The sequence below is a fragment of the Pirellulales bacterium genome (assembly GCA_019636335.1).
Lineage (GTDB): Bacteria > Planctomycetota > Planctomycetia > Pirellulales > JAEUIK01 > JAHBXR01.
Window position 1 is genome coordinate 345,688 of the sequence record JAHBXR010000001.1, and the last position, 57,671, is coordinate 403,358.

Below are 57,671 nucleotides of genomic sequence, written 5' to 3' on the forward strand. Positions count from 1 at the left end.
TCGAAGCCATTGCGGATGGCCATGCGTAAAGCGGAGCCCCGTTCCAACTCCTCGCGCATGCGCTCGTAGATGAGCACGTTGGCGTCGATGGCCATACCGATCGTCAGCACCAGACCGGCCAGGCCCGGCAAGGTCAGGGCGACGTTGAACACCATCATTGTCGCCACGATCAAGAGCATGGCGAGGAACAAGGCCAGATTGGCGACGAAGCCGGCAAAGCGATAATAGATCAGCACCACGATCGGCACGACGATCAGCGAGAGCAGCATCGCCTTGGCGCCGCGGTCGATCGTGTCTTGTCCCAGGGTCGGACCAATGACCTGGCTGCTGATGGGCTCCTCGGTCAGCGTGGCCGGCAAGCTGCCTGCCTGCAGTACCGCGACGAGATCTTCTTGTTCCTCGGGGGTGAAGCTGCCCGAGATCTGACCGCGTTCGGCAATCGGGCTGTCGATGGTCGGAGCAGAATAGATCGTGCCGTCGAGGATGATCGCCAGGCGGCGTTTGAAGCCGGAGACGGCGTCGGGCGAATTTTCGCTCGTCAGGCGATAGAACAGGTCGGCCCCGCGCGCGTCGAAGAGGAAGCCGACGGAGGGGCGTCCCGTCTGGGCATCGTTGTCCGCGATCGCGCTGCGCAGGTAGCCGCCGTTCACGTTCTGCTTGTCGATGACGACGAGCACTTCTGATTTGCCGTCGGGGCTACGCCGCGTGGCGAGATTCGTATCGCCCAGGATCGATTGCTGATCCTGGCCCTCGTCCAGCGGCACCCATAGCGCCACCACCGAATCGCCGCGACGTACTTGTCGGGCCGTCGATTCCTCGGCCAGACGGATCAGGTCGTCGTGATCGGTCGAGTTGGCCAGGATGCGGAATTCGAGCGTGCCGGCGCGGCTGATTTTCCGCTCGATACGGTCCAACTCTTCCGAGTCGGCTTCGGGAATGATGATCTCGACGGCCTTCTCGCCAAAGCGGCGCACCGACACTTCCTTGACGCCGCCCGGATTCACACGGCGGGCGACGGCCCCGATCAGCTTGTCCATGTCGACGGGCCCGGCCTGTGGGTCCTGCGAGGGGAGCACCTCGTAGACCATGATTACGCCGCCGCTGAGATCGACGCCTAGCTTCGGTCGCCCCCCCTTGCTCCAGATGACGACCAGGCTGGCCACCACGCACAGCAGCAGCACGCCGATCTTCCAGCCGTAATCGGGCATCTTGAGATAGCGGGCGAGGTAGGTGCCAACCACGAAGGGGAGGATGGCGGTCGCGAGGGTGATCAGGATGATGAGATATCCGGACATGTTCCGTGTTCCCTGCGTTTAGTTCGCTTTCGAGGATTTGTCAGCGTCGGGTTCATCGCCCAGAATGCGCGCGATCGAACTGAGGGTGACCCGCAGCTTCGTGTTCGTGTTTTCGTCGATCTTGAGGGTGACTTCGTCGGAATCGGCCTGCACGCTGGCAACCACGCCATAGATGCCACCGACGGTGACGACGCGATCGTTCTTCTTCAAAGCGGCGAGCATCTGCGAGCGGGTCTGCTGCTCGCGCTTCTGCGGTCGCACCATGAGGAAGTAGAAGACGAGCCCGATCATCAGAAAGGGAAGCGCCAGGCTAAGCAAGCTGCCCTGGGGATTCTGCGGCGCGGCGCCACCACCAGCGGCTTGTGCAACGAGGAGGGCATCGGTCCAAAACAACAGATTCACGGCACACTCTCGATCTATTCGGGCAGCGTCGGAGCCCCCGCAGGCCATCACGACGTATCAACAGCGCCGCCCAGTTGGCGTCACGGATGGAAGAAGGCCGAGGCCGCGCCTGGCCAACATTTCAACCCGCCGTAAAACGTGCGGCGGCCGACTGTCAGAGAACGGGAAGGATCCGCCCTGGGATGGCATCCGTGTCCAACCGGCGCGTATCTTAAGATCTTGCGCCCCAACGGGCAAGGGGACATGACACACGCCGCGCAGGCCGACGCGATTCTGCAGGGAGTGCGCCCGATCGGTCACGCCATGTTGGGCGTGCGCGGCCGAGCGCGAAGGCCCATCCGTTAGCGCTCTGAAGCACCTTCCGGCGAGGCCGCCTCGTCGCCGGCGGCCCAGGACTGGTGCTTCGCCTGGCGATACTCGACAAAGCGATCCGCAGCGATGGCTTCGCGCGCGTCGGCCATAACGCGTTGGTAATACGTGAGATTGTGCGCCGTGAGCAAAATCGGCCCCAGCATCTCGCCGGCCATGAACAGGTGTCGCAGATAGCCGCGGCTGTGGCGGCAGGCGGGGCAGGGGCAGCCTTCTTCCAAGGGGCGATCGTCGCGCTGGTACTTCAAGTTGCGCAACCGACGCACCCCCTGATCGGTGAAAGCCAGCGCGTTGCGGCCGTTGCGCGTGGGCATGACACAGTCGAACATGTCGATGCCGTGCCCGACCGCCTCGAGCAGATCCTCGGGCCGCCCCACTCCCATGAGGTAGCGTGGCTTATCCGCGGGCAGCGCCGCCACGGTGTGGGAGAGGATGTGGTACATCTCGTCGGGCGTCTCGCCGACGCTCAATCCGCCGACGGCGTAGCCATCGAACCCGATGGCCAACAGCTTCTCGGTGCATTGCAAACGAAGCTCGATGTCGAGCCCCCCCTGGACGATGGCAAACTGCGCCTGTTCGGGACGGGAGGCCGCCTTGCGACAGCGTTCGGCCCAGCGGACGCTGCGTTGCATGGCCTCGGAGATTTTGTCGCGCGTGTTCGGGAGCGCGACCACATGGTCGAGCACCATCGCGATGTCGCTGCCCAGAGTTTCTTGGATCTTCACCGCACGTTCGGGGGAGAGCTCGACGACGCTGCCGTCGATGTGCGAGCGAAAGACGGCGCTCTGTTCGCTGATGCGCGCCCGCTGCGCGAGGCTGAAGATCTGAAAACCGCCACTGTCGGTCAGGATCGGCCCCGGCCAGCCCATGAAGGCGTGCAGTCCGCCGAGCTCGGCGACGATCTCCTCGCCCGGGCGGAGCGTGAGATGGTAGGTATTGCCCAGGATCATGTGCGCGCCGGTGGCGCTCAATTGATCGACGGTGATGCCTTTGACCGTGCCTTGCGTGCCCACGGGCATGAAGGCGGGCATCTCGACCGGGCCGTGGGACGTCTGTAGCGTCGAGCGGCGCGCGGCGCTGCCTGCATCGCGGTGGTGAACCGAAAAAGTAAAGTGGGCAGCGTTCATCGGGGTGGATCGACTCATTCGATCCTAGCGGCGGGCCCGTTTGTGATGCAGCGGCACCCAGGCCCCCTTTTCATGGCTGCTCGTCACGCATTGCTGGATGAAGTACATCCCTTCGACGCCGTCGCTGACGTTCGGGTAGATCGTGTTCACGCGCTCGAAGGACTTGCCCGTGGCGCGCAGCGCCATGTCGTCGTAGGCAAAGCGATAGATATTCGCGAAGGCCTCGAAGAAGGCCTCGGGGTGGCCGCTCGGCAAGCGGCAGGCGGCACGGCCCGATTCGTTCATGTGTGGGGCGTTCGGGTCGCGCGTGTAGAGGGCGTGGGGCTGGCCGTTGCGGCGGAAGACCATCACGTTCGGCTCCTCCTGACGCCAGGTTAGCGAGCCCTTGGTGCCGTCGATCTCGATGGAGAGGTCGTTTTCGCGGCCGTGGGTAATCTGCGAGGCGGTGACCGTGCCCAGGGCGCCGTTCTCGAAGCGGATCACGGCGTGGCCGTAATCGTCGAGTTGCCGGCCCGATTCGAACGTCTTGAGGTGGCAGCTCACCGATTCGGGCAGTAGGCCGGTCATGTAGCGTGCCAGGTTGTAGGCGTGCGTGCCGATATCGCCAAAGCAGCCGGCGGCGCCACTCTTCGAGGGGTCGGTGCGCCAGCGGGCCTGCTTCTGGTCGTCGGTCTCGAGCCGCGTACGGAGCCAGCCCTGGATATAGTTCGAGCGGAAGGCGTTGATCTCGCCCAACTCGCCCGAGAGGATCATTTCGCGGGCTTGGCGGACCAGGGGATAGCCGGTGTAGTTGTGCGTGACGGCAAAGACGACGCCCGAGCGGTCGACCGCGTCGGCCAGCTTTTCGGCCTGAGCGAGATCGAACGTCATTGGTTTATCGCACATGACGTTGAAGCCCGCCTCGACGGCGGCCAGGGCGATGTCGTAGTGGGTGTGATTGGGCGTGGCGACCGAGAGGAAGTCGATCCGCCGGTCGTCACCGAGTTTCTTTTCGGACTCGATCAACTCCTGCACCGAGCCGTAGGCCCGCTCGGTGGGAATGTCGTAATCGGGGGCCGACGCCTTGGCCTTGGCGGGGTCGCTCGAGAGGGCGCCGGCGACCAAGGCGGCGCGGTTGTCGAGCACTGCGGCCGTGGCGTGGACGCGGCCAATGAACGCGCCCTGGCCGCCGCCGACCAGCGCCATGCGCAGTTTCCGATTGAGGGCTCCGTTGGTGGCCATCGCCTGATACTCCTGTACTACGGGTGTTCGTTAGAAGGCGTCGCCGTAGTAGTCGATCTATCGATGAATGTCAGCTTGAGGATAGAGTCTTCTGGGTCGCATTTTTCGGAGAGCCACCTACTTCGTGCCTGACATTGAGCGATAGATCGACTAGTAGGTCAGGTACCCCGTACCTGACACCGTTCGGCACCGCCAGCTCAAAAGAGTATCAGGCACGAGGGCCTTGCGCAAGTGCGGCGTCAGTCTTTGGGGATTGTCAGGTACGGGATACCTGACGGGAGCTGTCCTGTTGTCACAAAGACTCGTCGATTCGTTTTCCGATTCCAAACTCGCGACGCAGATCGTGATTTGTTTGTTCGGCCGGCTGAAATCGACCCTCATCAACGTCCTACAAACCCCGTCGAACGGTATCATCAATGAACTGACAATCACGTGAGTCATGCCACAGCATGAGAAGCTCATCGAGTGATGCAGGATTATCACCTCCGCAAATCAATTCCAGGGCGAATTGGTGAAAGTCGGCAAGTTCGTTGCGAACATTGGACATGGAAGACACCCCTTCTGCGTAGTATGTTCAACCAATTCGGTTTGCCTTTGCAGGTGGTGTTTTACAATACCCTATATGCATATGCGAACGAACCCCTACGAGCCGCCGAAAGTGGTGGAGCCGGAGCAAGGGGATCATGGCAGTGACTTCTCTGGTTGCCTGGTTGACTTCTTGGTTGTTGCAGTAGCTCTGGCAGCAATCACCCTGTTGTTCATTCTCGTGGGGGATCTGGGTGCAATGTGAGGATTCTGTGAAGCAGGCTGGTGCATAAGTTTGCACCAGGACATGGCCGCCGCACGCCGGGGCTGTCCCGCTCCTATCGTTCGCGTAAGATGACAGTGGCCCATCGGGTCTGGTCCGCGAGTGTGTGCGGGCTGCGAACGTTGCACAAGGTGCCGCCGTGATCGTGCAGAAATTTCTTCCCGAGCACTTTATCAACCGCGAGTTGAGCTGGTTGGAGTTCAATGCGCGCGTGCTCGAAGAGGCGATGGACCCTACTAACCCGTTGCTCGAACGGGTGAAATTTCTGGCGATTTTCAGCTCGAATCTCGACGAGTTTTTCATGGTGCGCGTCTCGGGGCTGCGCGAGCAGGCCTTTGGCGACGGCGCCCCGCAAGACTACACGGCCGACGGCATGAGCGCGCTCGCGCAGCTCGAGCGCATCGCCGCGCGAACGCAGGAGCTGGTCGCCGCGCAATACCGCTGCTGGAACGAGTCGGTATTGCCTGAACTCGAAGGGGCCGGCATGCGCCTGTTGCGTCACGAAGAACTCGAGGCGCCGCAGCACGAAGAGCTGGACCGGTTCTTCCGGGAACGGGCCTTCCCGATTCTCACGCCGATGGCGATCGATCCCAGCCACCCGAACCCGCGGTATCACAATCGCGGCTTGTATCTCGGCGCGATGCTCGAGCGACGCAGCGGGCTGGGGCCGCGGCAGCTCTTTGCCGTCGTGCAATTGCCGCAAGTGCTACCACGGCTCGTTCCTTTGTCGAGTAGTGGCGACTTGCACTTCATTCTGCTCGAGGATGCCGTCTCGGCGCGGCTGCCCGAGTTGTTCGGCGGGTTCGACATTCTTGCCTCGACCACGTTCCGCGTGACGCGCGACAGCGATATCGAACTGCTCGAGCAAGAGTCGGACGACATGCTCCGCCTGATCGAAGAGCGTATCAAGGCGCGCGAGCGTGCCCAGTCGGTGCGGGCGGAAGTCGCGGCTGGCGGCAACGCCGAGCTGATCCGCCTGATCACCGAGGCCGAGGAGCTGCACGATACCGATCTTTCGCCGTCGAGCCCCTACTGCGAGGTGTATCGCATTCCGGGGCCGCTCGATCTGACCGCCATGATTCAACTGGCGCTCGTGCCGGGGCGCGATCACCTGCGCAACGCGCCGTTCGTGCCGCAGATGCCGCGCGGACTCGGTTATCACGGCGGCGAGAACCTTTACGCCAAGATCGGCGAGCACGACGTGCTGCTGCACCACCCGTTCGAGTCGTTCGAGCCGGTGGTCGATTTCGTCAGCCGCGCGGCGAACGATCCGAAGGTGCTCGCCATCAAGCAGACGCTCTACCGCACGAGCGGCGGCTCGCCGATCGTGCAGGCACTGGTTCAGGCCGCCGAGAACGGCAAGCACGTGACGGCGCTCGTGGAACTGAAGGCCCGCTTCGACGAAGCGAACAACGTGAGTTGGGCGCGGCAGCTCGAACGCTCGGGCGTCCACGTGGTGTTCGGCTTCATGGATCTGAAGACCCACTGCAAGCTCTCGCTCGTCGTGCGCCAGGAGGGTGATTCGCTTCGGCGGTACGTTCACCTTGGCACGGGCAATTACAACCCGACGACGGCGACCATCTACACGGATCTCGGCCTGTTCACGGCCGACGACGACGTGGCGGCCGACGCTTCGGCGCTGTTCAACCTGTTGACCGGCTATTCGCAGGGGCACGAGTGGCGCCGGTTGGTCGTGGCCCCCACCGACCTGCACCGGCGCACGATTCAATTGATCGACGGGCAGGCCCAGCGTGCCCGCGAGGGACGCCCTTCGCGCATCTTCGTCAAGTTGAACGCGGTGGTCGACCACCGCGTCATCGAGGCGCTCTACCGCGCCAGCCAGGCGGGCGTGCTGATCGAGATCGTGGCCCGCGGCATTTGCTGCTTGCGACCGGGGCTGCCCGGCATTTCCGAGACGATCCGCGTCCGCAGCATCGTCGACCGGTTTCTCGAGCACAGCCGCATCCTGGTGTTCGGGCCCGACGACGATTGCGAGATCTATCTCTCGAGTGCCGACTGGATGCCGCGCAATTTTTACCGCCGGGTCGAGGCGATGTTTCCGGTCGACGCCCCCGAGCTGCGCGAGCGCATTCTGCACGAGATCATCCCGGCGTACTTGCGCGACAACGTCAAGGCGCGCCTGCTGCGTGCCGATGGCACGTACGAGCGGCCGACGCTCGATTTCGGCCAGCCGCAGCATCGCTGCCAGATCGAGTTGTTGAACTCGGGACGCCTGCACGAAGTGGGCCTCGCGGCACCTAGCGGCAATGGCAATACGGCGGATAGTGAGCCGGCGCCGGCCAACTTCTAGTGCTCTCGCGGTGTGAACAGGCGCTCAATCGGCGTTCGCTTGCCGCAGCAGCTCTTGCCAGAATTCGCGTGCCTGCTCGTGGTATTCGAGCACTTCCGCACGTTTGGCTTCGTCGGTCAGCTTGATGCGCTGCATGCGCTCGTCGATCCAGTCGAGGAAGAACTGCACGCTTTCGCGGCTGATGCGCCGCTGCTGATCGCCGATCTCGACGTAGTAGGGGCCAGTCGAAGCATAGCGGTAGGTCTCCGAGATGCTCGTGACGGCGCGGATCAAGAACCAGCCACTTTCTTTGACGATCAACGGGGGAAGACGTCCTTCGCGCTGGGCGAATTCATCGAGCCGGATCGATTGCACGACATTGCCGTTCTGTACGATCTCGAGATAGTCGATCGGGTCGCGCGTGGCCAGGTTCAGGGTGACGTCGAGCTCGAGCGTTTCCCCCTCTTCGGCCGTAAAGACGTGCCCCGGCAGCCTGCCGGCCACCACAGGACGCAGCAGCGGTCCATTCGTCACGACGACGCGCCCCTTGCGGAAGGCCTCCCACCAGCCCTCGTAGGTGAGATCGCTGCCGGCGAAGACATAGACGCGGTTGTAGCCCACCGGATTGGGCAATACACCCGAGGCGCTGCCGGCCGACGGCGGAATGCGCAGCCCGCAGTTCAGGATGTGGTAGTAGATGTCGACCGACCACTTGCCGTTGCCCAGTGGATCGGGATAGCGGCGTTTGTCTCGCGGCCGCCCCCAGGCTTCGTCCTTTTTCATCTCCGAGCGGCAGAGATGATTGTTCAACAGGCCGATCGAATCGACCTTGTCGCTGGCGAGCCAGACGGGCACATCCCACCAGAAGGGTTTCTCGATATCGATCCAGGCGTTTTCCTGACGGCGGGCTTCGAGCAGGAACTTCATCGGCGAGGGGTATTCCTGCTCGGCGGCAGAGATCTCGAGGGGCTGCGGCAGATTGAAGTACAGCAGCGCGCCGCCGGCTCGCTCGTCTTCGCCCCCCAAGACCTGATAGAAGCGATTGCCGTCGAAACGAACCACCGGATCTTTGGGGGGGCGTTTCGTTTGCCACTCGTTCTTGTCGTTCCACCAGGTGATGACGGGCGCCACGTGCAGGTCCTCGGCCTGCATGAGCAGTTCGATCTCTTTCAGCGACCGGTGAATGTGGAGATCGCCCGACCACCAACCTTCGTCGGCCATGTCGGCGATACGCTTGAGTTCGACCGTCTTGGCATCGTCGGCGTTGTCTTCGATAGCGAAATGACCGCTGACGCGGACATACTCCGGTCCGCGTTCGATCTCGAACTGGTATTGCCCGCGAGGCAGGTCGAGCGTGACGTGCCCTGGGATCACGACGTGGTCATGCCAGAAGGGGAGTCGCGCGATGCGCCGCACCTTGCCCGAGGCATTCTTCAGGTGCAAGCGGCAGGCAACCGGTCGGCCCGTCGCGGCGTCGACGACGGTCAACTCGAGCGTGCCCCCCTTGGCCCAGGCGGTCGATGCGGTGGCCAACAGGCAGAACAATGTCAGGGCGGCTACCCAACGGTCTCGGCTCAGCAGGCGCGGGCACGTCACAAGATCACCTTGCGCATGGAAGAATCGGCTCATTCCTCCAGCATACGCTACAGATGCGTGAGGGTGCTCGGCGGCTGCAAAACCGTACTCCAGCTACCGTTCGTCCCCTTTGTCCGGCAAGCCGGCGCCCCCCGGGTCCAAGATGTTGCGAATCATGGCGGTCAGGACCTGGGGCGAGAACGGCTTCTGCAGCAATTGCCTGTTTTGTTCGCTCACGCCATTGCGCAAGATCGCGTCGTTCGTGTAGCCCGTCATGTAGAGAACGCGTTTCGGATCGACCAGATAGGGGATCATCTGCTCGGCTACCTTTCGGCCGTTCATGTCAGGCATGACGATGTCGGTGAGCAGCAGGTCGAGCCTCTGCCCGAGCTCACTCGCGATGCGCAACGCCTCGGCCCCGCTGCCGGCCGCGATCACGTGATAGCCGTGGGCCATGAGGAGTCGTTGCACAAGATCGCGCACGCCATCTTCGTCTTCGACCAGGAGGATGGTTTCGTGTCCTCGTTCGGAGATACGCTGCGGTTCTTCGCACGTCTCGATCGAGTTGCCTGCATGAAGGGGAAAGGCGAGCGTGAAGCTGGTGCCGTGCCCCATCTCGCTGGCGACGTGGATGCGGCCGCCACTCTGGGCCACGATGCCATATACGGTGGCGAGCCCCAAGCCGGTGCCATGCCCCAGCTCCTTCGTCGTGAAGAATGGCTCGAACATGCGCGAGCGTGTGGCCTCGTCCATGCCGCAGCCGGTGTCGGTTACCGATAGCGTGGCATAGTGCCCCTGCGGAAGCTCGGGAAAGCGGACGTCGGCACTACCTTCGCAGATCTCGAGCCGGCGCGTGACGATTTCCAGCAAGCCCCCCTGCGGCATGGCATCGCGGGCATTGATCGCCAGATTCATCAGGACTTGTTCGAGCTGACCCGGGTCGGCCAAGATGGAAAGCGCTGCATTGTCGAGCGAGAGCGCCAACGAGACATCCTCGCCGATCACCCGCTGCAGCATGCCGTGAATGCCCTGCGCGACCCCATTGAGATCGACCACTTGCGGACGAAGCACTTGCTGCCGGCTGAATGCGAGGAGTTGCTTGGTGAGCGATGCGGCGCGCCGGGCGGCACTGTCGATCTCGAGTACCGAATTGCGTCCCGGTTGCCCGAGCGACAACTCTTCGCCGAGCACGTCGCAGTAGCCGAGGATGATGGTCAGCATGTTGTTGAAATCGTGCGCGACGCCGCCGGCGAGCCGTCCCAGGGCTTCCATTTTTTGCGATTGACGATATTGGTCTTCGAGCAAATGAAGCTGGGTTTCGTCGAGGACGTAGCCCAGCAGTCGCTCAAGCTGTCCGGCGGTATCGCAAGTTGTCACGAGATTGGCACGCACGGTCAAAGGGGCGCCATCGGCGCGCCGGCAACGCAGTTGGCGGAGTGAAATACTTTCGCCGCGCCGTAGCGCCTCGGCGAGTGTCCAGCGATCCCCCTCGTCCTCCAGCAGGTCGCACAGGGACGCACCGTACAGGGACTCGTCGTTCGAGAAGCCAAACATACGGCGAAAGGCCGGATTCGTGGCAATTAACTTACCTTCGTCGTCGGCGATGAACACGCCGGTCATATCGTTCTCGAAGAGTTGGCGATATCGCTCTTCGCTTGCTCGTAGCGAGGTCTCTGCCTGTTTGAGGGGCGAGATGTCGGCGGCGATCGTGTTGGCGGCGGTGGTCCTGGCGGTCATGAAAGACTCGAGTTCCTCGTCGGACATCGTATGCTTACGAACGTGTGGGAGATGCGCAAGTCAGAGTCTGCGCCAGGCCGTTCCGTCCGCCAGGTTGTTTTCCCTCACGGCGGTCGAGTTGCGCGGGCAGCGGCGGTTAGTAAAACGACGTGGCGACCGCCGCGGCGAGTCGTCGTACCGACGGATCGCCTGACCGATCATAGAGCAGCTTGCCGCAGTGTCGCAGCGCGGCATAACTTGCCGGCATGAAAAGTGCTTCGGCCCCGGCGAGGAGGGATTGGTTCGTGTGTTCGTCGGCGATCAGCACGCGCGGCACGCTGCCGGCCAATCGCGCGAGTGCTTCTTCGGACCGCTCGCTGATGCCTCGGCAGCAGTTGACGAGCACCGGGCGTTGCTCTTCGGCCAACTGGACACGTTCGATCGGCACGTAGTGCCAGCCGAGCGAATCGAGGTAGTGCGGTACGACGTCATTGGTGGCCAGGCCGAGATTGCAGTAAGCGAAGGCGCGCCCCGGAACACCTACCGCGTCTTCGTTCGTCCGCGGCTTGAAATGTGGCAGCTTGCAGAGCGATTCGAGTTCCTGCAGATCGCGGCGAACCTCGTCGATCACCTGCGCGAGCGCATCGTGGCCGAGATACCGAAAGGCATCGATGGTGGGCAGATCGATCAGATCCCAACCTTCCCAGCGTCCCACGGCCAACTCACCCAAGACGGCGGCGAATTTCAGCATTTCGACTTTGCTGCGCAGCGGCTCGGCGATCGAATTCAGCTCATCGAAACGCAAGTCGGCGTATCGCAAAGGAAGAAAAACGTCCTCTGGGATCGACCAGGTGGCGAGCAGATCGGCCATCGCCTGGCAGTCGGACTCGGGAAAGACGGCGCGTTCCTGCAGCGCGAGGGCCTGCCGCGTTGTCTGGCAGTGCAGAATCATCGTCTCGTATTCGCGTGGGTAAATCGTTCCCAGCACGATGCGCCCGAGTGGCCGCACGAGGGCCGAGAGAAACAAGCCTTCATCTTCGCCGCCGAGGGTGGTCTGCGAACTGATGCGCTCGATGACGAGACCGGCCGCCATGCTTCGCCGCCAGAAGAGGCTGACATCGACCCAAGGGAGCACGCTCGACGTGAGGGTCGAGAGCGTGGAACTGGCCAGCGCCAACTCCCCCACGCGTTTGAAGCCGATGCGCACGACGGCGTCGCGCAGATCTTCGATCGGGGGGGAGTGCGGTCGACGGTAGAAGGCGCTATTCGCCATCTTCAATATCTCGACCGCCAAAGACGCATCGCGCACGAGGCAGGCCGTGAGCTTGTCGGCATCGATCTCGTCCTTGTTGGTCAGGTTGACGACCTCGATGGCCACTTTCGAGACGGGCAGGATTGTGGCGACATGGGCGAGTCGGCTCTGGAAATCCTCGCGATCGATCATGGTCGAGGAGGCGTCGTGGCCAGTACCTTGCTCGCGAGCATTGGTCGAGTTCGCCGGTCTGGTGCGATCCGACAATTTCGGTAGCGGTCCGTCGCTGGAGCGGCGATCCATCAGGGCGCGCAGCTTCGTAGCGAGTAGCGAATAGTTGATCGGTTTGAATTGGATATCGTCCACGCCGCGCTGCAGCAGATCTTTGGCCAATCGCGGTTCCAGGATGCCGGTCACCACCACCACGAGTGGACGCTGGGGACGCGACAGCAGGTCGGTGGCCAGGGCGTGTCCGTGGCGATTCGGCATGCGCAGGTCCGTGACCACGGCATCGAAGTGCGCCATCTGCAGCAGTTGATCGGCTTCGTCGCCATCGCATGCCGGTGTGCAGGCGATATGCAGGTTCTCGAGTGCCCGCATGATCAGCGATCGAATGGGCGGCTCGTCATCGACGACGAGGACGCGATAAAGGGAACCATTCATGGCAACTACCCCTGGTACCGAGGACATGGTTCGAGGAAAACGGACGGCAACGCGGTCGCAAGATGTCGCAAGGGAGCGAGCAAGGTGCAGGAAGTCTCCTTACCGAAAAACGAGCCTCGAGAAATCCGCAGGGCTCGTTGCTAAGAAGTGCGTCGCCCGCGAACTAGGGAAACGTAGCACTTCTCGACCGCCCGGCTGAGGAATTTGCGCCGTCATGCACCACGATTCTTCAACCGACGCGTCAAAACAGGGGTGATTCCCCTATTGCGCCTGACGGACGATCAATTGCCATGAATCGCATGCGCTAACCTGTGATTTGCGCGAGACCAACGTGAGCGTCTCGCATCCCCCTACTAGGGAAGCATCCAAGAGGGGATGCGACGGCGAGGAGCGAACAGGGGGATATCCGCTGGCACGTGCCTTATCTCACCGGTGCAGGGGGAATCATGACCCGCGACATGGCAGAATTCCGCCCGCTGCGTTACATTAGCCGGAGCAGGCCCGCCGCCGAGGAGCGAACCCTTTCTTGGTGCGCGTGTCGCCAGAAGAACGGAGAAAATCTGGACCCGCCATGATCCTTGTGATCGATAATTACGACTCGTTCACCTACAACCTCGTCCAGCGGTTGGGGGAGATCGACTCGACGCTCGACGTTCAGGTCCATCGCAACGACCAGATCACGACCGATGAGATTGCCGCGAAGAACCCTTCGCACTTGATCGTCTCGCCGGGGCCTTGCACGCCGCGCGAGGCGGGCATCAGTTGCGAGGTCATCGAACGCTTCGCGCCGACGGTTCCCTTGCTCGGTGTCTGTCTGGGGCACCAATCGATCGGGCATGCCTTCGGGGGCGATATCGTGCGGGCCGAGCGGCTTATGCATGGCAAGACCGATCAGATCTTCCACAACAATTCGGGACTCTTCGAGGGGCTCGAGAATCCCATGATCGCTACCCGCTATCACAGCCTGGTAATTCGGCCGGGCACCTTGAGCGACGACTTCGACGTCTGCGCCTGGAGCGACGACGGCCAGGGAACGCGGGAGATCATGGCCATTCGTCACCGGAACTATCCCCTCTATGGATTGCAGTTTCATCCGGAAAGCTTTCTGACCGATCGCGGCACCGATCTGCTGCGACGTTTTCTGGCCGTCCGCGGCGGGCGCTAGCGATGATTTCGGTCGAAGATGCCCAGCGGCTCGTGCTCGAACAAGCGACCGCGCTCCCCGCTGAACGCGTGGAGCTCGTCGATTCGCTGGGGCTCGTGCTGGCCGAAGCGGTCGCCAGCGACATCGATTCGCCGCCGTGGGAAAAGTCGATCGTCGACGGTTACGCCGTTCGATCGGTGGACCTCGCCACCGGCGAGGCCGAACTCGAGATCCTCGAAGAAGTGATGGCCGGCGCGGTGCCGACGCTCGAAGTCGGGCCGGGTCAGGCCACTCGCATCATGACGGGGGCTCCGACGCCGGCTGGTTGCGACGCCGTCGTGATGGTCGAGCAGACGGAAGTCTTGCCCGCTGTCTCGCCGGGTACCCTGGGGCGCGTGCGGATTCATGCCGCCAAGCTGGAGGCGGGCCGAAACATCCTGCGCCGCGCCGCGGCGATGAAATGTGGCGACCCGGTGCTCGCCCCTGGCGCGATCATTCGTCCCGCCGAGATAGGATTGCTGGCCGAGGTTGGCAAACGTCACGTGTTGGCTCAGCTTCGTGCTCGGGTGGCCGTGCTGGCCACCGGCGATGAGATCGTTTCCTGCGAGCAGAAACCTGGCCCCGGTCAGATACGCAATTCCAATGGGCCGATGCTGTGCGGTTTGGTGCGAAGGGCAGGAGGGACGGCGCACGACCTTGGCATCGCGGCCGACACCACCGAGTCGCTCGACGCGCATGTTCGTCGCGGCCTCGAAGCGGACGTGCTCGTGCTGTCGGGGGGTGTGTCGGCCGGCGTGCTCGACTTGGTGCCTGGCGTACTCGCCGCGAATGGCGTGGAACAGGTGTTCCACAAGGTAAACGTCAAACCGGGAAAGCCAATCTGGTTTGGCGTCTTGAATCGAGAAGATCGGCGGCGACTTGTCTTCGGTCTGCCGGGAAACCCGGTCAGCTCGCTGGTCTGCTTCGAACTGTTCGTGCGATCCGCCCTGCGGCAACTGGCCGGCGAGCGCGACGTGTTGCCGCGGCCGCGATGGGCGCGCCTGACGCGTTCCCATACGATTCGTGGCCCGCGCGATACGTATCATCCAGCGGTCCTGGAGGAGTCGGAGGCAGGTTGGACGGTCGAGCCCGTCGCCTGGCGCGGCTCGGCCGACCTGCGCGCCCTGAGCGCGGCGAACTCGCTGGTGCTCTTTCCCGGGGGGGACCGCACGTTCGAGCCGGGCGCGCGACTCGCCACCATCCTCCTTTGACGAATTTGACCACCGCGTGGAGAGTTGGGCCTACTCCTTGACCAACGTATCGACGCGCCTGGCAAGCGACTCACCGCGCGCGTTCTTGGCGCGGATATTCCCCTGTTTATCCAGGACGAACGTGGCAGGGAGGCCGCGCACGTGCAATCGCTCGACGATCGGTCCCAGGCCTTGTTCGCTGATTGGGTCGTTCCAGTTAGGCCATGAAACTTTCTCCTTGGCGATGACCTGACGTGCATCTTCCAAGTTGGCATCGCAGTTAACACCAAGAATGGCAAAGGACTGGTCGCGGTACTGTTCGGCCAACTGGCGCAAATGCGGCAGTTCCTCGCAGCAGGGTCCACACCACGAGGCCCAAAAGATGACCACCACTACCTTGCCGCGGTAGTCGGCCAATTTGAGTGGATGGCCATCCAGATCCACGCCCTCGATCGACGGCAGCGGCTGACCGAGTGCCAGCGTTTGCAACTCGTCGAGCAACGACTCGGCGATTTGATCGAGTGACTTGCGACGCCACGGAGAGGTACTCGTGGATTCGTCCGCAGGTACGTAGGCGATCTCGCCGAACTGTGCTACCAGTGAAATGAGCAATTCGCGCGAGCGCCGGCGGGTAACCTCGACGTCGCACTCGCGGAAAATCGCGCGGAAGGCCTCGATGCGGGCATCGTCACTGATCGCCTCGACTTTGGAGGAGAACTCCTCGGTCATGCGGGCTTTGTTGATCAGATAACGGGCCAGGGCCAAACGCGCGAGTCCCTGGGCTTCGCGCTCCTGCGCGTGCTCGACCAGACCTTCGAGAAGGACATCGCGGCTGCGCGTGGCCAGGTTGTCGAGGTGCATGCAGGCTCGCGGAACGGCCGAGTCGTTGGCATGGTATTCGACCAGCAGTGTCACCGCGCGCAGATGCATGTCGGCCAGGATTCCGTACGCCGTCCAACTACCTCCACGCTGCACAATCCACAGCAAGGCGTCGCGCGCAGCAACGTCGTCGGGCTGCGCTTCCGCCAGGCACAACAGTCGTCGCGAGTAGTCAAGTAAATCGGGTGCAAGGTTAGCTGCCTGTAGCTGCTCGTAATCGGACTCGGCGCGATCGAGCAGGGTGAGGTAGTGATGATTGGCAGACTCCCACGCGCCGAGAATGGCTGCCACCTGTTCGTCTCGCGGCAAGGTCGCATTCGGAGCTTCCGCCGCAACAGGCGAGGTGCGCATTCCGAAAACGACGGCGATCATCATCGCCGTTAGCAGCCGAGCCCATTTCGTCGGCACGACCGTTCGACGGTTCATTTTCGTTTTCCGTTGTAGGTTCGATGTCTGCAAGACGGAACGAAACGTACCGCGAACCCGTCCCGCGAGGCAAGGCGAGCAGGTTCTTTGGCGGAACGGCGAACGGGGATCTGAAACTCGGCTGGCCGGGTGGACGGCTTCCGCTTAGGCTGTGAGAGATCTGGCGTCGTCTTTCCCATTCCCCCCATATCCCGAACCAACGCTCCTATGCGTCAGACGCCGACGATTTCTGTCCGGGGGCGTCGCAGCCATTTGGCCAAGACGAGTTCGCCCAACGACGAAGAGCTCGCTGCAGCGATGCTGCGGTTGGTGCGGTACCAGCGAACCTGGGTGTTGGCATTCGCGTCGGCCGTGCTTCTCTGGCTGTCGTTCCCACCGGTTGATCTGTGGCCGCTGGCATGGATCGCTCCGCTTGGTTGGTTGCTGTTGATTCGCCAACCGACGCTCTCGGGTCGCCGACCCTATGGCCTGTTGTGGCTGGCAGGCTTTGCCTTTTGGATCGCGATGCTTCAATGGCTGCGTCTGCCGCACCTCGGCACGGCGATCGGCGGCGTGTTTCTTTCTGCTTATCTCGCCTGTTATACGTCGCTGTTCGTGGGTATTTCGCGCGTCGCGCTGCATCGCCTGCACCTACCGCTCTGGCTCGCCGCCCCAGTGGTCTGGACCGGGCTCGAGCTGGCACGGGGGCATCTGCTGACGGGATTCACGCTGGCGAGCCTGGCCCACACGCAATACCGTTGGCTGGCCGCGATTCAGGTGGCCGATCTCGCGGGGGCCTACGGCGTGGGCTTTGTGGTCCTGTGCGGAGCGGCGTCCCTCGCCGCGGCGCTGCCCTGGAGCGGAGAACGATTTCGCCCGCGCAGGCTCGTGCCTGGCGTGCTGCTCCTCGCAGCGACGCTCGGCTACGGCCAGTGGCGACTGTCGGAGGAGCACACGCGCCCCGGGCCGCGCGTGGCCCTGATTCAGGGCTCAATCGACATCAAGGTCAAGGCCGATCCCGGCATGAAGGAGGTCGTCTTCCGCGAATATATCGAGCTTTCGCGGCTGGCGCTGCGCAGCGCCGACGACATCGACGTCGTCATCTGGCCCGAGACGATGTTTCGCGAGCCGCTGATCACCTATCGTGACGATGCCGCGCCCGCGCCGGGGCAGGAATGGGAGCGAGCCGATCTTGAAGCGGCCCATCGCTTGAGCCTCAACAACCTGATCGACTCGGCTCAGGGGCTGAACTCGGCACTTTTGCTCGGCTTGGATCGCCACGATTATGGCAACCAGCGCGTCTGGCAATACAACTCCGCGGTGCTAGTCGATCGTGCGGGCGAGTTGCGCCATCAGTATGACAAGATGCACCCGGTGATGTTCGGCGAATACATCCCGTTCGGCGAGATTTTTCCCTTCGTCTATCGGTTGAGTCCACTTTCGGTGGGGCTCTCGGCCGGGGCGGGGCCGGCCGCCTTCGAGGTGGATGGGGCACGGCTCGCGCCGAGCATCTGCTTCGAGAACATGCTGCCCCACCTGATTCGCCAGCAAGTACTCACCCTGGCCGAGCAGAACCAGGAGCCCGACGTGTTGGTCAATCTGACCAACGACGGCTGGTTCTACGGTTCGAGCGAGCTCGACCTGCACCTGGCGAATGGGTTGTTTCGCAGCGTGGAACTAAGGAAACCCATGCTGATTGCCGCGAACACCGGCTTCTCGGCCTGGATCGACGCCGAGGGACGCATCGTCGAGCAGGGGCCGCGCCGCGCGACGGGATTCATCGTGGCCGATGTCGAACTCGACGATCGCCATAGTCCGTATCAAAGCTATGGAGATCTGCCGGCATGGGCCTGTCTGCTGGCGACGCTGGCGTTTGGCGCCGTCGGGCTGTGGGACTGGCGACGATCGGTCTGCTCGCTGCCGGGCGAGCCAAAGGGCTAGAAACTGGCCCGCAAAATCGGCTCAAACCCTGCTAGCGTCAATTGTTTCAGCTTGCCTGAGCTGCGCGGATTCTCATTGACAGTGAGAAGAGGGGCTAATTATACTGGCCAGTCATGTCAGAGGCTCTATCTCTTGTCTAGCTCAATGGTTGAGTTGCCTGCCCGTGGTTTAGGCCGGGTAGGAACCTGCGTCGCCCACGGCGCGCCGCGCGACAAGTCTGATACGGAACAGATCCTGCAAGATGCTGCCTCGATCGGCCCCTTGGTAGGAGAGGTGCGGTGAATTTCGTCGGCAAGATTTTTGTCGTGCTGATTACGGTCATGGCCTTGGTGTTCATGGCCTTTGCAGTGGCCGTCTATTCGACGCACAAGAACTGGCGTGACGTGGTGATGAACCCCACGCCCACGCCGGGCAAGCCTTTGGGCTTGAAGCCGCAATTGGATCAGGCACGCGCCGCCAACAACGATCTGCAGCTACAGATCGAGGCGCTGAGGACGGCCATCGAGACCGAACAGGCCGGCCGCCGCGATCAAGTCGCCAAGCTCGAACAGGAAAAAGAACTGCTGACGCGCGAACGGGACGAGCGGCTCCGCGAGCAGGCGGCCCTGGTCGAGCAGACGCGACGCTCGGTGGCGGCGATGGAGGCCACGCAAAACACGCTTGAAAAGCTGCGCGAAGAGGTGGTGGGGCTGCGGGCTCGCATCGTCGAGGTCAGCCAGGACCGGGACAAGCACTTCGCCCGCATGGTGGAGTTGACCGATCAACTGCAGCAGGCCGACGGCCGCTTGAAGCTGCTCGAAGCGCGCAACACCGAATTGCTCGAGCAGAAAGCCCGCATGGCGCAAGTGCTCGACCGCCACGGTCTCGATGAGTTCACGCCGGTGGACAACATTCCGCCCAAGATCGACGGCATCGTGCTGGCCGTGGGAGACAAGGGGTTGCTCGAGATCTCGCTCGGATCCGACGACGGTCTCCGTACCGGACACACCCTCGAGGTCTATCGCCACGAGGCCACGAACAGCAAGTACCTTGGCCGGGTCGAAATCGTCGATCTCGAACCCGATCGTGCCGTGGCCAAGGTGATTCCCCAGTACCGCAAAGGCGTCATTCAGAAAGAAGACCGTGTCGCAAGCCGATTCGACTGATACCCCGCGCGGCGTCTACGTGCAAAAGCCGAAGGCCGACATCTACACGGTCATGCTGGCGATTGCGCTCGTCGCGATTCTCGTGGCCTGCGTGTGTCTCTTCCTGGAGATGCGGGCCTACAACTACGATATCAAAGCGACGGAAGGCAAGTTCCGCGGCGCCATGCTGCGGCATTCGCTGCCCGTAGCGTCGCGCTCGCTAACGTCCGAATTGCCGAGCACGACGCTCGGCTAAGCCACGCTGGTTTCGAACCCCTCTTTCACCGTGGGCCCGAGCAAGGATGCTCAATCGAATCCTCGGATTCTTCGGCGCCGATCTGGCGATCGACCTGGGCACGGCCAACACGCTGATCAGCGTGGCGGGCGAAGGTCTCGTCTTGAATGAACCCTCGATCGTGGCGGTCGAAGAGGGGACGAATCGCATTCTCTCGGGGGGGTGCGCCGTGGGGCACCTGGCCAAGCAGATGCAGGGACGCACGCCCGGCTCCATCTCGGTGATACGCCCCCTGTCGCACGGCGTCATCACCGACTTCGAGTTGTGCGAGGCGATGTTGCGCTATTTCCTGCGCAAGGTGCAGCGCAGTCGCTGGCAGGGACGCCCGCGCGTCGTGGTGGCTGCGCCCGGCTGCATCACGCCGGTCGAGAAACGGGCCCTCTACAACAGCACGCTGCGTGCCGGAGCGCGGCAGGTGTTCTTGCTCGACGAAGCCAAGGCGGCCGCCATCGGCGTCGCGCTGCCGATTGCCGAGCCCGTGGCCAGTATGGTCTGCGACATCGGCGGCGGTACGACGGAAGTCGCCGTCTTCAGCCTGGGGGATGTGGTGTCGAGCGCCTCGGTGCCTACCGGCGGCGACAAGATGGACCAGGCGATCGTCGATTACCTGCGTCGCAACTACAGCCTGCGGATCGGGATTCCCACGGCCGAGCGTTTGCGGATCGACATCGGCAGCGCCTACCCGCTCGAAGAAGAGTTGGTCGACGAGGTGCGCGGACTCGACACCGTCAGTGGCTTGCCGCGCAAGGCGACGATCACGAGTGAAGAAGTCCGCGCGGCGCTGGGCGATCCGCTGGAAGAGATCCTCGAAGCGATCCGCGGCACGCTCGATGGTTGCACGCCCGATCTGGCGGCCGACCTGGTCGATCACGGCATCGTGCTGGCCGGAGGAGGCTCGCTCGTGCGCGGGCTCGACCGCTTCGTGACGGAACGGGTTGGATTGCCGGCGCGCGTTTCGGCCGATGCCCTGACCGCGGTGGCCAAGGGGACGTTGATCTGTCTCGAACATTTGCCGCGTTGGCGTCCTTCGCTCGAATCGAGCGACGACGAAGTCTAGCGCGCGAGGCGTAAGGGATTCGCATGCCGGCGGCGCCACCTTGGAACTGGGATGACGTGCGGCCCGCCGACGAGGCAGGCGCGCCGGCGGTCGATCCCCGCCGGCGGCTGCGCTGGGCCTGGCTGGCCTTTCTTCTCGGCTGTGCGATGGTCTTTGCGCGGCTCGTCACGCTCGAGGTGAACGAAGGGCCAGCTTTTCGCGCCGCGGCCACGCGGCCCATCGAGCGCCGCTCCTATCCGCCCGGCATGCGGGGGCGCATCGTCACGCGCGATGGTACCGTGCTGGCCGCCGATCGACCGTCGCAGGTGCTGGCGATCGAGTACCGGCGGCTGCAGGATCCGCCCCATGCCGACTGGCTGCGCCGCACCGCCCGCGCGGCCCTGCCCCGTCGCGAACGCCGGGACGCGGCGCGTCTGGCCGAGGCGGAGGCCAAGCTGCGAGTCGAGCTCATCGATCAGCACCGCCGGTTGGCCGATCTTTGTGGCGTGAGTCCCGCGGAGTGGGAACGCCGTCGTGCGGCGATTCAAACGCAAGTCGAACGCATCTCGCGGCGCGTGAATGAACGCCGCACGGAGCGTGACGCCCACGAGACGGCCCAGACTCGTCGACAGGCCGAGGAGTATTCTGGCGACGAGGCCCCCTGGTACGCGCGGCTGGCGCAGATCGCTCGCCGGGTATTGACCCCAGACGAAACCGCACGCGAGTCGGTGCCTATCGTCGTGGCCGAGGAACTTGCCTTTCACGTCGTCTCCGATGATCTTACCGGCGACATGGTCGACGAGATCGAACGGCATCCCGAGCGCTATCCAGGGGTCCGCATCGAAGAGCGGATGACGCGCGATTATCCCGTCGGTACGCTGGCGGCCAATCTGCTGGGGCACTTGGGCGTTGTCGCGCCGGAAGAAATCGCAGCAGCCGCGAGTTCTCCGGTAACGCACGCCTACGACGCGCGCGATCGGGTCGGTCGCATGGGGCTGGAGGCGGGATATGAACCCGTGCTTCGGGGCACGCGCGGAGAAACGGTCGAGTACACTGATCCGCTCGGACGCGTCCTTTCGGTCGAGCACGCGCGCCAGGCGGCGGCCGGTCACGACCTAGTGCTGACCGTCGACGCGGCCTTGCAGGAAAGCGCCGAACGCTTGCTCGACGGCATGCTGGCGCGGCGTCCGCGCGAGCTGAGCGACCCGACGACGTCGCGGCAAGGACTCGGCGGAGGAGCGATCGTTGCACTCGACGTCGACACCGGGGCCGTGTTGGTGGCGGCTTCGGCGCCGCGCTTCGACCCGAGTTTGTTCTTGGGTGGCGATCCCGCGGAGCTTCAGCGCGTGCTCGTCGATGCCGAGCATCCCCTGTTCGACCGCGCCACGCGGATGGCGTTGGCCCCTGGCTCGACGTTCGAGCCGATCACGGCGTTGGCGCTGTTGAACGATCGGCATTTCGATGCCCAGGAATCGTTCGACTGCCAGGGCTATTACAAAACTCCCGAGCGGCAGCGTTGTGCTCAGTTCGTTCGCACCGGCGAAGGGCATGGCGAGCTCACGCTGCACGAAGCGCTGGCCGCCGACTGCAATGTCTACTTCTATCATCATGCCCTCGCCTTGGGTCCGCCCAAGCTGATCGACGTGGCGCTACGTCTGCGGTTCGGACGTCCAACGGGGCTCGATCTGCCGGGCGAGTCGCGCGGATTCCTGCCCACGCCGGCCAATATCCGCGATATCGAAGGGCACGCCTGGCGCCACGGCGATACGCAAACCCTGGCGGTGGGGCAGGGCTCGCTGGCGGTGACGCCGCTGCAGATGGCTCGGGCCATGGCGGCCATCGCCAACGACGGACGGCTCGTCACCCCGTACCTCGTCGAGCGGTTGAGCAAGCCGGCCGGAGGGTATGTCTCGCCCGACTTGCTGTCGGCCTATCAGCCGTCGCGTGGCGAAGAACGCTATGTGGAAACGATCGACCGTCGCGCGTTTCGCGAGCTGCGCGGGGCGCTCCACCTCGCCGATCGCCACGAATCGGCAGTAGAGACGGAAGCGACAAAAGAGTTTCCCGCGCCGCGTCTCGACTTCGCCGGCAAGGCGGGCACGGCTGAAACCGCCGGCGCCCGGGCGAGTCATGCCTGGTTTGCGGGGTTCGCGCCGGCGGATGCTCCATGCGTGGCGTTTGTCGTCGTGCTCGAGCATGCCGGCGACGCGCAGCAGAACGCCCTGCCCATTGCGACACGGCTCGTCGAGCGCATGCGGCAACTGGGCTATTTCGAGTCGGACGACGCGCCGCCTGGCGCGCGAGTCGCCGGCATGCGCCGTGGCGAGTCGCTGGCCGAATAGCCGTTATTCCTTGGTGGAGTCCTCCAGACTCGCGAATCCTGGCGTTTCGCGCGTCTGGAGCTGACCGTCGATCATGCGTACGGCGAACGCCTCGACCCCCTCGATCGATTCGATGAGCTTGAATCCCCGCTCCAGGCCCAGCACGCAGGCGGCCGTGGCCAGGGCGTCCGAGGTCATACCGTTGGGGGCGATGACCGTCACGCTCATGCGATCGGTGAGGCCGATGCCGGTTCTCGGATCGACGATGTGCGAGTAGCGGCGTCCCTCGATCTCGACGAACTGAAAGGCATCGCCCGACGTAGAGACGGCGGCGTGCTGCAAGGTGAGATAACGGCTCGGCTCCCCCTTCTCGGCGTCGAGCGACGCCACACCGACGCGCCAGCCGGCGCGCCCTGGGGGAGGATCGCTCACACGGATGTCACCGCTGGCCGCGACGAGCGCTCGATCGATGCCCTGCTCCTTGAGGACGCGAATGGCCTCGTCGGCCGCGTACCCTTTGGCGATTCCCCCCAGGTCGAGCCGCATGCCCGGTACGGCGAGCGAGGCCTGGGGCCGTGTCGGATCGACCGAGAGGAGTCGGAAACCGACCCGCGGACGTGCCTCGGCGAGACGCCCGGCCGAGGGGAGCTCGTGCAGCTTGCGGGCGCGGCGCCAGAGCCGGACGTAGGGACCCACGGTGATGTCGAACGCTCCGTCGCTCTGCTCGGCAAACCGTTGCGAGGCCTGGAACACGTCCCACAACTCGGGGCTGATCGGATACATTCTGCCCGGCTCGGCCTCGCGGCAGAACCGCATCAGTTCGCTCTTCGGATCGTAGTCGGTAAAGAGGTCGTTGAGTTGCTTGATGCGGGCAAATGCCGCGTCGGCCGCGCGGTTTGCGACGACTAGATCGGTTGCGTACAATGAAACCGTAAACGACACGCCCATTTGGATCTGCGTGAAATCGAACCGCGTCAGATCCGCCGCGCCGACCGGCGCGGAGCCGCAGACCGCCGCCAGGCTGGCCAGCCCCACGAGCAGGAGTCGGAGCACCACGTGTCGTACCAGCCCTACCATCGTTTGCTCTCCCCCGAAACCCACCGCCTGTGACACCTATGACGCTCGAAACGTCTGAGACCTCGCTTGAATCCCCCGCTCCCCTGGCTGCACCCGCTCCCATACTCTCCAGCGTACGCTCGCCCGCTGTCGCGCCGCAATCGTCGGTGAACTGGCGTCGCGTGATCCTGGCGATCATCGTCTTCATCGTGGGGGCGGTGCTGGCGGTGACGTTGAACTCCCGCGTTGCCTCGGCGGCCGATAACTCGGCCGAGGCCAAGACGCCCGAGGAAATGAAGCCCTACACGCAGGAAATCGCCGGCACGCCGGTCAAGTTCGACCTGGTGCCGATCCCGGGGGGGCGCTTCGTGATGGGGAGCCCCCCCGACGAAGCGGGGCGAGGCGACGACGAAGGGCCCCAGCACGAGGTCGAAGTGGCTCCGTTCTGGATGGGCAAGTGCGAGGTCACCTGGGACGAATACGAGATCTGGATGTTCAATCTCGACATTCAGCGCCGAGAGATCCAGAAGCTTGAGCCGACCGAACTCGACAAGGTGGCCGACGCCGTCACGCGACCTACCAAGCCCTACACGGACATGAGCTTCGGCATGGGCAAGGAGAAGTTCCCGGCGATCTGCATGACGCAACTGGCCGCCAAGACCTACTGCCAATGGCTGAGTGCCAAGACGGGGCATTACTATCGCCTGCCGACCGAGGCGGAATGGGAGTACGCCTGCCGTGCCGGCACGACGACCCCCTATTCTTTCGGCGAAGATGCCGCGGCGCTTGACGAGTATGCGTGGTCGTTCGAGAATTCGGACGATACGTACCACGAAGTCGGAGGTAAGAAGCCGAATCCGTGGGGACTGTACGACATGCACGGCAACGTGGCCGAGTGGTGTCTCGACCAGTACGATCCGCAGTTTTACGCCAAGAGTGCCCAGGACGGAGCGAGCGTCGCGCCCTTCCTCGCGCCGACTCGGCCGTATCCGCACGTGGCGCGGGGCGGATCGTGGTACGACGATCCCGAGATGTTGCGCAGCGCCGCCCGTCGTGCATCGGACAAGACGTGGAAGGTGCAGGACCCACAGTTGCCGCAGAGCATCTGGTACTTTACCGATGCTCAGTTCGTGGGCTTCCGCGTCGTACGGCCACTGGTCGAGCCGTCGGAAGAACAAAAGGCCGCCTATATGGCCGCCGGAACGGAGAAGGAGTGAGTGGCTAGTGGTTAGTGGTCAGCAGTTCTGCCCACTAACCACTGCCCACTGCCAAACCATCGATAATCCAGGAGCTTCGAACATGACTCAGCCGGCCAATCCGTCGCGTCTTGTGATTCCCTCGCGGCGCGAGTTCTTGCGGTCGTCGTCCGCAATCGTCATCGGCGGAGCGGTGGCCGGCACGCTGTCGGTTTCGCGCAGTGCCCATGCCGGAGGCGACGACGCGATCCGCGTGGGGCTCGTCGGCTGCGGCGGTCGCGGCACGGGAGCCGCCAGCCAGGCCTTGCAGACCGAAGGCAATGTGCGGCTAGTGGCAATGGGGGATGCCTTCGCCGATAACCTGGCGCACAGTCTTGCAACCCTCGAAAAAGAAGAGCCCCTCAAGGGCAAGCTCGACGTGCCCGAGGATCGCCGTTTCGTCGGCTTCGATGCCTTCCAGAACGTGATCGACTCGGGCGTCGATGTGGTGATTCTCGCCACGCCTCCCGGCTTCCGCCCGCAGCATCTGGCCGCCGCCATCGAGGCGGGCAAGCACGTCTTCTGTGAAAAACCGGTGGCGGTCGATGCCCCGGGCGTGCGCAGCGTGTTGGCCACGGCGCAGAAGGCCAAGGAAAAGAATCTGGCGATCGGCGTCGGTCTGCAGCGCCACCACCAGAACGAGTACCTCGAAACGATCAAGCGCTTGCAGGATGGCGAGATTGGCGACATGGTCGCGGCCCGCGTCTATTGGAATGGCGCCGGCGTCTGGGTGCGCGACCGCCAGCCGCAGCAGACCGAAATGGAATACCAGATGCGCAACTGGTACTACTTCAACTGGCTCTGCGGCGACCACATCGTCGAGCAGCACATTCACAATCTCGACGTGATCAACTGGTTGAAGGGGGCGTATCCGACCCGTTGCCAGGGCATGGGGGGACGCGAGGTCCGCAAGGGACCGAACAACGGCGAGATCTTCGATCACCATGCCGTCGAGTACGAATATGCCGACGGCACGCGCATGTTCAGCTACTGCCGCCACATTCCCGGCTGCTGGAGCAGCGTGACCGAGCACGTCCACTGCACGAAGGGGACGGCCGACATCAGCGGCGGCAAGATCGAGCCGCACGGCGAAAAGGCCTGGCGTTATCGCGGGCCGAACAACAATCCCTACCAGACCGAGCACGACGATCTCTTCGCCGCCATTCGCCAGGGCAAGGCCTACAGCGAGGCCGAGTTGGGCGCCTACAGCACGCTCACCTCGATCATGGGACGCATGGCCACCTACTCGGGCAAGATGATTACCTGGGAGCAGGCACTCAACTCGGAGTTGAGTCTCGCGCCGAAGGAATTCTCGTTCGAGGCCACGCCCCCCGTCCCGTCGGTAGCCGTTCCCGGCCAGACGCAGGCTGTCTAGTTCGATCTGCAGACAGACTTGGGTTTTCAATGGCCACGTCGGATCCGGCGTGGCCATGCCCGGCTCAACGGTGCGTCTCGTCGCATGCCTCTTCGAATCGGAAAGGAATCGTCACGATGACCGATCCCGGTGCGCCCGAACCCCAGGCCAAGCCGCGCTGGCAGCCCATCTCGTCGATTGAACGACGTGTGGCGGGCGTGCTGGTCGAAAAGGCCAAGACCACGCCCGAGCAGTATCCGTTGTCGCTCAACGCGCTCAAGGTGGGCTGTAACCAGAAGAATAACCGCGATCCGGTGCTCGAATTAGAGCAGGAAGCGGTCGAGGCGGCCGTCGACAAGCTGCGCGAGCTAGGGGCCGCCGTCGTCGTGCAGGGGGGAGGCCGGGTATCGAAGTATCGGCATTGCCTGTACGAATGGTTCGGCGTCGACAAGGTCGAACTGGCTGTAATGACCGAGTTGCTGTTGCGGGGTCCGCAGACCGAAGGCGAGTTGCGTGGCCGAGCGGCGCGCATGGAGCCGATCGCCGATCTCGCGGCGTTGCGACCGGTGCTAGCCTCGCTCAAGACCAAGGGGCTGGTGGTTCCCCTTACGCCCGAGGGACGTGGCCACGTGGTGACCCACGCGCTCTATCCGCCGCGCGAGTGGGAACGCATCCAGGCGAAATTCGCCGGCTACGTTCCGCCTGGCGGTGGTGGCGACGATGAGGAAGAGACAACGTGGGCCAGCGCGCCGCAATGGCATGGTCCGGCAACTGCCCCCCCCGCGCCGCATGCCGCCGCCACGGGACCACCGCGTTCCGTCGCGTCCGAAGCGTCGAGTGGACCAGTCTTCGAGGAGAAGCTGGCCGAATTGCGGGAGGAGTTCGAGCGAGAAATTGGCACGCTGCGCAGCGAGGTGGCCGAGTTGAAGTCGACCGTCGCCCAGCTTCGCGACGAAAGCGATCGCCTGCGCCGCGAGCTGGGGGTGGTCTGATTCGGTCTTGCCGCTACGAGCTTCTTCTTGCCAATTAGTTGGTGCTGGCGTCGACGTTGGCCGCCAGTTCCTCGACCAGCGTGCGGTCGACGTGGACCGAGTCTTCACCAGTCACGGTCAGTTTGAACTTCTGCTTGTCGAGTTCGATCAGCTTCGTGCCGCGCACGTGAAAGTAGAGCTTCCGATCGCTCTGCGAGTTGCGCGAAATGCTCACGAGGTGACCGCCCCCTTTGACGAGCATGCTCGAGCAGGGAACGACGCCATCGAGGCTCATGCCCCAAAACGTGTCGCCCGTTCTTAATTCCATGGCATCAGGTTCTTTGACCACCGGCGTCGGGGGCTGCGTTACTTGTGTGCCCGAGGGATGGGGCAATTGTCCAACCTTCGCGCCGAGCATCGCGCCACCGAACGCCAGCGCAGCCAAGACCGGCAACGCAAGGCGTTTCATTTCAGTCCTTCCCAAGAAGTGAGGAGAGATGAGGTGCTTGGAGGGGAGTCTTCTTTCCAAGCATATTCAGTATAGTCCACACATTCTACGCTTGAATTTTGCAAGTTGTTCGGCAGCTAAAACTTGCGGTTTTTCAATCCAACTGGACAAAGGGGTTACGTCGCGCGGATGGCCCTCTCGCGACAGAATCCTTATGATGAACCGCACGGCGAAATGGGGGCCAATTTGGCCGGGCTGCACCAAGGCACAGTGAGACTGCTATGGCAACCGCAACTCCATCCGTGGCGGCACCAACCTGGCGCATCCGACGCCCCTGGGTGCCCGCCCTAGCCCTGCTGCTGGCGACCGTCGCGGTCGTGCTGATCTGGGTGTTGCCGGTCGAGTTTTTCGACCGTGGCATGCGTTTCAGCTTTTCGGCCCTGGCCGCCGTGCTGGGCTTTGTCACGGTCAGCGTGTGGTTCATCTTCAGCAGCGGGCTGCCATGGCGCTGGCGGACGGCCTATCTCGTGACGCTTTGCTGCCTGGCGCTCTTCTTTCCATTGACCGTGCGGCGCGTCGATTTCACGGGCGACATGCTCCCCTCGTTCGAATATCGCTGGCAGTTGGATCGCTACTCGAAGCTCGAAGCGCACCGCGCGAGCCATCGCCCCGCGGCGACAGCGACCGCAAGTGCCGAACTCGAGGCTGGTACACCGATTGAAGTCGGCCCGCACGACGTGCTCGAGTATCGCGGGCGCGAGCGCGACGGAGTGGTGACGGGGCCGGCGCTCGCGCGAGACTGGAACCAGCAGTCGCCCGAGAAGCTCTGGCGGCAGCCGGTCGGGGGGGGCTACGCGGCGTTCGACATCGTCGGGCCGTATGCCTTCACCATCGAGCAGCGCAAGGAGCAGGAGGCCATCGTGGCCTACGACAAGCAGACCGGCGAGGAACGCTGGGTCTATCAGTATCCTGCCTTCTTTTCCGAGGCCATGGGTGGTGAAGGGCCACGTGCCACGCCGACCTACGCCGATGGCAGGCTCTATTCGCTCGGTGCGACGGGCGTCCTGGCGTGTCTCGACGCGTCGACCGGCAAGTTGATCTGGGAGCGCAACATCTTCCAGGAGAACGCGGCCAAGAACCTGGTCTGGGGCATGAGCGGCTCCCCCTTGGTGTACGACCAACTCGTGGTGGTGAATCCCGGCGCGCAGCAGGGAAATCCCAGCAGCCGCGCCGTGCTGGCCTTCGAGCGAGACAGCGGACGGCTGGCCTGGGCCAGCGAGACGGCGATGGCCAGCTATGCCTCGCCCATGCTGGTCGAACTGGCCGGCGTGCGCCAGGTGTTGATCTTCGATGCGCAGGGCGTGGCCGGACTCGAACCCGCTACGGGCGAGCGTTTGTGGCGCCAGGAGTGGATCAGCGATTACGACATCAACGCGGCGCAGCCGGTGCTGATCGAAGGGGATCGCCTGCTCATCTCGTCGGGCAAGGGGAGTGCCCTGCTCCATGTCTCGCAGGTCGACGGCGCCTGGCAGGTCGATGAACTGTGGCGCAACCGCAATATGAAAGCCTCGTATGCGAACCCCGTCGTACACGACGGCAACATCTATGGACTCGACGAAGGCATCCTCGTCAGTCTCGATCTCGCCACGGGCAAACGCCATTGGAAGAAAGGCCGCCACGGCCACGGGCAACTGCTGCTCGCGGACGATCTGCTGGTGATCCTTTCCGAGCAAGGGCAACTCGTCCTGGTCGAAGCAACCCCCGAGGAGTACCGCGAGTTGGGCTCGCTGCCGGCCATCGAGGGACGCACCTGGAACAATCCCACGCTCGTCGATGGCACGATCTACGTGCGGAACCATCTCGAGATGGCCGCCTACAAACTGCCCCTGGCCCACTGAATAACGGTCGACCGTTCCATTCTTTCGAAGAGGAGACCCGCGTGGCGTTCGATTCGACTTTGCAGCGGCACATCATGGGTTGCTTTGCCACGGGAGTAACGGTGGTCACCACGCGGGCCGGCGATGAGCTTTCCGGCCTGACGGCCAATGCCGTGGCGTCCCTTTCGCTCAATCCGCCGCTGGTGCTCGTCTCGGTCGACCGCAAGGCGCACAGTCATGCGATCTTGCTGGCGGGACGCTGTTTTGCCATGAATATCCTCACCATCCAGCAAGAGGATCTTTCACGCCGCTTTTCGACGTCTGGGCCGAAGGACTTCTCGGATCTCGCCTGGCACGAAGCCGTGACTGGTGCCCCGGTATTGGACGGATGTCTCTCGTTCGTCGATTGCCGCGTGGTTGAAATCGTGGCTGGCGGGGATCACGATATCTTCATCGGCGAGATTGTGGCTGGTAACGTCGAGCTCGAAGGCGAACCGCTCGTCTACTACCGCGGCCGCTACCGCCGACTCGCCGAGTAGAAGATTCAACCGGCAAACGCGACAGAATGGCGAGCTCTCTGAAATCCTTTGCGCACTTCGCGCCTTCGCGGTAAGCATTTCTTTTCTTACCGCGAAGGCGCGAAGTGCGAGAAGGGCTTGTTCCTTTGAAAAAAGGTCTGCCCGATGCGGCGCATGCTTGGCAAGTTGGTGTTCTTGGTGGCGATTGGTTTCGTCGGCCTGGTTGTTCGCGGCGCCGAGGAGCGGCCGAATATCCTGTTCATCTTTACGGATGACCACGCGGCGCATGCCATCAGCGCCTATGGCTCGAAGATCAACCAGACGCCGAATATCGACCGCCTGGCGCGCGAGGGGATGATCTTTCGCCACTGCTTCTGCACGAATTCGATCTGCGGCCCCAGCCGGGCCGTGATCCTCACCGGCAAGCACAGCCACTTGAACGGCTTTCTCGACAATCGTTCGGTCTTCGACGGTTCGCAACAGACGATGCCCAAGCTCATGCAGCAGGCGGGCTATCAGACCGCGATCATCGGCAAGTGGCACTTGAAGAGCGATCCCACGGGCTTCGACGATTGGTGCGTGCTCACCGGCGGCGGCGGACAGGGGACCTACTACAATCCCGCGTTCAAGACCGCCGACGGACCCGAGACCCATACCGGCTACGTCACGGACATCATCACCGACAAGTCGCTTGCCTGGCTCGACGGGCGCGATCGGTCGAAACCGTTTCTGCTGATGTATCAGCACAAGGCGCCCCACCGCGAATGGGAGCCCGATCCGAAACACTTCGCTCTGTACGAAGACGAGGAAATTCCCGAGCCGGCGACGCTCTTCGATGACAACGCCGGTCGCACGAGCGCCGCGCAGAAGCAGGAGATGACCATTGCGCGGCATCTCACGGAGCGCGATCTCAAGCTCAAGCCGCCGGGCAATCTCACGCCCGAGCAACTGGCGGCTTGGAACCAGGCCTATGAACCGCGCAACGCCGCCTTTCGCCGAGCCAAACTCGAGGGAGAGGATCTCGTCCGCTGGAAGTACCAGCGTTATATCAAGGATTACCTGCGCTGCATCGCCTCGGTCGACGACAACATCGGCCGCGTGCTCGATTATCTCGACCGCGACGGGCTGGCCGAGAACACGATCGTGATTTATGCCTCGGATCAGGGCTTCTATCTCGGGGATAACGGCTGGTACGACAAGCGCTGGATGTATGACACCTCGTTGCGCATGCCCTTCATCGTGCGGTGGCCGAAGCGGATCAAGCCGGGCAGCGAAGACATGCACCTGGTGCAGAATCTCGACTTCGCCGAGACGTTTCTCGACGTGGCCGAGGCGCCGATTCCCGCCGACATGCAGGGACGCAGCTTGCTGCCGCTGTGGGCAGGTCGATCGCCTGACGACTGGCGACAGTCGATCTACTACCACTACTACGAATATCCGGCGGTCCACATGGTGGCGCGCCATTACGGCGTGCGCACGCCCCACCACAAGCTGATCCACTATTACGACATTGGCGAGTGGGAACTGTTCGACCTGGACAAGGATCCCGGTGAGCGGCAGAGCGTCTACGACGACCCCGCGTATGCCCAGATGCGCGATGAACTGAAGGCCGAGCTGGACCGACTGCGCAGCGAGGCGCGCGCCGAGGACTTTGCCGACGGCACGCCGACTCTCAAGAAGGCGCGTTAACGCGCGTTGTTTTTCCGCGGATCAAAGTTGGCGCGTGCGTCACGCACGGGGTGCGTGACCTACTTGAGTCCCACCGGGTGACCGTCGAGCTTCCATTCTTCCTTCGGCTTCACACCCAGGTGCGCGAGCACCGTGGCAACGGCGTCGACCAGGTGGACGCTTTCTTCGATCTGGCCGCGCTGGGCGTCGTCGCCGCTGACGATGAGAAAGCTGTTGAGAATATCGGGCTCGTTGTGTCCGCCGCCATGTCCGGTGCCTTTGCCGCCATGATCGCTGGTGACGACCACGAGCCAGTCCTCGTCGGCATACGTCTGGCGGTTCTGCACGGCTGTGAGGACTTCGCCCACGTGTTTGTCGGCGGTTTCGATGGCCGAGATGTACTCGGGCACCGTGGGATGGAAGCCGTGCTTATGGCCCGACTCGTCGACCTGGCCGATGTAGTAGAAGAGGACCGTGGGATCGCGCTCGGCCAGAATCTTGACCGCGGCCTTCGAGCCGGCTTCGTCAGTTTTGACGTAGTCGCCGTCGATTGGCGGCAGCACGGCGCCGACGTCGGCCGAGCTGACGATGTGCTGCTGGATCGGAATCCAGTCGACGATGCTCACCGTGTAGGCGTCGGGCTGGACTTCCTTGAGCCGGGCGAAGAAGTGGGGGTACTCGGTGTAGTTCTTGCCCTTGAACTCGTTGTCGTGTACCCCGTGCTTGTCGGCCCAGACGCCGGTGAGAATCGTCGACCAGCCCGGGCCGCTGATGGTGTCGTTCTTTTTGTAGCGATCGCCGAGGATGAGGCACTGCCCGGTATAGCAGCCGTTCTCCATCAGCTTGTCGAGATTCGGCGTCTTTGCCGCGCCGATCGAGTCGAAACGACAACCGTCGATGCCGAGGTAGAGGACTTTTTTTACCTTCTCGGGCTTGGCGTCCTTATCGGCGGCTTGCGTGGCCAACGTGGCGAGCAGCGTCAGAACCAGGGCGACGAGAAGCGGGCGGCAAAGATTCAACAACATGCGGTGCATGATTTCCTCGCAAGAATGGCAGTCGTTGGTGCTCGACGAATATCGTGTGGTGACCAATATCCGCAGCGCGCAGCGTTCGGGTCAAGCTGCACGAGGTGAACTTTATGAAAACTTTACGTGCGGCGGGCGCTGCCGGGCATCGCTGTGGAAATCCCGCGATGCCGTCGTCCTCGAAGTGCCCACTGCGGGGCGAGCCAGCAGTACTACACGATTGCCACTTTGTGTCCAACTTACGACACGGCTTCCGGCGTGTGCGTCAGGTCGAGGGTGCTTGCCGGAACCATCTTTTCGTGCTTGGCGTCCCAGCCCATCATCTGGTTGGTGCGCCACGATTCGTTGGCCATGTTCACCGCCACAACGCCGGCCAGGCCTAACTCCGGCGGGCAATTCAAGGGTTCGCCCAAGCGCAGGTGGTTGTGCAGGTTCGTGTGGTGCAGGTGGATGTCCTCGCCGCCGGTCTTCTTGTGCTCGGCCAGCACGCGATCGTCCTTGTCGCGGATGACCCAGCCCCCGGGGGTGAAGAAGAGCGTGGCGCGGTAACCGCGAATCAGGTGATCGATCGGCACGCGGTTGCTCATCGTGCCCAGCACGTAGACCGTCATACCGCGCGGGTACTCGCAGATCATCTCAAAGTTGTCGGGCAGGTCGCGGCCGTCGTTCCACTGGTAGATGCCCCCCATGCCCACCACGCGGCGCGGGTAGAGCAGGTTGCAGGCCTTCATGATCCGCGTGATGCGGTGAATGAAGAGGTCGGTGGCGATGCCGCCGGAGTAGACGCCGTAGTTGCGCCACTCGAAGTAGTGATGCGGGTTCCAGTCGACCTTCGGCGCCTTACCGAGCCAGGCCTCCCAGTTCAGGTCGGCGGGCTTCTCCATCTTTGCGTTGAGATCGGGCTGGCGCCAGGGGCCCTGCGAATCGTAGCGGCGGACGTATTCGATCTGCGCCTGCACGACCTGGCCCAGCTCGCCCGAGGCGATCGCTTCGGCCGCCGTGCGATAGCTGTCGTCCGACATGGCCTGCACTCCTACCTGCAAGGGACGCTTCGTCTCCTGCTGCTTGCGCATGACTGCCTGCGCCTCGGGAATGCTGTGCGTCATCGGCTTTTCGCAATAGACCGCCTTGCCGGCCTCCATGGCGTCGATCGTCATCGTCGAATGCCAATGTTCGGGCGTGGCGATCGTGACGTAGTCGATCTCCTTGATGTCGAGCACCTGGCGATAGTCGTCGAACGACTTTGGGGCCTCGACCTTAGCGGCGCCCGCCTCGGCTCGCGTCTTCCAACAGTCGGCCACGGCGACCGGCTCGAGGTTATTCGATTCTTTGAGCGACTTGATCGCGCTCAGGTGTCCGCCCCCCATGCCCCCGGCGCCGATGAAGCCGACGCGGATGCGATCGTTTGCCCCAACGATCTGGCCATAGCTCTTGGCGGTCCAGGCGACCGCCGTGGCAGCGATGCCGGTGGCCTTGAGAAACGAGCGACGAGACGGCGACTCAAACGGCGACATGGCAGGTGGGGCTCCAGAATGCTTGCAGGGCAGGGGGGCACGAGCGCCTAGAGGCGGGAATGCTTGCGACTCCGATGATAGTCGGAGGCATTCCAGCAGGCAAACTCTCGAGGAGAGGAGCCGCAAACTAGCGAGGACGAAGCGGGCTTAGCTCGCACCCTGGAGGTCCTTAGGATCGGGAATGTTGTTCGTTGGAGAGTACGATTCTTGTGAGCTCCGATGCACGGGAACTTTCGGCTCCTCTTGCAATCCCGGAAGCAACGACGATTCCTTCACGCTCTCTAACTCCTACAACTTCGCCTCCAACTGCTCGATCGCGGAGTCCCCCTTTGCCTGTTCCTGCTCGAGGAGACTCTGAGCATGGAGCAACTCGTTGTACTTGCTCGCTGCTGGACCGAGGTTCCTCCACCCTTCCTTTGTATCCTTCTTCGCGGTCTCCTTCGCGGCTTCCCACTCTTGCTTCGCGGTTTCGGTCGCGGTCTTGACCGATTGTATTTGCTGTTCAAGCATCCGCCGACGTCGATAGCAAGCCAATAAATGTTCTTCGATTTCTTCCATGTCGGTTAGTTCTGCTTCAGCAGGGGGCTGCGCAGGCTGGGTTTCGCCAGCGGCGGCTTCGGGGTCAAGAAGTAGTATTTCATCAGATTCGGCCGGGGCCGGCGGTTCGGTTTGCGCTGGTGTGAGTTCGTCGTCCAGGGGTGGCGATGGTGCTGTGGCGGCCGGCTCGCGATTCAGTTCGTTACGTATGGCATTAATCGAGCCTTGCAACTGGCGCACCGTATCTTGCAATCGCTTCAGTTCATTGGCCGTGTAGCCCGCGTTGTCGACTTTCTCACGATCGAAGCCGACGAGGCGATAGCCCGAGCGTTCGCTTTCATCTTTGATTTCGGCAAAGTCGGTGGCGACCGAGACCATCGGGTTTCTGAGTACCTGGCTCAGTAGATCTCGAATGGACTCTTCCGCAGCGATGGGGGTCTGGCTCCCGACGCTCGCGCGACCATAGAGAGGTCCCAGCGGTACGGATCCGCCTGGCTCGACGGTGAACCATCCGCGGCTCGGTTGGGCGTGGGAGATGGCGTCGTCTTGAATTGCGCGAGAAACATCTTCGTGTCGCAGACAGCACGTTCTATCTCGTAGTCAGAAACGCCCGCTGTCGGAAAACTCACGGCTGCGACGATCAACAGGAACCAGCAGGCAAGTGCCCCGATGAGCAGGCGATGGCGCGTCTCGGGTTGTCGTGGCGCGATGGCCCACATGACGAGAATCAGCACCGCCCAAACGAGGAAACCGCTCCAAAGGCTGTGCCAGAGCCAGAGACTGAGATAGTTGAGCTCGTTCATTTCGACCCCTTTTGCTTGCGGCGATAGTTTTCGATGGCTTCGCGAATCGATTCGATTTCCTTGGCGTCGGGTGAAGTCGCCTCGAGCAGGTGCGTGACGAGTTCTTCAGCTGAGCCTTCGAACAGGCGATCCCAGACGTCGCGCAAAACGCGGCGGCGCACGTTCTGCTGGGCCGATTTGGCGGCGTAGCGGTGCGACTTGCCCTGCCGCTCGCGCGTGACTGCGCCCTTGTCTACCAGGATGTTGAGCAACGTCATGACCGAGGTGTACGCCCGCTCGCGGCCACTGGCGGTGAGCCGCTCGTGCAGCTCGCGGCCGGTGGCGGGACCATGCTCCCAGAGGAGTTTTAATAACTCCAGTTCCGCGGGAGTTGGATGGGGAGATTGCGGCCGTGCCATGAGTTTATTCCTGCGAACGAGCCTGTCTTTTGACTTCGTCCCCAGATCTACTAATTCGTTAGTAGATTGTCAACAGGATTCTCCGCGGCGTCTTTTCTGGGGCGTAACGGGGCGGCGAACCGGAGTTACGGCGCGTCGTCACGGTGAACGGTAGTCGGAGAGAAGGCGGGAAAGCAGACGGCGATATACTCGGCGCCTCCAGCGTCGGGCGTGCTGTAGCGGATCCACTCGCCCGGCTCGGTGACGACGGCTTGGCCGGCACGCACGTCGAGCGTGCCCCCTTTATGTTCCACCCGCAACAAGCCGCGCAACACGACCGAGATTTCGAGAAACTCGGGCGTTTGGCCCGGCTCCTGCCAGCCGCCGGGGGAGATCATCTTCGCCACGCTTGTCACTTCGTGCGACGAATTGACGCGGCCGATGTACTCTTCGATCTGCTTCGGTGGCTGGCCAGCGGCTTCGATGCGTGTCGGCTTTTCGATCAGACGTGGCATGGTTTCCTCGAGTCAATGAAGAAGAATTCCTCACGCGGAGGCGCGGAAGGAGGTTGTTGCTCGGTATGGTGCGGCGTCAGTCTAACGGCGAGCATGCAATCAGGCGAATTGCGGCGGGCTGGCGAGCGGGTAGTGTGCTTGTTTTGTGTGCAGGCCGGCATTGGCCGGGCGCGTTTGGAGCTTTCACGAGCTGTTTGAATCGCTGCTGCGGCCGGCAGCGTGATAGAATGCCGGTATGGAAGGGCACCTCCCACAGTTTACGCTCCGCCGCCTCTTGATAGTGTTCACCGTCCTCTCGCTCGCAATCGGCGGCGCGGCCTCCTTTTATCGCTGGGGAAACGGGTTCGTTCGCGAGATCGAACGCGACTATGCGAGAACGCGGATTCTGGAAGAAGGGTGGGATCATCCCCACGTCAGAAAGCTGCTCGGCGACGCAGAAGTGGATCGCCTGCTGGAGGAGTATCATCACCGCAAGCCCACAATTGTCCCCTAGCGTCTGCACACGACTTATTGATGGTTGCGGCGGTAAGTGAGCCCGAATGTCTTGATCACTGGCATGCTGGCCGGGCTCCCGTTGGTCGCCCTGGGTTCATTGGCAGCGTAGGGGTGAATAAGACCCCCGCCAGTGAACGATTCCAGTCGCAATTGCCGACTCGAATCGTTATCGTCGTGGGGTCTTGAGTTGCTTGCCTTGCCACCTGTTTTCTCTACCGCCGCGTCGCGTGAGTGTTGAATCCAAATCTACCGTCGGTTCGATCGGCACGTCGGATGCGCTGCGTGCTAAAGACGCTGACGTGCGCCAGGCCTCTGAGCAATCGATTGTCTGGACAATCTGGCTCGTCTATGGCGCGTTCTACTTTTGCCGCACGAATCTGGGAGTCGCGGCCGAGGCGATGAAGTTGCCAGTCCTCGATGGCGGACTGGGACTTACTGGCGAGCAGGTGGGCTGGATCCTGGCGTCGCTCAAGATCACCTACGGCGTGGGGCAGTTGCTCAACGGACAGATTGCCGAGTTCATCTCGCCGCGCAAGCTGCTGGCGATCGGCATGTTCGGCTCGGCCGCACTGAACGTGTGCTTCGGCTTCAGCACGGGCTTTTACTTTCTGCTCTTCCTTTGGGCGATGAACGGCTATTGCCAGTCCCTCGGCTGGCCTCCGTCAGTGCGCGTGATCGGCAATTGGGTGCCGGTTTCGGCGCGCGGCCGGGCGCTGGGCATCGTGGGGACGGGCTACCAGATCACGCTGGGGCTGACCTATTTCGTGGCGGGCATGTCGGTCTCCTACTTCGGCTGGCGCGGGGCCGTCTTCATCCCCGCTGCAATGCTGGCAGCGGTTGGGATGTTCATGCTCGTTGCTTTGCGCGATGCTCCCGAAGCGGGCGCCCACCGTGCGACCAGCCGCGTGATCGAGGCTCGCTCAGTTGGTTGGCAGACGGTCATGCTCACTTTCACCAATCCGGCGTTGTGGCTGCTTGGCTTCACGCTTGGACTGCTGAATGCCTGCCGGTACGGCTTCATCGATTGGGGCGTGGCCCATCTCACCAAGGTGCAGGGGGCGGAGATCAGCAAGGCGGCGCTGCAGTACGTCGTGCTGGCGATCGGCGCGGCGGCGGGCTCGTATCTTACCGGTTGGGCCACCGACCGTTTCTTCGGCGGGCGACGTGCGCCGGTGATGGTGGGGTTGCTCGTGCTCCTTGCGGCGCTCACGATCGCCTACGAATACGTCTCGCAGATCAGCGTGCCGGCGACCGTTTTTCTGTTGATGCTGATCGGGTTTTGTATCTTTGGTCCCCAGGTGTTGCTGGTCGGGACGGCGCCGGCCGATCTCGCGAAGCGCGGCACGCCCGCCGCCGCCGCGGGATTCGTCAACTTTCTGGGCTACATGGGAGCGAGCGCCGGTGATGTCATCACGGGGTATTTCACCGATATGAAAGATGGCTGGCAGACGGCGATCTATGTTTGGGCCGGTTGGGCCTTGCTCGCCGCCTGCCTGGCGGCCATCTTGTGGAACGCGGCGCCAGAACGAGAAGCCGCGTGAAGACGCAGTTCGATTTCAGCGGCGCGCGACAGACGTGCCGCTCTTTCACGTAACGACGAGGCAAAGACGAACCCCATGCAGGCGATCATCATCGGAGCGGGCCGCGGAGCCCGGCTCATGCCCACCACGGCCGACGCCCCGAAATGTTTTGCCGAGGTGGGAGGCAAGCGGATCCTCGATTGGGCGCTCGAGGCCTTTCGCCAGAACGGCCTCGAGCGGATCGCCTTCATCGGCGGCTACCAGATCGAGAAGGTGAAGGCGGCTTATCCGGAACTCGAGTTCCGCCACAACCGCGAGTGGGAGAAGAACAACATCCTCGCCTCGCTCTTTACGGCCGAGGACCTCATGGCGGAGGGATTCATTTGTTCGTATTCCGACATTCTCTACACGCCGCGCGTCATCGAGCGTGTGCTGGCCAGCCGCGACGATCTTTCGCTGGTGGTCGACACCGATTGGTCGGCACGCTACACCGATCGCACGGAGCATCCGCCCGACGACGCCGAGAAAGTCACGGTGAAGAACGGCGCGGTGACGCGCGTCCATCGGGCCATACCTTCCGAGGAAGCGCACGGCGAGTACATCGGCGTGATGAAGGTGACCGCCGCCGGAGCGGCTCGCTTGCGCGAGGCGTACCATCGGGCCCGCGCGCAGTTTGCCGGCAAACCGTATCGCGAGGCGGCCTTGTTCGAGAAAGCCTACTTGATCCAGCTTCTGCAAGAGATGGTCGAGGCCGGCGAGCGTTTCGCGCACGTCGACACGCCGGGCGAGTATATCGAGATCGATACGCAGCAGGATTTCGACTACGCCCGGCGAAACTGGAAATAGCAGGCGCGACGAGCGCGTCTTCAAGAAAGCGGAACGATGAGCAGCAAGCTACTGTTTCCCACTTCGGTCGTCGGTTCGATGCCGCGGCCGGACTATGTGAAGGATCTGATCAACGACGAGGCGGCCACCTCGACCGAAGAGTATCCGCGCTTGATGCGGGCCGCGGTCGAAAGCGTCGTCGCCCTGCAGGAGTGCGCGGGACTCGACGTGCTGACGGACGGCGAATGGTGGCGCAAGAGCTACATCGGCGTGATTGCCGAGTTGGCACACGGCTTCGAGTTGGGGCGCAATCCGGCCGATGGCCGTCCCTGGACGATCGTCGTCGATCGTTTATCGCCCAAACAGCCCGGTTTCATCGCTCAGGAGGTCAAGCTCGTCAAGCAGCTCACCAAGCGGGAGATTAAGGCCACGCTCCCCTCGCCGGCGCTCTTGGGCGAGCGGATGTGGGACTCCGAGCGCAGCGCGAAGGCCTATCCCACGCGCGAGGCGTTCGTCCGCGATTGCGTGCCGATCCTGCGGCGCGAGCTGGAACTGCTGCGCGACGAGGGGGTCTCGATCGTGCAGATCGACGACCCGCACTTGTGCCTCTTTGTCGATGACAGCGTGCGCAAGCAATACGACGACGCCGACCGCGCGGCCGACTTCGACGTGGAGATGGTCAACCAGTTGGTCGACGGCGTCTCGGGCGTGCGGCTGGCGGTGCATCTCTGCCGCCGCGCCGGGGCTCGCGTGCGGGGCGAGGCGCAGTTCCGCGGTGGCTACGACCCGATCATCGCACAGCTTAACCGGCTCAATGTGCATCACCTGACGATGGAGTTCACCGCCCCGGGCGCCGGCGACATGGCGGTCTTTCGGCAGTTGCGCGAGGATCTGGAAATCGGCCTGGGTTGCATGAGCTGCGAGCCGGGACAGGTCGATTCAGCCGATGCGATCTTCGGCCGTGTCGAGATGGCGCTCCAGCACGTCGCGCCGGAGCGGATCACGCTCAATCCCGACTGCGGCTTCGCACCAGGCTCGGCGGCCGTGGTGAGCATCGACGAGGTCTATCGCAAGCTCAAGAACGAAGTGGAAGCGGCGCGACGTCTGCGCGAGAAATACGGTTAGTCGAAGGTCTTCGACCGCGGGAAGCAGCCCGTCAAGATATCGAATCGGCAATGTGCTCCGCTACAGCCGGCACAACCCCTACAGCCGGACTGGGCCGTGGCAAGGAAGTAGGTCTGCCGCGGCCTATTTGTAGCGGCTAGAGGGATCGCGCCGATGATGCAGTTGCCGGCCTGGATTCCCGGTAGCCGATCGCTTATCGCCCGACCGAAGGGTGCCGAATCGTGGAAATGGACCGCCTGATGCCCCGTTGCTCGCAACAAGACACCCTGTGTCGCGCGACCCTGATAATGGCCGTCCTGCTGACGCTGCTGGGGCCACGAACGTCGTTCGGCGTCGATGGCGCGAGGCCTGCGACGTCGTGTTGCCAGACTTGCTACCTGCCGAGCGAGCAATGCTGCTGCCCGGATAGCTACTGTCCGAAACCCTTTCCTTGCGTAAAGTGGCAGACGCTCTGTTGTCCCGATTGCTATTGCTCGAAGCCGTTGCCGAAGGTCTGCTGGCAGCCGCTCTGCTGCCCCGACAACTACTGCTGCAAGCCATTTCCTGACTTGTGCTACGGACCGGTGGCGAATTGCATTTGCGGACCGTGCGATCGGCCACACGCTCCGCCACCTTGCGCGACAAAGCTGCCCTGTGGCGACGCGATCGCCAAGTCCGAGCCCGCCGCGTCAACAGGGGTGGCAAGCACGACTGGCGTGAAGAGGCCATCGACGAAGCCAGCGGCAGCGACCGCCTCGTCGCGCGTGATGCGGATGACCGTGCGGTAACGCGCGCAGACGGCACTACGGAACGCTCTGGGCGGATGTGGGTTTTTCCCAGGGGTAGATGACCCGCCAGTCCTGCTTCATGTCGACGACGTGCCAGCCGCGCTCGGGGGCCTCGTCGAGGGCGCGCTTCAAGCGACCGATCGCTGAATCGCGGTCGTAGGCCCATTCGCGCTCGGCATCGGTGTGATGCACGATCAGGCCGAAGCGCGGTCCCGCGCCCGCGGTGGTCCAGCGGAGCATCTCATAGTCGCCGTCCGAATTGCCGAAGGCCGCGATCGGACGATGCCCGATGTGCTGATGAATGCCGACAGGCTTGCCGGGGCCATCGTCGATAAAGTTGATCGCCGGCAGGCGAAACAACTGGGGCACGTCGTTCTGCAAGCGGAATTCGACCTTGGCCGTGCTGCCGACGACGTGTTCGGGCGGAATACCGTAGACGCGCCCCGTCCAGGGGCGCATGAAGTCGATGCCGCCTCCGGAGACGATGAACGTCTTGAAGCCGCTTGCGCGCAGGAATTCGAGCAGCTCGAGCATCGGCTGAAAGACGAGCTCGGTATAGGGTCGATCGAAGCGCGGATGCCGCGCCGTGGCCAGCCACGCTTCGACGATCTGGCGAAAGTCGTCGGTCGTCATACCGGTGTGGGTGGCCATCATCATGGCCGTGAGCCCTTTTTCGCCGCCGGCGAGCATGCCCTTGACGTTTCCCTCGAGCGCCGACTTGAAGGGTTCCTGTGTCTTCCATTCGGGATGCTGCGGCGCCAATCCGCGAACGCGGTAAAGAGCGAACTCGAATTGGAAGTAGATCGGCATCTCCGACCAGAGGGTGCCGTCGTTATCGAAGGTGGCAATACGATCCGACGGCGCGACGTAGTCCGGCCCCCCTTCGCGCGTCACGCGCGCCACGAAGTCGAGTATCGCCTGCTTGCGCGGGCTCTCGTTCCACGAGAGGAGCGGCTGTTGCGCCATGCCGCGCGTGAACTGGATTGCGAGCACGAGCAGACAGAAGATCACGATCAACTTGAGCTGAGAAGGACGCATGCTTCACCTTGGTTGTCGATCCGAGCGACGGCGTTGCCAACCGATCGGGCCGGCGCTCAGCTTTTGGCGTGGGCATTGTAACTGGTGATCAGGTTGCGATACGCCGGCAGGTGATTCGAGAAGAGGTTCGCGAGCCCCTCGATGTCGTTGCGCCAATCGCGATGCAATTCGCACGCGACGCCAAACCAACTCATGAGTTGGCAGCCGGCGGCCTGCATGCGGGCCCAGGCGGCGTTGCGGGTCGTGAGATTGAACGTGCCCGAGGCGTCGGTGACGACGAAGACCTCGTATCCCTCTTCGATCGCCGAGAGAGCCGGAAACGCGACGCAGACCTCGGTGACGACCCCCGCGAGGATCAATTGCTTCTTGCCCGTTGCCTTCACGGCGCGGACGAAGTCTTCGTTGTCCCAGGCGTTGATGTTGCCGGGGCGCGCGATGTAGGGGACGTCGGGGAAGAGAGCTTTCAGTTCGGGGACGAGCGGTCCATTTGGACCGCTTTCGAAGCTCGTCGTGAGAATCGTGGGCAGTTGGAAATACTTGGCTAGGTCCGCCAGCGCCAAAACGTTGTTCTTGAAATCGTCGGGCGAGAAATCACCCACAATGTTGCACAGGCCCGACTGATGGTCGACCAGCAACACGGCGGCATCCGATTTATCGAGACGGCGGTACTTGAACGTGGCGGACATGACAGCTCCTCGATGGCGGCGAATGTTCCGGTAGAAAAACGAGAGACCAGACTGGAAAGTGTAACGGCAGAGGGTTGGCGCAGGCGAGTAGCCGACACGCATTCCGCGGGAGTATTTCGCCTGGCTGCTGCCGCAAACTCATCGAGGGCATCAAGGGCTCGCGCTGCGCGCGCCGGGCGCCATGGCCGGCGCCCCCCAACTTTTGTTCCAGCCGTTGTAGAGATCTTGCAGAAAGGCCTTCCATTCGACCGAGCGTCGCGATTCGGGAAAGGGATTCGGCGCGAGCGGCGCAGCGCCGCTCCACACGATCGAACATTCGCCGTCGGGTTGAATCTGGCCGACGAGGGGGGTCTTGTAGGTGTGTTGCGTATCGGGATCGAGACGTAATTCGCCCGCCGGCGTCATCACTCGCACCGTCAACATGGTGCGGCGGACACGCTTGGGATCAAGGCTTTGTGCATCCTCGACTGCTGCGGCCCAAAGAAGCACGCTCGCATAGGCCGATTCCATGGCATCGGTGATGGCCCGCTGCGGAAAACGACGGTGAAACCGCTCGACAAACGACTTGTTGTCGGGCGTGTCGAGCGAATCGAAGTAGGTCCAGGCGGCATAGTCGCCGGCGATCTCCGGCGTCGTCAGGCTGCGCATGCCTTGCTCGTCGAGACTGAACGATAGCGTGGGAATCTGCTCGGACGTGATTCCCGCTTCGCGCAGCTCGCGGAAGAACGCGATGTTGGAATCGCCGTTAATCAGGTTCAAGATCATGTCGGGCTGCGCCGCGCGGATCGCCTCGACGAGGGGCTCCGTATGGGGGCTGCCCAGCGGCAGGAATTCGGCGCCGACGACCTCGGCCCCCAGCATCTTCAAGTGATCTTTGATGACCTCGGTCGCAGCCCGGGGAAACAGATAGTCGGAGCCGACGATGAAAAACTTCCGCTGGCCGAGCTTTTCTACAGCCCAATCGAGCGCGGGCAGGATCTGCTGATTCGGCGCGGCGCCCAAGTAGACGATGTTCGGCGACGTCTCGAGCCCTTCGTACTGCAGCGGGTAGAGGAGCAGATGGTCGTGCTCCTCGACGATCGGCTTGACCGCTTTACGACTAGCCGATGTCCAGCAGCCGAAGATGGCGACGACTTTTTCCTGTGTGATGAGCCTCTCTGTTTCGGACGCGAATCGTCCCCAATCGGAACCGCCATCGACGACGATCGGTTGAATCGGACGGCCGAGCAGGCCTCCGCGGGCGTTTACTTCGTCGATGGCCATGAGTGTTGTGTCGACCACCGCCGTGGCGCTGGTGGCTAGCGTCCCGGTCATCGAATGGATGATGCCGACCTTGATGGGCTCCTCCGTCAGGGCCGCGGCGTCAGCGGCGGCGTTGCTCGCTTCCATCCCCATCTGCCACAGAATGAATCCTCCACCAACGAGCAGGGCGAGTAGGATGCCCACGCTGGCAAAGATCATCGCGCGGCGCGAGCGCGTTGCCGCCGCCGGCTGTGTGGAAACAGGCGTCACGTTTGCCAAGTGAGGGGCTGTGGCCGTCATCGTGGTGACTAGCGCCGCGTTCGGCCCCGATTCGCTCGGTAGCACCATCTGCGCCTGACCAGACAGCGTCGCGTAGAGGGCCTGCAAGTCGGCGATCATCTCGGCCACCGACTGGTAGCGATCGTCCGGCGATTTGGCCATCGCGCGGGCCACGATCCGCGCGCACGCCTGGGGGATCGTGGAATCGTGATCGCAGGGATTGGGGATCGGCCCATGACAGTGGCTGAACATGAGCTGCGGGACGCTGTCGGTCTCTTCGTACGGTTGTTTGCCGGTGAGCAGGCAGTAATACGAGGCGCCGAGCGAGTAGATATCGGTCCGCGGGTCGAGCGGCTTGCCCATGCACTGCTCGGGGCTCATGAAGTAGGGCGTGCCGAGCACCGAACCGGTCTGCGTGATGTGGCGCGACGTATTGGCCAGCGACTTGGCCAGGCCGAAATCGGTGACCTTGATCGTACCGTCGGCGGCCCGCATGAAGTTTGCCGGCTTGATGTCGCGATGGATCACCCCCGCGGCATGAGCGGCGGCGACCCCCTGGCAAGCGTCGATGATGGCCCGCGTGGCGTTCAGGACGGATCGCGCACCGCTCTGCTCGATCTCGGTGTCGAGGCTTCCCCCCTCGAGCAACTCCATGACGATGTAATAGCGCGGGGCGTCGTGACAGATCTCGTAGACCGCTGTCACGTTCGGGTGGCTGAGCTTGCCGGCGGCGCGGGCCTCGGCCATGAATCGCTGCGTAGCCGTTTCGTCGGTCGTCAGATGCTCGGCCAGAAGCTTGACGGCGACGTCGCGCTCGATCATCGGATCGTGCGCTCGATAGACGACCCCCATGCCCCCCTGTCCGACGATGGAGCGGATTTCGTATTTGCCGAGCTTCTGGCCGATCAGCGACTGCGGCGACTCGCGACGTGGCGAGGGATGTTGGGGGGTCGCGGGATCCGTTTGGAAGGCCGTCTCGGCCAGGGTCTCGTGCGGCTTTTTCTCTTGCGACTTTACGGCCTGCAGTGGGTCACTTTCTCCGGCGGACATCCGTAACTCCAGGACAGGCAGTAGAGTTGCTCGAGATGCAAGGCGAGCAAGCAGGCGCCACAAAGGCAACTATCCGTTTTTACGCGTTACCAGTCAAACTGGCTCGAAGGGGCGGCCAAAGCCTTTGCCCGCCTTGATTTCGCAGGCTCAATCGAGCAAAATGCCGGCTTCACGTTTGCCGGCCCCCGCAAGTGGTGGCCAGGTCAGTGTTTCGGCCGGTTTCGGGAGCGATGTGGACGATGGTCTTCGAGCAGATCGAGCAGCTCAAGCAGCAGTACACCGACAAGTACGTCGTCGTCGATGCGACACGCCCGGAATTGGCGCGTTTTCGCGACCGCACGGGGCAGGTGAAGACGGTCAACATGAGTGGCCGTGCCCTGGTGCAGTTCGACGGGGGGGACAACAACATCGGCTGGTTCGACATTGGGCTCGATTTTCTGAAGGTGGTCGACAAGCCGTTGCCGAAGGTCGCCGAGGAAAAGCCCGCTCGTGAGACCAAGCCCGCCGCCCCGGCCAAGTCGGCCGGTTCTGCCGCTCACGCTCCGGTTGGGGCCAAGAAGCCTTCGGTGGCCGAGATGGCACGCTCCGGGGGCGCTGCCAAGCAGAGCACGGCCGACATTCTCGCCGCCGCGCGAGGCAAGGCAGCCGCTCCCAAGGCCGAGGCCGTCAAGGCAGAAGCACCGGCCGCTGCGCCGAAGCCCGCGGCTGCAACCGCTCCGAAAGGCAAGCTCAGCACGGCGGATATCCTGGCAGCCGCTCGCGGCAAGGCGGTTGCCACGGCAGCCCCCGCGGCACCGGCCAAGCCTGCTCCCGCGCCGGAACCAGAACCTGCACCAGTCGAAGAGCCGGTAGCCGAAACGGCCGTGGAAGAGGCGCCCGCTCCCGTGCCGGCCGCCGCACCTGCCAAGGCCGCCAAGGGAAGCCTGCCGAAGGCCACGCCCGAGATCATCGCCTGGTGCCGCGACCACGACACCAAGTAATCTGCCGCCGCGATCGGGCGGCGTCCGTCTGCGAGCTGCGCGACGTTAGCGCACTTCGAGCATGCGCTCAAGTGCCACGAGCGACCACTTGGCCACATCGGGGTCGACCTCGATCACGTTCACGGGATGGCCGGCCGCCAGATTTTCGAGCGACCAGCAGAGGTGCGCGAGATCGATGCGGTACATCGTGGCGCACATGCACACGACCGGCGACAGGAAGTCGATGTGCTGCTCCGAGTGCTCCTGCTTGAGGCGGTTCACCAGGTGCAGCTCGGTGCCGATGGCCCAACGCGTGCCCGGCGCGGCGTGCTCGACTTCGCGAATGATCTTGCCGGTCGAGCCGATCACGTCAGCCCGATCGACCACTTCCATCGTGCATTCGGGATGCACGAGGATCTTGATCTCGGGGTATTTCGCGCGAAACGCGTCGACGTGCTGCGGCTGAAACATCTGGTGGACGCTGCAATGCCCACGCCAGAGTAAGACGCGACTCTCGCGCAGCACGTCTTCGGTGTTGCCCCCGAGTTCCTGCCGCGGGTTCCAAACGGGCATCTGCTCGAGCGGAATGCCCATCGCGCGGGCCGTGTTGCGTCCCAAGTGCTGATCGGGAAAGAACAGCACGCGGCGCGTCCGCTGAAAGGCCCAATCGAGCACGGCCCGCGCGTTGCTCGACGTGCAGACAATGCCGCCGTGGCGGCCACAGAAGGCCTTCAGGCTGGCGGCCGAATTGATGTACGTGACCGGGGTAATGTCCGCGGTATCGACCACCTCGCCCAACTCTTGCCAGCAGGTCTCGACCTCTTCGATGGCGGCCATGTCGGCCATCGAGCAGCCGGCGGCCATGTCGGGCAGCACCACCGTCACGCGCTCGCCGTGGCGCTCCTGGAGCTTGGCCGGACGATTGGCCAGGATGTCGGCCGTCTCGGCCATGAAGTGGACGCCGCAAAAGACGATCGCACGGCACTCGCTGTTGGCCGCCGCCATCTGGCTGAGCTGATAGCTATCGCCTCGCAGGTCGGAAAGGGCGATGACCTCATCCTGTTGGTAGTGATGCCCCAGAATCAACAGGCGTGGCCCCATCTCGGCACGCACGCGATTGATGCGCTCGGCCAGGGTGGCATTGTCGAGCGAGCGAAAGGGGGCCAGCTCGAGGCGGACCGGGTCGATCACGGGCAACGAAGTGCTCATGCGCGGGTTTGCTCCCAATTGGAACGTTGAACGAGCTTGCGGAAGACCAGTTTCCCCACTTCGCGCCCTCGCCGTGCTTTTACAAGAGCAGTATAGCGGCACGGTGGCTGGGCGGCAGGGAGACGGCACCCCACGTCGCTGCCTATCGGTTGGCGTAACTATTGACCTGGAAACGAAAAATATTCACCGAGCATTGCTATCGCCTGCAATAGCAGCACGCAGCAACAACACAATCTGGGTAAAGATTGCGGGCCCACCTGGCTGATAATAGGGAAGACTACGCGCCGTCTCCACGAGGGCCCCGGTGCGCGTCCGAAGGTTATTCCCAGACGACACTACACTGCATTCTATCGGGCTGGGCCAGGATCGAACCGACGAACGAGCGGCAATGCCAGATCTTAGCACGATCAGCGCAGGGCAAATCATCGCGGCGAGCGAGGCTCACACCGCGGAGATCGCCTCGTGCCTCGAACCGCTCCTGGGGGGCCTGGTCACTTTGGCGGCCAGCGAACCGAGCAAATTGGCCACGGAGGCCGCCAGCAACGATTTGGCGGGGCCCGGCCTGGTGTTGCTCTTTTGCCATCAGAACATGGCGGCCGTGGCCCTCCTGCCGGCGTCGTCGGGACTGTTGCCCGAGTGGGTCGCCGCGCTCGATGCCAAAGGTAGCGAGCGACTGCAAAGCCTGGCCCGCGATCTCAGCGGGCTGTTGTTTCCGCCCGAGTGCGAGCCCTCGGAAGTGGCGGCGGCCTATGTCGAATCTTTGAACGATACTCTGGAGCGGGCGTCGATCGAGCACGAAGCCTCGCTCGTCCCGTTCACGCTGACCAGGGCCGACGGTGTCGCGGGCACGCTACGCTTCGTTTGGCCCGTGACGCGCGTCGAGACGGTCTACGGCGCGATCGGCATCACGCGTCAGCGCGGCGAGGCCATCGAGGTGGCCCCGGTGGCCGATCGTGCCGAGGACCGATCGCCGGCCGCGGGTCGCCGGCGCAGGGAGACTTCGCAAAACGTCGCGGTAGAAGATCTGCCGCCGTATGCCCGCAGTCTGCTGAAAATCGACGTGCCGGTGATGGTCAACCTGGCCAGCAAGCGCCAGGCGGTCGGGCGCATCCTGGAATTGGGCGTGGGCGCGATTATTCAATTCGACAAGTTGTGCGACGAACCGCTCGATCTTTACGTTGGCAACCAACGCGTGGCGCAGGGCGAGGCCGTCAAGGTCGGCGAGAAGTTCGGCATTCGCATTACGACTATCGCGCTTCCCGACGAACGATTCGAACGCGTGCAGCCGAGCTAACGGCGATGCGTCTTCCCCCGCAAGGTGCTTGACCGCGCGCGAGTTCCACGCTTAGCTGGAAGGATTCGCTCGCGCTGTGGCGAGCAAGATTCCATCTGCGTGTAGGAGAATCGCTCCGTGACCGTGCTGCATACCGGTTCGACCAAGAAGTTCGCCGATGGCTGGGATGGCATTTTCGGCAAGGGGAAGTCGGCCCCCTCGAAGACCAAGGCCACGGCCAGCAAGAAGATGGCCAAAAAACTGGCCAGCAAGAAGGCGCCGGCGCGTGCCAAGAAGAAATAGCACCCGCATGGCGCTCGCCGGTGGTCGGGCCCGAATGTACGCCTAGGCCCGCGACAGGAACTCGGCGGTCCGCGTGTCGATCTTGATGAGTTCCCCCTCGCCGAGATACTCGGGCACGTTCACGACGAGCCCTGTTTCGAGCGTTGCGGGCTTGGTGCGTCCCGTGGCCGAATTGCCTTTGACGCCGGGATCGCACTGGGTGACCTTGAGGACGACGGTCTGCGGCACTTCGACGCCGATGCATTCGTCGTTGTAGATCAACGCCATCACGCCTTCGAGCTCTTCGGTCAGAAACTGTGCTTCCTCGGCCACGTCTTCGACCGGCAACGAATATTGGTTGTAATCCTGCTGGTCGAGGAAGTGGCGGTGCGTGGCATCGGCGTACATGTACTTGACCGGCCGCCGCGCGAAATCGGCCACGTCGAGCGACTCGCCCCCTTTGAGCGTGATATCGACCTTTTGCTTCGTCCGCAGGTTCCACGTGCGGAACTTGTAGAGGGTTGCCGCACCGCGCGCCGAGGGGCTTTGCACATTCAGCGATTTCACCAAGCAGGGGTCGTTCTGGTAGACCACGAGCTGTCCTGGCTTGATTTCCTTGGCGATCATGTCGGTATGCGTTCCTCTGTGCTACTTATTCACCCCTGCGCTGCCAATGAACCAGGGCGACCAACGCGAGCCCGGCCAGCGTGCCGGCGATCAAGACATTCGGGCTCACTTGCCGCGCAGCCATCAATAAGCCGCCGCTCGGCGAAACGGGCAGGATAGACCATGCCCCGTCGGGCTGACAAGCCGGGCTTTTCCCAGGCGACAGCTCCCTTTTTCGACTGGGGCGGTTAATGCTCGCCCGGAACTGCGGTTCAAGCGTCGGACCTCGCACTCGAGAGGCGTCCGGCGCGAAACCATGCCTGGGCTAAGGGGGAGGGAGACCGCGATGGGTGCCGAATATTCAGTTCCGAGCAGGCGTGCGACCAGAGGACGTCGCCGATGGCGGACCACCGTCGTCAAGCTGCTGCTGTTGTCCCTGCTCGTCGTGGGGATTTCCATCTGGCGATATGGGATTCCGCTCGCCGAACGCGCCATCGGCACGCTGGGCGGATTATTCGCGGCTTTCGCCGCCGGCGCCGGAAATGCCATGAACGACGGCATTGATGAGGTTTACTTGATCCTCCGCGACGATGTCTGGGTCAGGGAGCGTCTCGGTGGACCGATAGCCTTTCCACCGTTCGACGAGATCCAATGGAGCCAGCCCGTCGAAAACGGCGAGCTTCCCTTCTCCTTTGCCATTTATGGCTCACGTGCGGCAGGCGAAGTCCGCGGCCGCTTGCGCATTGAACAAGACCGTAGCAAGGTCGTCGGGCTAACGGTATCCGACAGCACCCAATCGCATCTCATACTCCCGATCTTCCGCTGATCGGAAGCGAGGAAAGCTTGGCACGTTCAAGGCGATCGCACCGCTTTGAGCTGCCCGGTCACGTAGCGCAGGTGTCCCACGAGCCGAGACTGCGATGGGTTCAGCAAGTTCCGCGCAATGACCTCCTGGAGTAGTCTGCGGGCATCGACTGATCCATTGTGTGCCACGACGAAATCAAGGATGGTAATGCGTCTGCGTAAAGGGACCTCCTGCAATTGCTTCAGCAGCGCATCGAGCTGTGCTGGCTCGAGAGGGCTTTTTTCGATGTCTCGTACAATCGCCCAGCAATTGTCGCCATACGCCGCGATGGCCTCTGCCGCCTGCAACCGCTCTTCTGCTCGATCTGAAGTTAATCCTTGGACAAGTGACTGAAGTTGTGCTTGCTCGGCGTCGAGCGGCGCGAGCAGCTTCGGTCGAAGATGAGGCAACACGGCATCGCCACCCGCACGCAGGGTTTCTAATAGGTCGTCGCGATGTGTGTAAAAATCGAGGTAGTGATACTGCATCCCGCCGAGTTCTTCGTACAGATCCTGGATTTGCTCCGCGGTAAGGGGCAGTGGTTCTGTTCTCAAGTCGGAAATCGTTTGCGACAGGTCGAACACGATTGCCGTTCGGTCGGGAAGGCTTGCTCCGAGCAACTGGGAGTCGGGCGAGAATGTCAACTGGCGAGCTTTGACGTCGAACTGGTGTGTGACGCGTCCCGATTCCACCTCCCAAACATGAATCAAGTCGCGGTACGCTCCTACCATGCCGTGTCGTGCGACGATACCGGCAATGCGTTTACCGTCGGGAGAGAAGCACACCGGGCCTACGCCCGCTGTTGCAAGGGGGCCTCGTAGCGTGCAGTGATGCTTCTTCTTGCCCCAATCCCAAATTTGTACTTCATCGCGGTGAGAACCACAGGCCATCCATTTGCCATCGCGTGAAAACGCAGCCGGAACGATGCTGAGAAGCCCGGGCGCCGCGGCGATCTCTTCCAGCAGTTTCCCACTCGTCGAGTCGTATACTTCCAGCCTCGCTTCCGTGCGGTTTCCCTCGAGTGGAATGGATCGCCCCACGGCCAATACGCTGCCGTCCGGAGTCAATGCCAGCGTCAGGTAAGGAAGACGCGTGATCGGCATTTCGAGGCGAAGTGTTCCCTCGGGCATGTTCCAGGTTCGAACAAGGCCATCGGGCGAAACGGATGGTCTCCGTCGCGTGTAGGAAGCGAACGTGCTTCCATCCGCGGACCAGCAATGCTGTTCGGTGGTGCCTCCTTCAAAGAGACTGGCTTCGGACTCGCGGAATCCGGCCATTGGCTTGATCTCGCTGGTTTCGAGGTTCATGAGCTCGAAGTTTGTATCCAGGTCAAAAACGCACCAGCGAGCATCGGGTGAGAGGGATGCTCGGTAGCCTGGGCGTTTGTCGCGGGGATTTACCTCGGGCCAGGAGCGCCTCAGGCCGCCCTGCGGTAGCTCCCATTGGTGTACTTGCTCGGCTGCTGTCGCTGTCAAAATCGTTTTGCTGTCTGGCGCGAACGCGATCGATCGGATCTCTTCCTGGGTCGGAGGGCCGGGGTGGTCGATCGACTCGCTGGATTGTTCTTCTCCGGTGTCGGCATCGAAGCGACGGATGCGCCCTTCCCAATCACCGGTGACGATTTCGTTGCTCGTAGGCGACATGCAGACGACTCGCGCGCTGATGTCGAGTTGACTGAGGAGGTCGCCATCGGCGACATGCCAGGCGGTAACGTTATACGCGGGACCTACCGCAGCCAAACGCGTTCCGTCAGGGGATAGGGCCACCGATGTGCCGTAGCTGAAGGAATTCTTCGGCACCAGCGTGACGAGTCGCTGCTTGCGCACGACGTCCCAGACGAACAATCCATCGCCCCGAATAAAGTGGCGCGGATGGCCCGACAGGACACAGGCCAGCCGTTTGCCGTCGGCTGAAAAACTCATCGCCGTGACCCCGAGCGGGGCGGTCTCGAATTGCTGCAGAAGCTTCTTGTCCGTGGTGCCGTAGATTCGCACGGTGCCGTCGGCCGTGCTCACGGCGAACGCCGACCCTCGGGGGGCCACGATCAGCGATTGAATTTGAGAGCGTTGTCCTTGTTCATTCGCTGGTATCTCCAAACGATGCACTTCACGTCCCGTGGAGACGTCCCAGAATTGGATGGTGCCATCGGGGGCGCCGCTGATAATGTGGGATCCATCTGCAAAAAAAGCCGCGTAGGTCCGGCGACCGTACATCGAGTTCGGGTAAGGAGCCGTGCGGAGCAAGTGACGGCACCGACCGGTCTCCAAGTCCCACACGCGGACCGTGCGATCTCGATTGCTGCCAGAGGCCAACCACTTGCCATCCGGCGAGAAGGCCAACGAGGCACTGCCGCTCAGGTCATCGTGAAACACGTGTAGTGATTGCAGCGTTGGCAACTGCCGCACGATGACCGGGGCACCTTGCTCGAAGCCACTCGTCGCGACGCGACGGCCATCGGGAGAAATCGCCATGGTTACGATCGGGCTTCCCTGGCGAAAAGCAGCCCTGCCGAGCCGGGCAATCGCCCCGCGAGGAAGATCTTGGTCTGCCCGCAATAAGTCACCGGCTCGCTCGAACTCCGCTTCTCGGACCTGAATGGTCGGGGCGGACCAAGCTTGCGCAGTGCAGATCGCTTTCCCGCCAAGCAAAAGCGCCACCAGCGCGAAGAGCCCTGAGGAATTCATCGCGTGACGCAAAGACAGGCCGGAGGCCACCGTACAAAAAGATGGGGCAAACACGCTCTCGTCCTCTCGCGTGGATGTTTCGATCGACGAGGTTACTCCCTGGCTGTATTGTGCTCGATCTCTCGGTACGATGCCAATGTCGGGCCGGACGTAAGACAAACAAAAATTTTTCGAGATAGGGGCCCTTCGCAGGAACATGCAAGACGAAGCCCGCTACCTCTGCCATGCGTGCGGCGAGGAGATTGTCGTGCCGGTCGATCTTTCGCAGGGGGCCAGCCAGGAGTATGTCGAAGACTGCCCGGTCTGCTGCCGTCCGAACGTGATTCACGTCGAGGTGGACGACGACGGCAACGCCTCCGTGTGGGCAGAGCCGGAGTAAAAAACTCCGCCCGGCCCGGCGTGCGTTCTACGTTCGGCAAGAGTCGCGGCGTTACTCGATCGAAGCGCTGGCTTCGGCCGGTTGCTAGTCTTGCTTCGTGCGCTTCTTCTTCGTCTGTGCCGGTTGCACATTGTCGTTCGAGGTCGGCATCGGGGCGCCGATCGCTTCGCGCCAGGCCACGAGCATCTGGTGCAGTTCACGGACACGCTCGGGCTCATCTTTCGCGAGATCGTGCGCTTCGCTCACATCATCGTTCAGGCGATAGAGCTCGAGCCGGCCATCTTCGAGAAATTCCATCAGCTTCCAGTCGCCCTCGCGCACGACGCTCACGGGCAGCGTGCGCCACGAATCCTGGCCGGCTCCCAGGTAGCCTGGAAAGTGCCAGAATAGTGGCTTGCGCGGCGCGGCGTCGCTCGCCTTGCCGAGCAGTAGGTCGGCGTAGCTGGTGCCGTCGAGGGTGTAGTCTTCAGGCTCGCGCACGCCAGCCAGGGCCAGCAGCGTGGGGTAGAGGTCGACGCTGTTGATCGGTGTGGCGTTGGTGGTGCCGGGGCCGATATGGCCGGGCCAGGAGTAAATATACGGCACGCGAATGCCCCCTTCGTAGAGCATGCCTTTGCCGCCGCGCAGGGGCGCGTTGTCGGTAATGTCGCCTGCCTTTTTGACTCCAGCGCGCACGTATCCCCCGACGCCGCCATTGTCGCTCGAAAAAATGACGATAGTGTTGTCGGTGAGTCCCAACTCTTCGAGCGTCGCTCGGACACGCCCCACGCTCTTGTCGAGGCTCGAGATCATGGCGGCATAGACGGGAGAAGAATGTCCCCCTGCCGCTGGCTTGCCGCGGAAATGCGCGATCTCGTCCTTCTTGGCTTCGTGGGGGCCGTGTACGGCAAAGTGAGGCAGATAGAGAAAGAAGGGCTGGTCCTTGTGGCGGCGAATGAAATTCGTCGCCTGGAAGGTGAGAAAGTCGGCCAGGTAAGTGCCGGGCGGATAGGGTGTCTTCGGATCGGTCTTGAACGCGAAGTGTTGTCCTTGCGAGGCGATCGCCTCGTCGAAGCCGCGCCGGCTGGGGTGTTCCTCGGGCTTGCTGCCCAGGTGCCACTTGCCGAACATACCGGTGGCATAACCAGCCTTTTTGAGCGCTTCGGCGATGGTGACCTTGTCGAGCGGTAGCCCGGTCACGTTATCGACCGGCCGCAAGGGGCGGCTCTTCCAGTCGAAGCGATCGATCGAACCGACCGTATAGACGCCGGTGCGCGGGCCATACTGCCCACTCATCAGCGTGGCGCGAGTCGGTTGGCAATTCGGTCCACAGGTGTAGCCCTGGGTGAAGCGCATGCCATCGGCCGCCAGGCGATCGATATTGGGCGTCTCGTAGTAGCCCGACCCGTAGCAGGCGAGATCGGTGTAGCCGAGATCGTCGGCGAGAATGAAGACGATGTTCGGCCGGTCGGCCGCGTGGGTTGCGGACGTGGCAGCCAGCAGCAGGGCGAAGAGCATCCAGGAAAACGAACGCATGGCGAGATCTCCCGCAGCAACCGGCAGGGCCGTTCAGTGGCTCGACGTTTGCCACTGCTTGATGGCCTTGCTGGGGCTGACGAGCATGAGGATGTTGAGCGTTAGGAAGCGTCGGCGTCGCATGTGGTTCGCTTCAATTCGTAGGTTCGCTGTTGCACATTGCGACGCGCATTCCCCAAGGCCACCTGGTAAAGTTCCTGTCCGCACGCCGTGGGATACTCGCCCGTGATGCAGGCTTGGCAGAGTTGATCGCTGTCGTAGCCGATGGCGCGCGCGATCGACTCGACGGGCAGATAGCGGAGTGAGTCGGCCCCCAGGGCGGTCGCCATCTCTTCCTCGATAGCCGGCGACATCGTCCCTTCGCGCAGGAACTTCGGCGCAAAGAGCTCGTTGATCGTCGACATGTCGATGCCGTAGAAGCAGGGGGCCACGATCGGCGGGCAGGCCACACGGACGTGGATCTCGCGAGCGTGCCCCAACTCGCGGATGCGCGAGAGGAGCACCTTCATCGTCGTCGAGCGGACGATCGAATCCTCGACCAGAATCACCTTCTTGCCTTCGAGCACTTCGCGGAGGGGCGTGTACTTGGTTTCGGCCTTGTTGCGGCGGCTGGCCCCCCCCTCGATGAAGGTGCGGCCCGCGTAGCGGTTGCGAATCAGACCTTCGCGAGAGGGGACTCCCAGCTTGTAGGCCATGGCGTCCGCGGCGGCCTTGCTCGTGTCGGGGACCGGCACGACGATCGTATCTTCGTCGATGGGCAACGTCTCGAGCCGAGCCATCTCCTCGCCGAGCGCCGTGCGCGAAAGGTAGACGCTACGATTGTCGAGCGTGCTGGCCACGTTGGCAAAGTAGATCCATTCGAAGAAACAGTGCGCCCGGCCCGTCTGGGACGCGAAACGCTCGATTTCGAAACGCCCCTCGGTGATCGAAATGGCCTGCCCCGGCAGCAGCGACTTGATGTTCTCGGGGGAGAAGCCCAGGTTCAAAAGCGCGACGCTTTCGCTGGCCGCGGCAAAGAGCGGGCCTTCCAGGGCATAGCACAAGGGCTTGATGCCGAGCGGATCGCGCACGACGAGCATATCGCCCAGCGAGTTCAACAGCACGAGCGAGTAGGCGCCGTCGAATTTCTGCGCGACGCTGCGCCAGACTTCGACCAGCGTTGGCCGCCTGTCTCCCGACAGTTCGCGGCTGATCTCGTGCATGATGATTTCGGTGTCGTTCTCGCGGGCGAGATGGTTATCGTTGTCGGCCAGCAGGCTTTCACGCAGCTCCATGTAGTTGGCCAACTGGCCATTGAAGGCAAAGCTGAACCACTTGTGCTTCTGCAGGTGGTGCCGTTCGAAGGGTTGCGCGTAGCTGCGGTCTTCGGCGCCGCAGGTGGCGTAGCGCACGTGGCCGATGGCCGCGCGGCCCGAGTATTCTTTCATCAGGTTTTCGTGCTTGCCGCGGTGGCTGAGCCGAAAGACCTCGCTGACGCTGCCCAGCTCTTTGTAGGTATCGATGAGCTGATTGCGTTCGGGATTGAAGCTGGTCATCCCGGCCGAGAGCTGGCCGCGATTCTGAATATCGAGCAACATCCGCGGCATGAGCCGCGAGGTTTGATTGACATCGCCGCCGGGCACGAGTGGGCTGACCTCGCGCCCCGGCAGGTGATAGAGTGCCGCGACGCCGCATTCGTGCTTCAGATCGCTCATCGACGGTCCTTGTGCCTCGCGGACTCGGTCCCAGATGGCTCGTGCAACCGCGCTGGCGCAGCTCGACGTCGACCCATCCTGGGCGTGGCGAGAGAGAGCGCTGCGTGCGATCGAGAGTGCCGACGCACTCATTCTAGAAGCGCGCGCGTTTCTTCACAATCCACTGCCCCCGTGCCGCGCCTAGACGCTTGAGTCTCCGCGCCACCATC

48 protein-coding genes (1 of these 48 running past the window's edge) are annotated in these 57,671 nt (G+C 63.0%); 23 read left to right on the plus strand and 25 right to left on the minus strand.

All coding sequences use genetic code 11. From position 1 onward, the window contains the following. The 4 genes from secD to KF708_01475 all read right to left on the minus strand — a co-directional run. Positions 1-1,295: the beginning of a protein translocase subunit SecD gene (secD, locus tag KF708_01460; GenBank protein ID MBX3411354.1), read on the minus strand. The gene continues 1,873 nt to the left of window position 1, outside the view; 1,295 of the gene's 3,168 nt are visible here — the first part of the coding sequence; the start codon lies at positions 1,293-1,295; its stop codon lies off the left edge, out of view. Positions 1,296-1,313: 18 nt separating this feature from the next. Continuing rightward, positions 1,314-1,697: a preprotein translocase subunit YajC gene (gene yajC / locus KF708_01465; GenBank protein MBX3411355.1), complete on the minus strand. Its 384-nt coding sequence runs from the start codon at positions 1,695-1,697 to the stop codon at positions 1,314-1,316. 341 nt (positions 1,698-2,038) lie between these two features. Further along, positions 2,039-3,193 carry a tRNA guanosine(34) transglycosylase Tgt gene (tgt, locus tag KF708_01470; GenBank protein MBX3411356.1) on the minus strand — a complete coding sequence of 385 codons (1,155 nt, stop codon included), beginning with the start codon at positions 3,191-3,193 and terminating at the stop codon, positions 2,039-2,041. Positions 3,194-3,217: 24 nt separating this feature from the next. Beyond that, the gene (locus tag KF708_01475; protein ID MBX3411357.1) at positions 3,218-4,378 is read right to left on the minus strand and encodes a Gfo/Idh/MocA family oxidoreductase; all 1,161 of its coding nucleotides are present in this window, start codon (positions 4,376-4,378) and stop codon (positions 3,218-3,220) included. 983 nt (positions 4,379-5,361) lie between these two features. Here KF708_01475 and ppk1 point away from each other — a divergent pair. Next, positions 5,362-7,533, plus strand: a complete 2,172-nt coding sequence (ppk1, locus tag KF708_01480) for a polyphosphate kinase 1 (GenBank protein ID MBX3411358.1) — start codon at positions 5,362-5,364, stop codon at positions 7,531-7,533. 24 nt (positions 7,534-7,557) lie between these two features. Here ppk1 and KF708_01485 read toward each other — a convergent pair whose 3' ends face one another. The 3 genes from KF708_01485 to KF708_01495 form a co-directional block, all read right to left on the minus strand. Next, on the minus strand, positions 7,558-9,141 hold the full coding sequence (locus KF708_01485) for a CehA/McbA family metallohydrolase (protein MBX3411359.1): 1,584 nt from the start codon (positions 9,139-9,141) through the stop codon (positions 7,558-7,560). A 60-nt stretch (positions 9,142-9,201) separates the two neighbouring features. Then, positions 9,202-10,824, minus strand: a complete 1,623-nt coding sequence (locus tag KF708_01490; protein MBX3411360.1) for a response regulator — start codon at positions 10,822-10,824, stop codon at positions 9,202-9,204. Positions 10,825-10,960: 136 nt separating this feature from the next. After that, positions 10,961-12,718 carry an HDOD domain-containing protein gene (locus KF708_01495; protein MBX3411361.1) on the minus strand — a complete coding sequence of 586 codons (1,758 nt, stop codon included), beginning with the start codon at positions 12,716-12,718 and terminating at the stop codon, positions 10,961-10,963. Positions 12,719-13,289: 571 nt separating this feature from the next. Here KF708_01495 and KF708_01500 point away from each other — a divergent pair. Both KF708_01500 and KF708_01505 read left to right on the plus strand, forming a co-directional pair. Continuing rightward, positions 13,290-13,883 carry an aminodeoxychorismate/anthranilate synthase component II gene (locus KF708_01500; protein MBX3411362.1) on the plus strand — a complete coding sequence of 198 codons (594 nt, stop codon included), beginning with the start codon at positions 13,290-13,292 and terminating at the stop codon, positions 13,881-13,883. 2 nt (positions 13,884-13,885) lie between these two features. Then, positions 13,886-15,112: a molybdopterin molybdotransferase MoeA gene (locus KF708_01505; GenBank protein MBX3411363.1), complete on the plus strand. Its 1,227-nt coding sequence runs from the start codon at positions 13,886-13,888 to the stop codon at positions 15,110-15,112. A 30-nt stretch (positions 15,113-15,142) separates the two neighbouring features. Here KF708_01505 and KF708_01510 read toward each other — a convergent pair whose 3' ends face one another. Next, entirely contained in the window at positions 15,143-16,396 is a 1,254-nt protein-coding gene (locus tag KF708_01510; GenBank protein ID MBX3411364.1) for a TlpA family protein disulfide reductase, read from the minus strand. A gap of 207 nt (positions 16,397-16,603) precedes the next feature. Between KF708_01510 and lnt the strand changes: the two genes are divergently transcribed. The 5 genes from lnt (at position 16,604) to KF708_01535 (ending at position 23,113) form a co-directional block, all read left to right on the plus strand. Next, positions 16,604-18,316 carry an apolipoprotein N-acyltransferase gene (lnt, locus tag KF708_01515; GenBank protein MBX3411365.1) on the plus strand — a complete coding sequence of 571 codons (1,713 nt, stop codon included), beginning with the start codon at positions 16,604-16,606 and terminating at the stop codon, positions 18,314-18,316. Positions 18,317-18,594: 278 nt separating this feature from the next. Further along, complete coding sequence (locus KF708_01520; GenBank protein ID MBX3411366.1) at positions 18,595-19,461, plus strand: hypothetical protein; 867 nt, start codon at positions 18,595-18,597, stop codon at positions 19,459-19,461. Beyond that, a complete protein-coding gene (locus tag KF708_01525; GenBank protein MBX3411367.1) occupies positions 19,439-19,696 on the plus strand; it encodes a hypothetical protein in 258 nt (85 codons plus the stop codon). The genes KF708_01520 and KF708_01525 overlap by 23 nt, the downstream gene beginning before the upstream one ends. 46 nt (positions 19,697-19,742) lie before the next feature. Then, on the plus strand, positions 19,743-20,792 hold the full coding sequence (locus KF708_01530) for a rod shape-determining protein (GenBank protein MBX3411368.1): 1,050 nt from the start codon (positions 19,743-19,745) through the stop codon (positions 20,790-20,792). A gap of 23 nt (positions 20,793-20,815) precedes the next feature. Then, positions 20,816-23,113 (plus strand): hypothetical protein, encoded by a 2,298-nt coding sequence (locus tag KF708_01535; protein MBX3411369.1) that lies wholly within the window; start codon positions 20,816-20,818, stop codon positions 23,111-23,113. A gap of 3 nt (positions 23,114-23,116) precedes the next feature. On the opposite strand, the gene KF708_01540 is transcribed toward KF708_01535, so the two are convergent. Beyond that, positions 23,117-24,169 carry an FAD:protein FMN transferase gene (locus KF708_01540; protein ID MBX3411370.1) on the minus strand — a complete coding sequence of 351 codons (1,053 nt, stop codon included), beginning with the start codon at positions 24,167-24,169 and terminating at the stop codon, positions 23,117-23,119. Between the two features lie 272 nt (positions 24,170-24,441). Between KF708_01540 and KF708_01545 the strand changes: the two genes are divergently transcribed. The 3 genes from KF708_01545 to KF708_01555 all read left to right on the plus strand — a co-directional run bounded on the left by KF708_01545 (position 24,442) and on the right by KF708_01555 (position 27,729). Continuing rightward, positions 24,442-25,365 (plus strand): formylglycine-generating enzyme family protein, encoded by a 924-nt coding sequence (locus KF708_01545; GenBank protein ID MBX3411371.1) that lies wholly within the window; start codon positions 24,442-24,444, stop codon positions 25,363-25,365. An 82-nt stretch (positions 25,366-25,447) separates the two neighbouring features. Next, entirely contained in the window at positions 25,448-26,758 is a 1,311-nt protein-coding gene (locus tag KF708_01550) for a Gfo/Idh/MocA family oxidoreductase (GenBank protein ID MBX3411372.1), read from the plus strand. Positions 26,759-26,874: 116 nt separating this feature from the next. Further along, on the plus strand, positions 26,875-27,729 hold the full coding sequence (locus KF708_01555) for a YceH family protein (protein ID MBX3411373.1): 855 nt from the start codon (positions 26,875-26,877) through the stop codon (positions 27,727-27,729). A gap of 34 nt (positions 27,730-27,763) precedes the next feature. Here KF708_01555 and KF708_01560 read toward each other — a convergent pair whose 3' ends face one another. Continuing rightward, complete coding sequence (locus KF708_01560; protein MBX3411374.1) at positions 27,764-28,177, minus strand: hypothetical protein; 414 nt, start codon at positions 28,175-28,177, stop codon at positions 27,764-27,766. Positions 28,178-28,494: 317 nt separating this feature from the next. On the opposite strand from KF708_01560, the gene KF708_01565 reads away from it, so the two are divergent. From KF708_01565 to KF708_01575, 3 genes are all read left to right on the plus strand, one after another. Further along, positions 28,495-30,054: a PQQ-like beta-propeller repeat protein gene (locus KF708_01565; protein MBX3411375.1), complete on the plus strand. Its 1,560-nt coding sequence runs from the start codon at positions 28,495-28,497 to the stop codon at positions 30,052-30,054. Positions 30,055-30,095: 41 nt separating this feature from the next. Continuing rightward, positions 30,096-30,572 carry a flavin reductase gene (locus tag KF708_01570; GenBank protein ID MBX3411376.1) on the plus strand — a complete coding sequence of 159 codons (477 nt, stop codon included), beginning with the start codon at positions 30,096-30,098 and terminating at the stop codon, positions 30,570-30,572. 144 nt (positions 30,573-30,716) lie between these two features. After that, positions 30,717-32,240, plus strand: coding sequence for a sulfatase (locus KF708_01575; protein ID MBX3411377.1), 1,524 nt, complete (start codon positions 30,717-30,719; stop codon positions 32,238-32,240). Positions 32,241-32,299: 59 nt separating this feature from the next. On the opposite strand, the gene KF708_01580 is transcribed toward KF708_01575, so the two are convergent. From KF708_01580 to KF708_01605, 6 genes are all read right to left on the minus strand, one after another. Next, complete coding sequence (locus KF708_01580) at positions 32,300-33,244, minus strand: alkaline phosphatase family protein (GenBank protein ID MBX3411378.1); 945 nt, start codon at positions 33,242-33,244, stop codon at positions 32,300-32,302. Positions 33,245-33,483: 239 nt separating this feature from the next. Continuing rightward, positions 33,484-34,758 (minus strand): Gfo/Idh/MocA family oxidoreductase, encoded by a 1,275-nt coding sequence (locus tag KF708_01585; protein ID MBX3411379.1) that lies wholly within the window; start codon positions 34,756-34,758, stop codon positions 33,484-33,486. A gap of 288 nt (positions 34,759-35,046) precedes the next feature. Then, positions 35,047-35,673: a hypothetical protein gene (locus KF708_01590; GenBank protein ID MBX3411380.1), complete on the minus strand. Its 627-nt coding sequence runs from the start codon at positions 35,671-35,673 to the stop codon at positions 35,047-35,049. 20 nt (positions 35,674-35,693) lie between these two features. Then, a complete protein-coding gene (locus tag KF708_01595; protein MBX3411381.1) occupies positions 35,694-36,098 on the minus strand; it encodes a hypothetical protein in 405 nt (134 codons plus the stop codon). After that, complete coding sequence (locus tag KF708_01600; protein ID MBX3411382.1) at positions 36,095-36,496, minus strand: BlaI/MecI/CopY family transcriptional regulator; 402 nt, start codon at positions 36,494-36,496, stop codon at positions 36,095-36,097. Before KF708_01600 ends, KF708_01595 begins: the two co-directional genes overlap by 4 nt. A gap of 125 nt (positions 36,497-36,621) precedes the next feature. After that, the gene (locus tag KF708_01605) at positions 36,622-36,990 is read right to left on the minus strand and encodes an AraC family ligand binding domain-containing protein (protein MBX3411383.1); all 369 of its coding nucleotides are present in this window, start codon (positions 36,988-36,990) and stop codon (positions 36,622-36,624) included. A 235-nt stretch (positions 36,991-37,225) separates the two neighbouring features. Between KF708_01605 and KF708_01610 the strand changes: the two genes are divergently transcribed. The 4 genes from KF708_01610 (at position 37,226) to KF708_01625 (ending at position 40,955) form a co-directional block, all read left to right on the plus strand. Continuing rightward, entirely contained in the window at positions 37,226-37,483 is a 258-nt protein-coding gene (locus tag KF708_01610) for a hypothetical protein (GenBank protein ID MBX3411384.1), read from the plus strand. Positions 37,484-37,784: 301 nt separating this feature from the next. Continuing rightward, a complete protein-coding gene (locus tag KF708_01615; GenBank protein MBX3411385.1) occupies positions 37,785-39,026 on the plus strand; it encodes an MFS transporter in 1,242 nt (413 codons plus the stop codon). Between the two features lie 75 nt (positions 39,027-39,101). Then, complete coding sequence (locus KF708_01620; GenBank protein MBX3411386.1) at positions 39,102-39,851, plus strand: phosphocholine cytidylyltransferase family protein; 750 nt, start codon at positions 39,102-39,104, stop codon at positions 39,849-39,851. A gap of 36 nt (positions 39,852-39,887) precedes the next feature. Then, on the plus strand, positions 39,888-40,955 hold the full coding sequence (locus tag KF708_01625; GenBank protein MBX3411387.1) for a cobalamin-independent methionine synthase II family protein: 1,068 nt from the start codon (positions 39,888-39,890) through the stop codon (positions 40,953-40,955). A 782-nt stretch (positions 40,956-41,737) separates the two neighbouring features. Here the strand turns inward: KF708_01625 and KF708_01630 are convergent. From KF708_01630 to KF708_01640, 3 genes are all read right to left on the minus strand, one after another. Further along, positions 41,738-42,760, minus strand: coding sequence for a haloacid dehalogenase-like hydrolase (locus KF708_01630; GenBank protein MBX3411388.1), 1,023 nt, complete (start codon positions 42,758-42,760; stop codon positions 41,738-41,740). Between the two features lie 56 nt (positions 42,761-42,816). Next, the gene (locus tag KF708_01635; GenBank protein ID MBX3411389.1) at positions 42,817-43,446 is read right to left on the minus strand and encodes a hydrolase; all 630 of its coding nucleotides are present in this window, start codon (positions 43,444-43,446) and stop codon (positions 42,817-42,819) included. Between the two features lie 150 nt (positions 43,447-43,596). After that, positions 43,597-46,017 carry a transporter substrate-binding protein gene (locus KF708_01640; protein MBX3411390.1) on the minus strand — a complete coding sequence of 807 codons (2,421 nt, stop codon included), beginning with the start codon at positions 46,015-46,017 and terminating at the stop codon, positions 43,597-43,599. Positions 46,018-46,247: 230 nt separating this feature from the next. Here KF708_01640 and KF708_01645 point away from each other — a divergent pair, with 230 nt between their 5' ends. Beyond that, the gene (locus tag KF708_01645) at positions 46,248-46,997 is read left to right on the plus strand and encodes a hypothetical protein (GenBank protein ID MBX3411391.1); all 750 of its coding nucleotides are present in this window, start codon (positions 46,248-46,250) and stop codon (positions 46,995-46,997) included. A 45-nt stretch (positions 46,998-47,042) separates the two neighbouring features. Here KF708_01645 and nadA read toward each other — a convergent pair whose 3' ends face one another. After that, positions 47,043-48,185 (minus strand): quinolinate synthase NadA, encoded by a 1,143-nt coding sequence (gene nadA, locus KF708_01650; GenBank protein MBX3411392.1) that lies wholly within the window; start codon positions 48,183-48,185, stop codon positions 47,043-47,045. Between the two features lie 388 nt (positions 48,186-48,573). Between nadA and KF708_01655 the strand changes: the two genes are divergently transcribed. Both KF708_01655 and KF708_01660 read left to right on the plus strand, forming a co-directional pair. Beyond that, positions 48,574-49,479, plus strand: coding sequence for a FliM/FliN family flagellar motor switch protein (locus KF708_01655; GenBank protein MBX3411393.1), 906 nt, complete (start codon positions 48,574-48,576; stop codon positions 49,477-49,479). A 117-nt stretch (positions 49,480-49,596) separates the two neighbouring features. After that, positions 49,597-49,761 carry a hypothetical protein gene (locus KF708_01660; GenBank protein MBX3411394.1) on the plus strand — a complete coding sequence of 55 codons (165 nt, stop codon included), beginning with the start codon at positions 49,597-49,599 and terminating at the stop codon, positions 49,759-49,761. A gap of 42 nt (positions 49,762-49,803) precedes the next feature. On the opposite strand, the gene KF708_01665 is transcribed toward KF708_01660, so the two are convergent. Beyond that, positions 49,804-50,367 carry an elongation factor P gene (locus tag KF708_01665; protein ID MBX3411395.1) on the minus strand — a complete coding sequence of 188 codons (564 nt, stop codon included), beginning with the start codon at positions 50,365-50,367 and terminating at the stop codon, positions 49,804-49,806. Between the two features lie 325 nt (positions 50,368-50,692). On the opposite strand from KF708_01665, the gene KF708_01670 reads away from it, so the two are divergent. Beyond that, positions 50,693-51,172 carry a hypothetical protein gene (locus KF708_01670; GenBank protein MBX3411396.1) on the plus strand — a complete coding sequence of 160 codons (480 nt, stop codon included), beginning with the start codon at positions 50,693-50,695 and terminating at the stop codon, positions 51,170-51,172. A 26-nt stretch (positions 51,173-51,198) separates the two neighbouring features. Here KF708_01670 and KF708_01675 read toward each other — a convergent pair whose 3' ends face one another. After that, the gene (locus tag KF708_01675; protein ID MBX3411397.1) at positions 51,199-53,928 is read right to left on the minus strand and encodes a hypothetical protein; all 2,730 of its coding nucleotides are present in this window, start codon (positions 53,926-53,928) and stop codon (positions 51,199-51,201) included. A gap of 142 nt (positions 53,929-54,070) precedes the next feature. Here KF708_01675 and KF708_01680 point away from each other — a divergent pair, with 142 nt between their 5' ends. Beyond that, the gene (locus KF708_01680) at positions 54,071-54,253 is read left to right on the plus strand and encodes a CPXCG motif-containing cysteine-rich protein (GenBank protein MBX3411398.1); all 183 of its coding nucleotides are present in this window, start codon (positions 54,071-54,073) and stop codon (positions 54,251-54,253) included. 84 nt (positions 54,254-54,337) lie between these two features. On the opposite strand, the gene KF708_01685 is transcribed toward KF708_01680, so the two are convergent. Genes KF708_01685 through KF708_01695 form a run of 3 tightly spaced genes read right to left on the minus strand, consistent with a single transcriptional unit; the run spans position 54,338 to position 57,462 of the window. After that, positions 54,338-55,768, minus strand: coding sequence for a sulfatase (locus KF708_01685; GenBank protein MBX3411399.1), 1,431 nt, complete (start codon positions 55,766-55,768; stop codon positions 54,338-54,340). A 33-nt stretch (positions 55,769-55,801) separates the two neighbouring features. Further along, positions 55,802-55,891, minus strand: coding sequence for a DUF2585 family protein (locus KF708_01690; GenBank protein ID MBX3411400.1), 90 nt, complete (start codon positions 55,889-55,891; stop codon positions 55,802-55,804). Continuing rightward, on the minus strand, positions 55,870-57,462 hold the full coding sequence (locus KF708_01695; GenBank protein ID MBX3411401.1) for an amidophosphoribosyltransferase: 1,593 nt from the start codon (positions 57,460-57,462) through the stop codon (positions 55,870-55,872). The genes KF708_01690 and KF708_01695 overlap by 22 nt, the downstream gene beginning before the upstream one ends. Positions 57,463-57,671 lie beyond the last annotated feature (209 nt).

Excerpts from the sequence above, each read along its gene's own strand:
- KF708_01595 (MBX3411381.1), bottom strand. The coding sequence starts at position 36,098 with ATGAACGAGCTCAACTATCTCAGTCTCTGGCTCTGGCACAGCCTTTGG.
- KF708_01605 (MBX3411383.1), bottom strand. The coding sequence starts at position 36,990 with ATGCCACGTCTGATCGAAAAGCCGACACGCATCGAAGCCGCTGGCCAG.
- KF708_01695 (MBX3411401.1), bottom strand. The coding sequence starts at position 57,462 with ATGAGCGATCTGAAGCACGAATGCGGCGTCGCGGCACTCTATCACCTG.
- KF708_01505 (MBX3411363.1), top strand. The coding sequence starts at position 13,886 with ATGATTTCGGTCGAAGATGCCCAGCGGCTCGTGCTCGAACAAGCGACC.
- KF708_01510 (MBX3411364.1), bottom strand. The coding sequence starts at position 16,396 with ATGAACCGTCGAACGGTCGTGCCGACGAAATGGGCTCGGCTGCTAACG.
- KF708_01620 (MBX3411386.1), top strand. The coding sequence starts at position 39,102 with ATGCAGGCGATCATCATCGGAGCGGGCCGCGGAGCCCGGCTCATGCCC.
- nadA (MBX3411392.1), bottom strand. The coding sequence starts at position 48,185 with ATGAGCACTTCGTTGCCCGTGATCGACCCGGTCCGCCTCGAGCTGGCC.
- KF708_01485 (MBX3411359.1), bottom strand. The coding sequence starts at position 9,141 with ATGAGCCGATTCTTCCATGCGCAAGGTGATCTTGTGACGTGCCCGCGC.
- KF708_01585 (MBX3411379.1), bottom strand. The coding sequence starts at position 34,758 with ATGTCGCCGTTTGAGTCGCCGTCTCGTCGCTCGTTTCTCAAGGCCACC.
- KF708_01495 (MBX3411361.1), bottom strand. The coding sequence starts at position 12,718 with ATGAATGGTTCCCTTTATCGCGTCCTCGTCGTCGATGACGAGCCGCCC.
- KF708_01635 (MBX3411389.1), bottom strand. The coding sequence starts at position 43,446 with ATGTCCGCCACGTTCAAGTACCGCCGTCTCGATAAATCGGATGCCGCC.
- KF708_01655 (MBX3411393.1), top strand. The coding sequence starts at position 48,574 with ATGCCAGATCTTAGCACGATCAGCGCAGGGCAAATCATCGCGGCGAGC.
- KF708_01645 (MBX3411391.1), top strand. The coding sequence starts at position 46,248 with ATGTGGACGATGGTCTTCGAGCAGATCGAGCAGCTCAAGCAGCAGTAC.
- KF708_01545 (MBX3411371.1), top strand. The coding sequence starts at position 24,442 with ATGAAGCCCTACACGCAGGAAATCGCCGGCACGCCGGTCAAGTTCGAC.
- KF708_01680 (MBX3411398.1), top strand. The coding sequence starts at position 54,071 with ATGCAAGACGAAGCCCGCTACCTCTGCCATGCGTGCGGCGAGGAGATT.
- KF708_01540 (MBX3411370.1), bottom strand. The coding sequence starts at position 24,169 with ATGGTAGGGCTGGTACGACACGTGGTGCTCCGACTCCTGCTCGTGGGG.
- KF708_01475 (MBX3411357.1), bottom strand. The coding sequence starts at position 4,378 with ATGGCGCTGGTCGGCGGCGGCCAGGGCGCGTTCATTGGCCGCGTCCAC.
- KF708_01560 (MBX3411374.1), bottom strand. The coding sequence starts at position 28,177 with ATGAAACGCCTTGCGTTGCCGGTCTTGGCTGCGCTGGCGTTCGGTGGC.
- KF708_01630 (MBX3411388.1), bottom strand. The coding sequence starts at position 42,760 with ATGCGTCCTTCTCAGCTCAAGTTGATCGTGATCTTCTGTCTGCTCGTG.
- KF708_01610 (MBX3411384.1), top strand. The coding sequence starts at position 37,226 with ATGGAAGGGCACCTCCCACAGTTTACGCTCCGCCGCCTCTTGATAGTG.
- KF708_01640 (MBX3411390.1), bottom strand. The coding sequence starts at position 46,017 with ATGTCCGCCGGAGAAAGTGACCCACTGCAGGCCGTAAAGTCGCAAGAG.
- KF708_01600 (MBX3411382.1), bottom strand. The coding sequence starts at position 36,496 with ATGGCACGGCCGCAATCTCCCCATCCAACTCCCGCGGAACTGGAGTTA.
- lnt (MBX3411365.1), top strand. The coding sequence starts at position 16,604 with ATGCGTCAGACGCCGACGATTTCTGTCCGGGGGCGTCGCAGCCATTTG.
- KF708_01665 (MBX3411395.1), bottom strand. The coding sequence starts at position 50,367 with ATGATCGCCAAGGAAATCAAGCCAGGACAGCTCGTGGTCTACCAGAAC.
- KF708_01530 (MBX3411368.1), top strand. The coding sequence starts at position 19,743 with ATGCTCAATCGAATCCTCGGATTCTTCGGCGCCGATCTGGCGATCGAC.
- KF708_01535 (MBX3411369.1), top strand. The coding sequence starts at position 20,816 with ATGCCGGCGGCGCCACCTTGGAACTGGGATGACGTGCGGCCCGCCGAC.
- KF708_01575 (MBX3411377.1), top strand. The coding sequence starts at position 30,717 with ATGCGGCGCATGCTTGGCAAGTTGGTGTTCTTGGTGGCGATTGGTTTC.
- KF708_01490 (MBX3411360.1), bottom strand. The coding sequence starts at position 10,824 with ATGACCGCCAGGACCACCGCCGCCAACACGATCGCCGCCGACATCTCG.
- tgt (MBX3411356.1), bottom strand. The coding sequence starts at position 3,193 with ATGAACGCTGCCCACTTTACTTTTTCGGTTCACCACCGCGATGCAGGC.
- KF708_01580 (MBX3411378.1), bottom strand. The coding sequence starts at position 33,244 with ATGTTGTTGAATCTTTGCCGCCCGCTTCTCGTCGCCCTGGTTCTGACG.
- KF708_01555 (MBX3411373.1), top strand. The coding sequence starts at position 26,875 with ATGACCGATCCCGGTGCGCCCGAACCCCAGGCCAAGCCGCGCTGGCAG.
- KF708_01590 (MBX3411380.1), bottom strand. The coding sequence starts at position 35,673 with ATGGTCTCGGTCGCCACCGACTTTGCCGAAATCAAAGATGAAAGCGAA.
- KF708_01550 (MBX3411372.1), top strand. The coding sequence starts at position 25,448 with ATGACTCAGCCGGCCAATCCGTCGCGTCTTGTGATTCCCTCGCGGCGC.
- KF708_01625 (MBX3411387.1), top strand. The coding sequence starts at position 39,888 with ATGAGCAGCAAGCTACTGTTTCCCACTTCGGTCGTCGGTTCGATGCCG.
- KF708_01500 (MBX3411362.1), top strand. The coding sequence starts at position 13,290 with ATGATCCTTGTGATCGATAATTACGACTCGTTCACCTACAACCTCGTC.
- KF708_01690 (MBX3411400.1), bottom strand. The coding sequence starts at position 55,891 with ATGCGACGCCGACGCTTCCTAACGCTCAACATCCTCATGCTCGTCAGC.
- KF708_01670 (MBX3411396.1), top strand. The coding sequence starts at position 50,693 with ATGGGTGCCGAATATTCAGTTCCGAGCAGGCGTGCGACCAGAGGACGT.
- KF708_01685 (MBX3411399.1), bottom strand. The coding sequence starts at position 55,768 with ATGCGTTCGTTTTCCTGGATGCTCTTCGCCCTGCTGCTGGCTGCCACG.